We start from the raw sequence: 56,135 nt of genomic DNA, 5'->3' as shown, positions 1-56,135 counted from the left end.
GATGACTCCGAGTCCGACACCGACGACGAACAGACCGACAAGCCGGCCGCCCGCAGGCGCCGCCGTGGCCGTCGAGGCCGGGGCCGCGGACGTGGTGAGCAGAGCGACGGCGACGGAGGCGAGGCCGACGACACCGCCGACGAGCAGGGCGACACCGGCGATCAGGACACCGGTGACGAGTCCGACGAATCCGACGAGGGTGGCGACGAGGACAGCACCGGCACCGACGGCAGCACGCGCCGGCGCCGCCGCCGCCGCAGGCGCAAGGCCGGCTCGGGCGATGACGACGGATCGGCGGTGTCACCGGACGATCCGCCCAACACCGTCGTGCACGAGCGCGCTCCGCGCGCGGACAAGCCCGACAAAGAGGACGAGATCCAGGGCATCAGCGGGTCGACCCGACTCGAAGCCAAGCGGCAGCGGCGTCGTGACGGCCGCGACGCCGGCAGGCGCCGTCCGCCGATCCTGAGCGAGGCCGAGTTCCTGGCCCGCCGGGAAGCCGTCGAGCGGACGATGATCGTGCGCGACAAGGTCCGCACCGAACCGCCGCACGAAGGCGCCCGCTACACCCAGATCGCGGTGCTCGAGGACGGCGTCGTGGTCGAGCACTTCGTGACTTCAGCGGCATCTGCCTCGCTCGTCGGCAACATCTATCTCGGCATCGTGCAGAACGTGCTGCCCTCGATGGAAGCCGCCTTCGTCGATATCGGCCGTGGCCGCAACGGTGTGCTCTACGCAGGTGAGGTCAACTGGGAGGCCGCTGGGCTCGGCGGGCAGAACCGCAAGATCGAGCAGGCCCTCAAGCCGGGCGACTACGTCGTCGTCCAGGTCAGCAAGGACCCGGTCGGGCACAAAGGCGCCCGGCTCACCACGCAGGTGTCGTTGGCCGGTCGCTACCTGGTCTATGTGCCGGGGGCATCGTCGACGGGCATCAGCCGCAAGCTGCCGGATACCGAACGGCAGCGGCTCAAGGAGATCCTGCGTGAGGTGGTCCCGTCCGACGCCGGCGTGATCATCCGTACCGCCTCGGAGGGTGTCAAAGAAGAGGACATCCGTTCCGACGTCGAACGGCTGCAGAAGCGGTGGACGGAGATCGAGGCCAAGGCCGGCGAGATCACCGAGAAGAAGGCCGGTGCGGCCGTCGCGCTCTACGAAGAGCCCGATGTGCTGGTCAAGGTGATCCGCGACCTGTTCAACGAAGACTTCTCCGGGCTCATCGTGTCCGGTGACGACGCCTGGAACACCATCAACTCGTACGTGAACACCGTCGCGCCCGACCTGATGGGCCGCCTCACCAAATACGAACCCGCCGGGGCCGACGGCCCGGACGTGTTCGCCGTGCACCGCATCGACGAACAGCTGGCCAAGGCGATGGACCGCAAGGTGTGGCTGCCGTCGGGCGGCACGCTCGTCATCGACCGCACCGAGGCGATGACCGTCGTCGACGTCAACACCGGCAAGTTCACCGGCTCGGGCGGCAACCTCGAGCAGACCGTCACCCGCAACAACCTGGAAGCCGCCGAGGAAATCGTGCGCCAACTCCGGTTGCGCGACATCGGCGGCATCGTCGTCATCGACTTCATCGACATGGTGCTGGAGTCCAACCGCGATCTCGTGTTGCGGCGGCTGACCGAAGCGCTGGCCCGTGACCGCACGCGCCACCAGGTGTCCGAAGTCACGTCGCTCGGCTTGGTGCAGCTGACCCGAAAGCGGTTGGGAACCGGGCTGATCGAGGCGTTCTCGACGGCGTGCACACACTGCGGTGGCCGCGGGATCGTGTTGCACGGCGACCCTGTCGACTCCGCATCGACCAACGGGGGCCGCAAGGCCGAGTCCTCGGGCGGCGGGCGACGCGGTAAGCGCGGCAAGAAGGGCGCGGCCCGCACCGAAGAAGTGCAGGTGGCCAAGGTGCCGGCACACGCGGCGGGCGAACATCCGATGTTCAAGGCGATGGCTGCTGCCAACGGTCGCCACGACGAGGACACCGACGAAGACACGGCCGGTGAGGATCGCGAGGTCCTCGAAACCGAAGGCGACGACGAGCAGACTGCCGCCGAACACGCCGAGCCCGAGACCGCCGGCGCACTTGGCGGCGACGATTTCGAGGACACCGAGGACGAGGATGAGGACGACGAGTCCGACGACTCGGAGGACGAGATCGACCTCGATGACGACGAGGACGAAGACGACCTCGACGAGGACATCGAGGTGATCAACGGCTCGGACGACTCGGATGACGATGACACCGATGACACCGATGACTCGGACGAGGATTCAGACGACGACGAAGAAGACTCGGACGACGACTCGGACGACGAGGACGAGGATGACGAGCCGGCTGTCGCGGTCTACCAGCCGCCGGTAGCGGTGGCCCGCGGACGCGTCCGCCGCCGGGCCGCTGCGCGCCCCGCCGGCCCGCCCGCACACGAGGGCTGACCGGTGGCGTTCACCGACGACGAGCTCGCCTACCTGAGGTCGCAGCCGGTGGCGCGACTGGCGACGGTGAACGCCGATGGGCAGCCCGATGTCGTCCCGGTCGCCTTTGAGGTGGACGGTTCCGACATCTGGGTTGGTGGCGTAGGCGCCAACGTGCTGCGAACGCGCAAGCTCGTCAACATCGGCCAGGGCCGTACCCAGGTTTCGCTCGTCGTCGACGATCTGGTGTCCATGGACCCGTTCATTGCCAGAGCAATCCGCATCTACGGCGACGCGGAACCACCCGTCGAACGCGTCGGCATGATGGGGCCCGGCTGGTACGCGCGCATCACCCCACGGCTGTCGTGGAGCTGGAATCTGGCCGGTGAACCGGCAGGCGAGCAGTGGTACGGTGCCCGGCGCGCCGTTCACTAGGGCCGGTTTGACCCTTTACCTGCTGGTCACGTACCCTTGACCAGTTGTCGTCAGTGCCTGTGTGATCGCAGGCCGGCGACGGCGGGGCACCCCGCCACCCAAGACCCGCGCACGCACCGACCGGTAGCGCGCGCCCGCAGAGCAGCAGAGGACACGATGGCGACATACGCAATCGTCAAGACCGGCGGCAAGCAGTACAAGGTTGCCGTCGGTGACGTGGTGAAGGTTGAGAAGCTCGACTCCGAGCCCGGCGCGTCGGTATCGCTGCCTGTCGCTCTTGTGGTCGACGGCGCGAAGGTCACCAGCAAGGCTGACGACCTGGCCAAGGTCGCCGTCACCGGTGAGGTGCTCGAGCACACCAAGGGTCCCAAGATCCGCATCCACAAGTTCAAGAACAAGACCGGTTACCACAAGCGCCAGGGGCACCGTCAGCAGCTGACTGTGCTCAAGGTCACGGGCATCAAGTAATAGGAGGCGTTTCGACATGGCACACAAGAAGGGCGCTTCCAGCTCACGCAACGGTCGCGAATCAGCCGCACAGCGCCTCGGCGTCAAGCGGTTCGGCGGCCAGGTCGTCAAGGCCGGCGAGATTTTGGTCCGCCAGCGCGGCACCCACTTCCACCCCGGCGTCAACGTCGGTCGTGGCGGCGACGACACCCTGTTCGCCCTGGCTCCCGGCGCCGTGGAATTCGGCTCCAAGCGTGGCCGCAAGCACGTGAACATCGTTCCCGTGCCGCGCCCGGAGGCCTGAGACATCGAGGATTCTCCGCGAATGTGAAGCAGCTGCGAGTTCTCGACAGAACTTTCGCGATAGCTTCACATTCGACGGAGAGGATGTGCGATGCCCCGGTTTGTCGACCGCGTCGTCATTCATGCGCGGGCGGGCAACGGCGGCAATGGCTGCGCGTCGGTGCACCGCGAGAAGTTCAAACCGCTCGGCGGTCCTGACGGCGGCAACGGCGGCCGAGGCGGCAGCGTCGTGCTGGTCGTCGATCCGCAGGTGCACACCCTGCTGGACTTTCATTTCCATCCGCATGTGGTCGCCCCGTCCGGCAAGCAGGGCGCGGGCAGCAACCGCGACGGTGCCGCAGGCGCCGATCTCGAGGTTCGCGTACCGGACGGCACCGTGGTTCTCGATGAACAGGGCCGGATGCTGGCCGATCTGGTCGGCGCCGGAACCCGATTCGAAGCGGCGGCCGGTGGACGTGGCGGACTCGGCAACGCCGCGCTGGCTTCTCGGGCGCGTAAGGCCCCCGGTTTCGCACTGCTCGGTGAGAAGGGGCAGGCCCGTGATCTCACGCTCGAGCTCAAGACCGTCGCCGACGTCGGGCTGATCGGATTTCCGTCGGCCGGGAAGTCGTCTTTGGTGTCGGCGATCTCGGCAGCCAAACCCAAGATCGCGGACTATCCGTTCACCACACTGGTGCCCAATCTGGGCGTGGTGTCGGCGGGGGACAACACCTACACCGTGGCCGACGTGCCCGGGCTGATCCCCGGTGCATCCGAGGGGCGTGGCCTGGGTCTGGAGTTCCTGCGTCACCTCGAGCGGTGCGCGGTTCTCGTGCACGTCGTGGACTGCGCGACGATGGAGCCCGGCCGTGACCCGATCTCGGACATCGAGGCGCTTGAGGCCGAACTGGCCGCCTACACGCCGACCCTGCAAGGGGATTCGACGCTCGGCGACCTTGCCGTGCGACCACGCGCAGTGGTGCTCAACAAGATCGACGTTCCGGATGCGCGCGAACTCGCCGACTTCGTCCGTGACGAGGTCGCTCGACGGTTCGGGTGGCCGGTGTTCGAGATCTCCACGGTCAGCCGGGACGGGCTGCGCCCGTTGACTTTCGCGCTGTGGGAAATGGTCAAGAAGTATCGCGACGCACAGCCCGAGGTGGTGCCGAGGCGTCCGGTGATCCGGCCGATCGCCGTCGACGAGAGCGGCTTCACCGTCGAGTCCGACGGGCACGGCGGGTTCATCGTGCGCGGCACCCGGCCCGAACGGTGGATCGCGCAGACCAACTTCGACAACGACGAGGCCGTCGGCTATCTCGGCGACCGGCTCGCGAGGCTGGGTGTCGAGGATGAACTGCTGAAGCTGGGTGCCCAACCCGGCTGCGCCGTCACCATCGGCGACATGACCTTCGACTGGGAGCCGCAGACCCCGGCCGGCATCGACGTACCGCTCACCGGCCGCGGCACCGATGTCCGGCTCGAACAGAGCGACCGCGTGTCCGCCGACGAGCGCAAGGCCGCACGGAAGGCGCGCCGGGAGAGCAGCGAATGAGCATCCGCTCAGGCACATCGGCGCGCTCCGCGCACCGCGACGCTGTGCGAACCGCGCGCAGCGTCGTCGTCAAGATCGGCACCACCGCGCTCACCACACCCTCGGGTGTGTTCGACGCGAATCGGCTCGCCAGTCTGGTCGAGGCCATCGAGGGCCGGATGAAGGCCGGGTCCGACGTGGTGATCGTGTCATCCGGTGCGATCGCCGCCGGAATCGAACCGCTGCGGCTCAGCAAGCGGCCAGCCGACCTGGCCACCAAGCAGGCCGCGGCCAGCGTGGGGCAGGTCGCCCTCGTCAACGCGTGGAGTTCGGCGTTTGCCGCCTACAACCGCACGGTCGGCCAGGTGCTGCTCACGGCCCACGACATCTCGATGCGCGTGCAGCACAACAATGCTCAGCGCACCCTCGACCGGCTGCGTGCCCTGCATGCGGTGGCGATCGTCAACGAGAACGACACCGTGGCCACCAACGAGATCCGGTTCGGCGACAACGATCGGCTCTCGGCCCTGGTGGCGCACCTCGTCGGGGCCGACGCCCTGATCCTGCTGTCCGATATCGACGGCCTCTACGACTCCGATCCGCGAAAAGGCAACGCGCGCTTCATCCCTGAGGTTGCCGCGCAGGGCGATCTCGACGGTGTGGTGGCCGGCCGCGGCAGCCATCTCGGGACCGGCGGCATGGCGTCGAAGCTGTCCTCGGCACTGCTGGCCGCCGACGCGGGGGTTCCGGTCTTGTTGGCCGCCGCGGCCGATGCCGCCGCCGCCCTCGACGACGCCTCGGTTGGCACGGTGTTCGCGCCGCGGCCCGAGCGGATGTCGGCACGCCGATTCTGGGTGCGTTATGCCGCGGAGTCGGCGGGCGCGCTCATCCTTGACGACGGCGCGGTGCGCGCGGTGGTCAAGCAGCGCCGCTCGCTGCTGCCTGCCGGGATCACCGAAGTCACCGGGCGTTTCCACGGCGGCGACGTTGTCGATCTGCGTGCGCTTGACGGCCGCACCGTCGCACGCGGCGTGGTGGCCTACGAGGCGGCCGAACTCGCCAAGATGATCGGCCGCTCGACGTCGGATCTGCCCGCCGAGATGCGCAGGCCCGCGGTACACGCCGACGATCTCGTCGCCACATAGTGATTTGTGCACCTCCAGCGGCGCTCACCGCCGGTCACGGTGCACAAATCACTCGGGTGGGGCCTCGAGATAGAGGGCACCCCAGACGATTTGGGTGAGCGTCGCGGCGAGTTCGGCATCGTAGGATGCCGGCTGCGAAGGCAGATTGACGTGACACGTGCGCTCGACCAACCACGTGAGCGCGCTCGCGGTGGTGGCGGCGGGAAGCTGCGGACGGATTGACCCGTCCGCCTGGCCGTCCTCGATCACGCGGGTCAGTTGCGCGGTGATGCCGGCGAGCAGTTCGCGGTAGGTCTGCCCGACGAGTGAGTCGTAGGCCGACATTTCGTTGAGCGCGACGAGCAGCGGCTGGTGGCGGCGATAGCTCGCGATGATGCCCGACATCGCGGCGCGCACATCGGCGGGATCGCGACGGCCCGCGACGCCCCACCACTGCTCGGCATCGCTCGCGAGCTCGCCGAAGACCTGGGTCGCCAGGCGGCGCAGCAGGTGGCCTTTGTCTTCGAAATAGATGTAGAAGCTCGCCCGCGAGATGCCTGCTTCGGTGGCCAGTCGGTCCACGCTCAGCTCGGTGAAACTCGTGCCGTCCGACATCAGCCGATCGGTCGCATCCAGTAGCTGCCGTTCGATCTGCTCGCGCCGTTCCTCACGCTTGGCCTGCGGCTTTCGCGTCACAGATGGCATGTCGCCAGCGTATCGGTTCCGATCACATGTTGACTAGACACTCTGTCTAGACTTATTGTCACACCATGACTGTGTCGCCGCTCACACGTCCGTACGATTCGATCGACTTGTCCTCGCGGACGTTCTGGGCCACCACCGCGGCCGAGCGGGAAACCGCGTTCGCCGAGCTTCGGGCCGCCCGGCCGGTGAGTTGGCATCCACCGGTCGAGGACGCGCTCATGCACGATCCGGACGATCGGGGATTCTGGGCGGTCACCCGGCATGCCGACATCGTCACCATCAGCCGTGACAGCGAGACCTTCCGGTCCGGCAAGGGCGTGATATTCGAGAGCGTGCCCGAGGAGTTGTTGGAGGCCTCGCAGTCGTTCCTGGCCATGGACGCGCCGCGGCATACCCTGATCCGCAAGTTGGTCCACGCCGCGTTCACCCCGCGTCAGGTGGCCCGCATCGAAACCTCGATCAAAGACAACGCCTGCCAGATCGTCGCCGAACTCAAGACGGCAGGAAGCGGAGTCGATTTCGTCGATCACTGCGCCAAGGAACTGCCCATCCGCACGCTCTCGGACATGGTCGGCATTCCCGAATCCGAGCGTCAGCAGGTGGCGCATGCGGCCGACGCCCTGGTGTCCTGGGCCGATCCGGTATACCTCGCAGGCAGAAACCCGCTGGAAGTACTGGTGGAAAACCAGATGTACCTACATCAGGTCGCAGGCGAACTGGCAGCGCAGCGCCGCGATCAGCCCGGCAACGATCTCATCAGTGCATTGGTCCAGGCCGACGTCGACGGTGACCGCCTGACCGACGCCGAAGTCTCCGCGTTCTTCGTGCTGCTCGCGGTGGCGGGCAACGACACCACCCGGCAGGCCACGAGCCACGCGCTCAAGGCGCTGACCGACTTCGCTGACCAACGCGCGTGGCTTCTGGCGGATTTCGATGGCCGGATCGCCTGTGCGGTAGAGGAATTCGTGAGGTGGGCATCGCCCGTGATGACCTTTCGGCGCACCGCGGCAACCGATGTCGAGCTCGGCGGCCAGCAGATCGCCGCGGGCGACAAGGTGGTGATGTTCTACGCGTCGGGCAACTGGGACACCGAGGTGTTCGACCGGCCCGAGGTGCTCGATCTGAGCCGAAAGCCGAATCCGCACCTGGGATTCGGCGGCGGCGGACGGCATTTCTGCCTGGGCGCCCATGTGGCGAGAACTCAGCTGAGGGCGATCTTCGCCGAGTTACTGCACCAGCTTCCCGATATCGCCGCAGGCGAGCCGGCTTATCTGCAAGGCAACTTCGTGCACGCTATCCGGGCGATGCCGTGTACGTTCTGACCAGTTCACCGGCGAGCAGCGTCAGCATCTCCGAGCAACCCGCTTCGACCTTGACGGTCGCGAGATCGTCGCCGCGAGTGGGGCCACGGTTGATGATCGCGACGGGAATGCCGCGCGCCGCCGCGTGGCGGACGAACCGGTAGCCCGAGTACACGGTCAGCGACGAGCCGGCAACCAGAAGGGCCTGCGCCGCATCGACCAATGAATAGGCCTGCCCCACACGGTCTTTCGGAACGTTCTCGCCGAAGTAGACGATGTCGGGTTTGAGCATCCCGCCGCAGACGGGGCAGTCCACGATGACGAACGATGCGGTATCGCTCACGACGGCATCGGCATCCGGAGCCACCGCGATTCCCCCGACGGCTTCGGCACGTTCCAGGAACCCCGGATTCGCACGCTCCAACAGATCGGCCAACCGGCTTCGTGGCATGGTGTGACCGCACTCAAGACAGACCACCTGCGCATAGGTTCCGTGCAGGTTGACCACGTCGCGACTACCGGCCTTGGTGTGCAGCAGGTCCACGTTCTGGGTGATCAGTCCCGACACCACACCGGAGGCTTCGAGCGCTGCCAGCGCGCGGTGACCGGCGTTGGGCTGGGTGTCGTCCATATGCCGCCAGCCGACGTGGTTGCGGGCCCAGTACCGCTGCCGGAACGCCGGATCGGACGTGAACTGCCGGATGGTCATCGGGTTGCTCGGCGGGGAGTCCGGCCCGCGGTAGTCGGGGATACCGGAGTCCGTGGACATCCCCGCGCCCGTGAGCACGGCGACACGGCGCCCTTGCAGCAGGGTGACGAGTTCGGGTGCGTCCACCCTGTCGAGGGTAGATCGGTCGGAGACGTGGCTGTTCAGCCGGGGACCGACGTGACGGTCGCCATCGATCTCGGCTGACTGTCGACTCGTCAGGCCAGGCACTCGGCGGCCGGGACGACCTCGGCGCTCATGTTCCGCCGCATCATCTCCACCGCGGCCGCACCGAGCCCGGCGTCGATGTGGGCCACCGCGTCGGCGGGAACCACGACGTCGAAGTGGCGGACGTAGGCGTCCAGTGCGCTGTAGAGGATGCATTGTTCGGTGACCTGACCGGCAAGGATCACCCGCTCGGTGCCCAGCCGACCCAGCAGATAGTCCAGCGCGGTGGCGTAGAAGACGCTGTGGCGCACCTTCGTCAACAGCAGGCAGCCGTCCTCCGGCAGGATCGGCCGGACCAGATCCGGCCGCTCGCCGTCGAGCGCCGATTCGACGATGTCGCTGAACTGCGCCGTGAAATCGCCGTAGTTGTCGTTGACGTAGATCAGGTCGACATCGTCGCGCTCGCGCGCGGCCTTGATCAGGTTGACCAGCGGATCGATGATCCGGGCGACGTTGGGCGCCAGCAGTTCGGCATCCTCGTGCTGGTAACTGTTGAGCATGTCGACGACGACGACAGCGGTATCGCTCATGAGATTGTTGATACCCCGTCACCCGATCTTGACACTTCAAGGGCAACAATAGGGAGCGATGGACTTCTACAGCGCCTACCGCCACGGTTTCGCGCGGGTTGCGGCCTGCACTCATCACACCGCGCTGGCGGATCCGCCGGCCAACGCCGAATCGGTGTTGCGGTTGGCGCAGGCCTGCCACGACGATGGCGTCGCCGTCGCGGTCTTTCCCGAGTTGACGTTGTCGGGCTATTCGATCGAGGACATCCTGCTGCAGGATGCGCTGCTCGAGTCGGTCGAAGAAGCGCTCACCGAGATCGTCGCGGCGTCGGCGGTGCTGGCCCCGGTGCTCGTCGTCGGCGCGCCACTGCGGCACCGGCACCGCATCTACAACACGGCTGTGGTCATCCACCGCGGTGCGGTGCTCGGCGTCGCCCCCAAGTCCTACCTGCCGACCTACCGCGAGTTCTACGAGCGCAGGCAGCTGGCGGCGGGCGACGACGTCCGCGGCACCATCCGAGTCGCGGGTGCCGACGTGCCGTTCGGCCCCGATCTGTTGTTCGTGGCCGCCGATCTTCCCGGTCTGGTCCTGCACGTCGAGATCTGTGAGGACATGTTCGTGCCGGTGCCGCCCAGCGCGCAGGCCGCGCTGGCCGGCGCGACGGTGCTGGCCAATCTGTCGGGCAGCCCGATCACCGTCGGTCGCGCCGAGGACCGGTGCCTGTTGGCGCGCTCGGCGTCGGCACGCTGCCTGGCGGCATACATCTACGCCGCGGCGGGCGAGGGGGAGTCGACGACCGATCTGGCGTGGGACGGCCAGACGATGATCTGGGAGAACGGGCTGCTGCTCGCCGAGAGCGAGCGTTTTCCGCGCGGCGAACGGCGCGCCGTTGCCGACGTCGATCTCGAGTTGATCCGATCGGAACGACTCCGCATGGGCACGTTCGACGACAATGCGCGCCACCACGCTGCCGCGTCGGACTCGTTCCGCCGGGTGGAGTTCCAGCTCGACCCGCCGACCGGTGACATCGGGCTGTTGCGGGAGATCGAGCGCTTCCCGTTCGTCCCGGCGAACCCAGCACGGCTGCAACAGGATTGCTACGAGGCCTACAACATCCAAGTCTCGGGGTTGGAGCAACGCCTGCGCGCACTGAATTACCCGAAGGTCGTCATCGGCGTATCGGGCGGTCTCGATTCCACGCACGCGCTGATCGTTGCGGCGCGCGCGATGGACCGTGAGAACCGCCCGCGCAGCGACATTCTGGCGTTCACCCTGCCCGGCTTCGCGACCGGCGACCGCACCAAGACCAACGCCATCCGGTTGAGCGAGGCCCTTGGCGTGACGTTCGAAGAGATCGACATCAAGAAGACCGCCCAGTTGATGCTCACGGAGATGGACCACCCGTTCGGCCGCGGCGAGAAGGTCTACGACGTCACGTTCGAGAACGTGCAGGCCGGCTTGCGGACCGACTACCTGTTCCGGCTCGCCAACCAGCGCGGCGGCATCGTGCTCGGCACCGGCGACCTGTCCGAACTCGCGCTCGGCTGGTCGACGTACGGGGTCGGCGACCAGATGTCGCACTACAACGTCAACGGCGGGGTGCCGAAAACCCTGATCCAGCACCTGATCCGGTGGGTCATCTCGTCCGGTCAGTTCGGCGCCGTGGACTCCGACGTCAACGAGGTGCTGCAGTCGGTGCTCGACACCGAGATCACGCCCGAGCTGGTCCCGACCGGTGAGGACGAGGAGATCCAGAGCAGCGAAGCCAAAGTCGGACCGTATGTGCTGCAGGACTTTTCGCTGTTTCAGGTACTGCGTTACGGGTTCCGCCCGTCGAAGGTGGCCTTTCTGGCCTGGCATGCCTGGCATGACCCGACGCTCGGTGACTGGCCTGCCGGTTTTCCGGAGGACAAGCGCCCGGCGTACTCGCTCAAAGAGATCCGGCACTGGCTGCAGGTTTTCGCACAGCGGTTCTATTCGTTCGCGCAATTCAAACGCTCGGCACTGCCCAACGGGCCGAAGGTGTCGCACGGCGGCGCACTGTCACCGCGCGGTGACTGGCGGGCACCGTCGGACATGTCCGCCCGCATCTGGCTCGACGAGATCGAACGGGAAATTCCGGAGAGCTAGCGGTTGAGCCCGATACCCGGCACGAAGCGTCCCACGTTCGCGGTGTATGACCGGTAGGTATCGCCCTGCGTGGCAAGCAGATACGGTTCCTCGACAACGCGGACCTGCAACTCGATCGTCGCGACGAGCAGCACGAATCCGGCGATCGCCACCAGGTTGGGGGTGATCAACGCGATCCCGAATCCGAACGTCATCATCGCGACGAAGATCGGATTGCGCACCCGGCCGAAGATGCCGGAGTCGACCAGCGTCGTGGTCTCGTCGGGATCGACGCCGATGCGCCACGAGTCGCCCATGCCGATCTGCGCGTAGACGGTGGCGGCGATACCGATAAGGGCCAGGATCAGCCCAGTGAACTGAATCCAGCTGGTGTGCAGGGTATTCAGCGGTGTGACGAGTCCGATCCACTGCAGAATCGGCGCGGCCACCGCCGCGAGGAGCGCGACGATGAAGCCGACGCCGGCGAACCACTCGACAGATCCGGGCCTGCCGCTGATTCCCTTGAACCCGGTGGAGCCCGTGTGTCGCCATTGCAGCCAACTGCGCCAACCGAATCCGAGAAGCGCGAAGACCGCGAACAGCGCGAGCGCGAGAATGGGCATGAGTTTCTCCTCTAGCAGCATGGGTCACCACGCCAGGCGTTGATGCCTTCGCGGACGGCCAGTGCGGCGATCACAAGTGCGGCCACGCCGTCGGCCCACGCCCACCCGAACAGCGCGTTCAACAGCAGGCCGACCAGAAGCGCGGCGGACAGGTACGTGCACAGCAGTGTTTGCTTGGAATCGGCGAACGCCGAACGGGATCCGAGCTCACGTGCGGCCCGGCGCTGAGTCAGCGACAGCACCGGCATGACGAGCAGGCTCGCGGTCGCGAGTGCGATGCCGACCGGTGAATGCGCGGCTTCGCCGATGCCGAACAACGACATCGTCGCGTCGACCGTCACGTACGCGGCGAGCGCGAAGAACGAGAATGCGATGAGCCGCAGTGCCGTTCGTTCCCGGGTCTCGGGATCCTTGGCGGCGAACTGCCACGCCACCACCGCCGCCGAGGACACCTCGACCGCCGAGTCAAGGCCGAACCCGATCAGTGCCGACGACGACACCCGAGCACCCTCGGCGAGTGCGATGACCGCCTCGATGACGTTGTAGGTGATCGTCGCCGCGACGAGCCAACGGATACGGCGGGCCAACACGTCCTGGCGGGTGGCGGTCGCCATCAGCAGCAGCCGTCGGTGTCGGCGCTGGGACAGCAGGCCGGGTCCACGGCGAGCACCAGGCCGACGAGGTCGTCGAGTGCGTGCGCGATTCGGCGGTCGGCGAGTTCATAACGGTTGCGCCGGCCTTCGGGCTGGACCACCACCAGCCCGCAACCGCGAAGGCAAGCCAGGTGATTGGACAGAGTCTGGCGGGACACCCCGATGGCGTCGGCGAGGTCGGAGGGATAGTGCGGCCCCTCGCGCAACATCAGCAGGATGCGGGCGCGCGTCGGGTCCGAGAGTGCGTATCCGAACCGAGACAGCGCGGTGCCGTTGATGACTGTCTCCACATCTGGGACAGTACATCGAAAACTGAATTCAGAAAAGCGTGAACTAACTCAGAGTCGGCCGTCGGTCCGGAGCTCGGGATGGACCCACTCGGGCGATCTCCGCTGCTTGAAGGCGCGGAACCCTTCGGCGGCCTCATCGCCGCTGTAGCTGGCCTTCATCCCGATCCGGTCGAACAAGCCCAGATAGTTGTCCAAGCTGGACTTGACCACGCCACGGGCGCGCGGCGCGGTGCGGCAGCATTGCGCCAGCACCTCACGCGCGGTGTCGAGCAGTCGGTCGTGCGGCACGACGCGCGCCACCATGCCCCAGTCGACCGCCTCGTCGGCGTTCAGCGTGCGGCCGGTGAACATCAGGTCGCGCGTGCGCACCGGTCCGATCAACCGGGCCAGCATCTGGCTGTAGTACGTGTCGGCGATGCCGCGGTAGAGCTCGGGCACCCGGAATGTGGCCCGGTCGCTGACGACGGCCATGTCGCTGCACATCGCAATCTGCAGACCGCCGCCCTGGCACAACCCGTTGACCGCGCTGACAACTGGTTTGACGGACTGGCGCAGCGTCTCGAACGGCGTCACATCCATCGACAGGGCCGCGCCGAAACTCATCCAGTCGTCGACCCCGTCCCCGCCGCCGAGATCGCCACCCGGCGCGAACACGTCTCCCGTGCCGGTGATCAGCAGACCTGCGAGGTCAGGATCGGACTCCACATGCGTGACGGCGTACCGGATCCCGAAGTACATCGCCGGCGTCATGGCGTTGCGCGCCTCAGGCCGGTCGAGCGTGACGACGCCGAACGGGCCCTGCCGCTCGAACTTGAGATATGGCGTGCCGAGCCAGTCGCCTTCGGGCGGTCGCGGTGTCATAGCTGGCGACTATAACGGCAACGGTATCGCCTTCAGTTGGTCGCCTCAGTGCGTCAGCACGGCGTCGATGTCGGCCGCGTCGGGCGCGCAGTCGCCCGCACCGCGCACCAAAGTCGCAAGCGCACCAGCCGCGCACGCGCGTCGCAGCGCATCTTCGTGGCCCGATTGCCAGCCGGCTGCCAGGACACCGGCGAACACATCACCGGCCCCGGCCGTATCGACGGCGCGCACCTTGGGGGCGGGGACGTCGAAGCGTTCGTCCTCGCCCAGATAGCTCGCTCCTTTCGAGCCCCGGGTGATCACGAGATGCTTTACCGGCCAGTGCCATTCCGCGGCTTCGGTCTCGTTGACCACGACCACGTCGACCGAGTGCGACAGCGCCAGCAGGTGGTGTGCCGCGGTTCCGGCGGGTGACGCGTTGAGCATCACGACGGCTCCGGCCGCACGGGCCAGCCGGGCCGCCGCGATCGCGGTCTGGGCGGAAATCTCGAGCTGCAACAGCACGACGTCGGCGCCGCAGATCGCGGAACGGGCGGCCGCCGAATCCACCTCAAGAAGCGCGTTCGAGCCAGGTGCGACGACGATGCTGTTCTCACCGGCGGCGTCGACCACGATCACGGCCGATCCGCTCGGGCCGGGCAGACTCACGACCGCTTCCTGGTTGACGTCGTTGGCGCGCAGGTGCGCGCGCAGGGACCCGGCCGCGGCGTCGTCGCCGACGGCGGCCACGAGTGCGACGGTGCCGCCTGCGCGCGCGGCGGCGACGGCCTGATTGCCGCCCTTGCCGCCCGGTGTCGACACGAGCGAGGACGCCAGGACGGTCTGGCCCGGACGCGGCAGCGTGCGCACGGCGAAGGTGAGGTCGGCATTGATGCTTCCGACGACACATACGCGCGAAGGAGCCATAGCCGACAACGCTAGACGAGCCGGGGCCTGACACGCGTCGAACGCTGCCAACAGGTCGGATACGCTGGCTGGATGAGCGTTCAGACGCAGTCGAGTGCTGTTGCGGTCCCGGACGCGGACCTGCGTGGACAGGTCCACGACGCCGCGCGGCGGGCCAGGGTCGCGGCCCGGACGCTGGCGACCTTGAGCGCCGCGGCGAAGAACAGCGCCCTGCACGCGGCCGCTGACAGCGTGCTGTCGCATGTCCACGAGGTACTGGCCGCCAATGCCGCGGATGTCGAGGCGGCGAGCGCCGCTGGCACTCCCGAGGCCATGCTCGACCGCTTGGCCCTCAACCCGCAGCGCGTGGACGGTATCGCTGCCGGTCTGCGTCAGGTCGCGGGCCTGCCCGATCCGGTCGGGGAAGTGCTGCGCGGCCGCACCCTGCCCAACGGCTTGCAGCTGCGTCAGCAGCGGGTGCCGCTCGGAGTCGTCGGCATGGTCTACGAGGGCAGGCCCAACGTGACGGTCGACGCGTTCGGCCTGACCCTGAAATCCGGTAACGCGGCGCTGCTGCGTGGCAGTTCGTCGGCGGCGCGATCCAACGACGCGCTGGTGATCGCGCTGCGGTCCGCCCTGGCCGGTGAGGGGCTGCCGCTCGATGCGGTGCAGCTCTTGCCGAGCCATGACCGCGCGAGCGTCACGCACCTCATCCAGGCGCGCGGCCTCGTCGACGTGGTGATCCCGCGGGGCGGCGCCGGTCTGATCGACGCCGTGGTGCGCGACGCTCAGGTCCCGACGATCGAGACGGGCGTGGGCAATTGCCATGTCTACGTTGACGAATCGGCCGATCTCGACCTGGCCGAGAAGATCCTGCTGAACTCCAAGACGCGGCGGCCCAGTGTGTGCAATGCCGCCGAGACGCTGTTGGTCGACCGCGCGGTCGCGGAGACCGCGCTGCCACGGCTGACAGCGGCGCTGCAGGGCGCCGGTGTCACCGTGCACGCCGATCCCAGCGACGACGAACTGCGGGCCGAGTTTCTCTCGATGGACATCGCCGTGGCCCTGGTGGACGGGGTCGACGGGGCGATCGACCACATCAACACCTACGGCACCGGACACACCGAGGCCATCGTCACGACCGATCTCGCTGCCGCCCAGCGCTTTACCGAGCGCGTCGACGCGGCCGCGGTGATGGTGAACGCGTCCACCGCGTTCACCGACGGAGAGCAGTTCGGTTTCGGCGCCGAGATCGGCATCTCCACCCAGAAGCTGCATGCCCGCGGGCCGATGGGATTGCCCGAGCTGACCTCGACCAAGTGGATCGTGTGGGGTGACGGTCAAACCCGCCCGGCTTAGACAACCAGGAGAGATATGAGCGTGCCCGCACGCCCGGCGCCGCTGTTCGCCGACATCGACGATGTCGCGCGACGGCTGGCCGAGACCGGCTACCTGCCCGATACCGCCACCGCCACCGCGGTTTTCCTCGCCGACCGGCTCGGCAAGCCGTTGCTCGTGGAGGGGCCCGCCGGCGTCGGGAAAACCGAACTGGCCCGCGCGGTGGCCCAATCGACGGGTTCGGAGCTCGTGCGGCTGCAGTGCTACGAGGGCGTCGACGAGGCGCGTGCGCTCTACGAGTGGAACCACGCCAAGCAGATCCTGCGGATCCAGGCCGGCCAGGGCGCGGGAGCCGATTGGGACCGCACGAAAGACGACGTGTTCAGCGAGGAGTTCCTGCTGACCCGTCCGCTGCTGACCGCGATCAAGCGCACCGACCCGACCGTGCTGCTCATCGACGAGACCGACAAGGCCGACATCGAGATCGAGGGGCTGCTGTTGGAGGTGCTCTCCGACTTCGCGGTGACCGTGCCTGAACTGGGCACCATCACCGCCGAGCGGCCGCCGTTCGTCGTGCTGACCTCCAACGCGACCCGCGAGTTGTCGGAGGCGCTCAAACGCCGCTGCCTGTTCCTGCACATCGACTTCCCCGATCCGGACCTCGAGCGGCGCATCCTGCTGTCCCGGGTGCCGGAACTGCCCGAGCACATCGCCACCGAACTCGTGCGCATCATCGGCGTGCTGCGCGGCATGCAGCTCAAGAAGCTGCCGTCGGTTGCCGAGACGATCGACTGGGGCCGCACCGTGCTGGCCCTCGGTCTGGACACGATCGACGACCAGATGATCGCGGCAACCCTAGGTGTGGTGCTCAAACACCAGTCGGATCAGCAGCGCGCGGCCGGCGAGCTCCGGCTGAATTGACGGGCAACGACTGATGGCGTCGCGCCGGATCCGACCACCCCAGCCGCTGGCCCCGCACGGTCTGCCGGGCCATCTGGTGGAATTCGTCGAAGCCCTTCGCGGGCAGGGCATTTCGGTCGGGCCGTCGGAGACGGTCGATGCCGGGCGTGTCATCACGGTGCTGGGCCTGGGTGACCGTGAGGCGTTGCGCGAGGGCATCGCATGCGCGGTGTTGCGCCGCGCCGACCACCGCGATACCTATGACGCGATGTTCGACCTGTTCTTCCCGGCGGCACTGGGTGCGCGCACGGTGATCGACGACGATGCCTCGAACGGTCCGGCTGAAGACGACCAGCATCTGCCGCCCGAAGACATCGAGGCGATGCGCGCGGCACTGGTACAGATGCTCACCGACAACGAGGAGCTGGCCAACCTCGACGATCGACTGGCGGCGATGATCGCCCAGATCGTCGAGGCCTACGGCCGCTACAACTCCAGCCGCGGCCCGTCGTACTCGTCGTATCAGGCGCTCAAGGCCATGAGCCTCGACGATCTGGAAGGCCGCCTGCTGGCCGGGCTACTCGCCCCGTACGGCGAAGAACCCACACCCACGCAGGAGGAGATCGCCAAGGCGCTGGCCGCCCAGCGCATCGCGCAACTGCGCAAGATGGTCGAGTCGGAGACCAAACGCCGCACCGCCGAACAGCTGGGCCGCGAACACGTCCAGATGTATGGGGTGCCGCAGCTGGCGGAGAACGTCGAGTTCCTGCGCGCCTCCGGCGAACAGCTGAAGCAGATGCGCAAGACGGTGGCTCCGCTGGCCCGCACGCTGGCGACCCGGCTGGCCGCGCGCCGCCGACGGTCCCGCGCCGGGGAGATCGACCTGCGTAAGACGTTGCGCAAGTCGATGTCCACCGGGGGCGTGCCGATCGACGTCGTGCTCAAGAAGCCGCACCCGGCCCGGCCCGAACTCGTGGTGCTGTGTGACGTCTCCGGGTCCGTCGCGGGCTTCAGCCACTTCACCCTGATGCTGGTGGCCGCCCTGCGCCAGCAGTTCAGTAGGGTTCGCGTCTTTGCCTTTATCGACACCACCGACGAGGTCACCGAACTGTTCGGGCCGGAGTCCGATCTGGCCGTCGCCGTCCAGCGCATCACGCGCGAGGCGGGTGTGTACACCCGCGACGGACACTCCGACTACGGGCACGCGTTCGTGTCCTTCCTCGACAAGTACCCCAACGTGCTGTCGCCGCGGAGCTCACTGCTGGTCCTCGGCGACGGCCGCAACAACTACCGCAACGCCGAGGCCGAGCTGCTGGCGCACATGGTGTCGTCCAGCCGCCATGCGCACTGGCTCAATCCCGAGCCCAAGCATCTCTGGGGTAGCGGGGACTCCGCGGTGCCGAAATACCTCGATGTCATCCCGATGCACGAGTGCCGTTCGGCCAAGCAGCTGGCCGCGGTCATCGACGGGTTGCTGCCGGTCTGAGTGGCGGGAGCCTTCGCATTTGCGTCGGTGCGGGCGCGCGTCGACGCTGCCGTAAGCTGGCTATTCGTGGCTTCTCGACGCAGGCTCGGCGTGATGGGTGGGACGTTCGATCCCATTCACAACGGGCACCTGGTGGCGGCCAGTGAGGTTGCCGACCTGTTCGACCTCGATGAGGTCGTGTTCGTGCCGACCGGTCAGCCGTGGCAAAAGCACGATCGACGCGTCACCGAGGCGGAGGATCGCTACCTCATGACGGTCATCGCCACCGCGTCCAATCCGCGGTTCTCGGTGAGCCGCGTCGACATCGACCGTGGCGGTCCGACCTACACCAAAGACACCCTGCGCGACCTGCGCGATTTGAACGCGGACGCGGATCTGTACTTCATCACCGGTGCTGATGCGCTGGCGTCGATCCTGTCCTGGCAGAACTGGGAGGACCTGTTTTCGATGGCGAGATTCGTCGGCGTGAGCCGGCCTGGGTACGAGCTCGACGGTAAACACATCTCCGCGGCGTTGCAGGAACTACCGCCCGACGCGCTCAAACTTGTGGAGGTGCCTGCGTTGGCGATTTCGTCGAGTGACTGCCGGAGGCGGGCCGAGCAGTCTCGGCCGATCTGGTATCTGGTGCCCGATGGCGTGGTGCAGTACGTGGCCAAGCGTGGCCTCTATACCGCCGACGCGACGAACGCGGGGGCGGCCCGATGACCGCCACTGCCGAAGCCGTCGACATGGCCACCGTCGCCGCGCAAGCCGCCGCCTCCAAGCTTGCCGACGACGTCGTGGTCATCGACGTGTCGGGTCAGCTCGTGATCACCGACTGCTTCGTCATCGCGTCAGCCTCGAATGAGCGTCAGGTCAACGCGATCGTCGACGAGGTCGAGGAGAAGATGCGCCGCGCCGGCTACAAGCCCGCCCGCCGGGAAGGCACCAGGGAAGGTCGCTGGACGCTGCTCGACTATGTCGACGTCGTGGTGCACATCCAGCACCAGGACGAACGTAATTTCTATGCACTGGACCGGCTGTGGAAAGACTGCCCGCTGGTGCCGGTGGATCTCGATCAGCAGCCGGACGCGCCGGACGGAGACGCCGAATGAGGGTGCGCCGCCTGGTCATGCTGCGTCACGGTCAGACCGAGTACAACGCCGGGAGCCGGATGCAGGGGCAGCTCGACACCGAGCTGTCGGACCTGGGGCGGGACCAGGCGGCCGCGGCTGCAGAGGTGCTGGCGAAGCGCCAGCCCCTGTTGATCGTGTCGTCGGATCTCAAGCGGGCGCTGGATACCGCGGTGACACTGGGCGATCGCGCCGGAATCTCGGTCGAGGTCGACCAGCGGCTGCGCGAGACTCATCTCGGCGACTGGCAGGGTCTCACCCATCTCGAGGTGGACGCCGCGGCGCCGGGTGCGCGGCTGGCCTGGCGCGATAACGCGCGGTGGGCGCCCCACGGCGGCGAGAGCCGCGTCGACGTCGCCGAACGCAGCATGCCCGTTGTGGCGGAACTCGTTGCCGAACAACAGGAGTGGGGGATCGACGGGCCAGAGCGCCCGGTTGTGCTCGTCGCTCACGGTGGGCTCATCGCGGCTCTGACTGCCCGCTTGCTGGGGCTGCCCGTCGACAACTGGCCCGTGCTGGGCGGTATGGGCAACGCGAGCTGGGTTCAATTGTCCGGGCATTCCGCCGACGACGCGGAGTTCCCGGCGATCCGGTGGCGGCTGGACGTGTGGAACGCGTCGGCTCAGGTTGCCAACGATGTCCTCTGAGCGCTCCGCCGAGCGCAGGCCGGTGCTGTTGGTGTTCGCCGACTCGCTGTCCTACTTCGGCCCGACCGGCGGATTGCCGTCCGACGATCCGCGCATCTGGCCCAACATCGTGGCAGATCAACTCGATTGGGATCTGGAGCTCATCGGCCGGATCGGTTGGACGTGCCGCGATGTGTGGTGGGCTGCGACCCAGGACCCACGGTCGTGGGCGGCCCTTCCCCGTGCCGGCGCGGTGATCTTCGCGACGAGCGGCATGGATTCGCTGCCCTCGCCGCTGCCGACGGCGTTGCGTGAGCTGATCCGCTATGTGCGTCCGGCGTGGCTGCGACGCTGGGTCCGCGACGGCTATGGTTGGGCCCAACCACGTCTTTCGCCAATTGCGCGGTCGGCGCTGCCGCCGCACGTGACGGTCGAATACCTTGAGATGACGCGCAGCGCAATCGATTTCAACCGGCCCGGGATACCGGTGGTGGCCTCGCTGCCTTCGGTGCACATCGCCGAGACTTACGGCAAGGCGCATCACGGCAGGGAGCCGACGGTGCGGGCGATCACGGCCTGGGCGGAGGAGCACGATGTCGCACTCGTCGACCTCAAGGCCGCGGTCGCCGACGAGGTGCTCAACGGCCGCGGCAACCCCGACGGGATCCACTGGAACTTCGAAGCCCATCGCGCAGTCGCCGAGCTGATGCTCAAAGGTCTCGCCACAGCCGGTGTGCCACACGAGAATTCCGCCGACTGACATGACGGTTGTAGTGGTCACCGACTCGTCGTCGCGGCTGTGCGAGGAACAACGCGAGAAGTGGCAGATCCGGCAGGTGCCGTTACACGTACTCGATGACGACGCTGATCTGCGCGACGGCATAGACCCGGTACCGTCCGATGTCCACGACCGTGCGAGGGTCACGACCTCCGGTGCGACACCGAAGGAACTCGCTGACGCGTACCGGCAGGCGCTGGCTGACAGCGGCGGCGATGGCGTTGTCGCCGTTCATATTTCGGCTGCGCTGTCGAGCACCTACAGTTCGGCGGTGCTCGCGGCCCGCGAATTCGGCCAAGCGGTGCGGGTCGTGAATTCGCGGTCGGCGGCCATGGGGGTGGGTTTCGTCGCGCTTGCCGCTGCGCAATCTGCCGGCGCGGGCGCCGATCTTGACGCCGTCGAGGCCGCGGCGCGCGCCGCGGTCGGACATGGACACGCATTCATCGTGGTGCACCGGCTCGACAACCTGCGCCGCAGCGGCCGCATCGGAACGGCCGCGTCCTGGCTCGGCACCGCGCTGTCGCTCAAACCGTTGCTGCGCCTGGATGTGGACGGCCGGCTCGTATTGTCGCAACGGATCCGGACCGTCTCGAAAGCGCATGCGGCCCTCGTCGATCAGGTCGCGGAAGTGGTCGGGGACCGGCGGGCGAGCGTGGTCGTGCACCACGTCGACAACCGCGACGCCGCCGATGAAATCGGTGCGGCGCTGACCGCCCGGCTTCCGCAGATCGCATCGCTCACGGTCACCGACATGGGGCCCGTGCTGGCGGTCCACGTCGGTGGTGGCGCGGTAGGGGTGGCGGTCGAGGTATATCCGTAAGTCGTCACTAACGGTTGACGTTGACTTACCGTTAGTGCACACTTACCGAGTGTCCGCATCCGCATCCGCCGTCCTCGACGCGCTCGGTGACAAGACTCGCCGGTCGATCCTCGAGAAACTCGCCGACGGTCCGGTGGCGGTGGGCGTCCTCGCCGACCAATTACCCATCTCGCGTCCCGCCGTCTCGCAACACCTGCGGGTGCTCAAAGACGCCGACCTTGTGGTCGAGTCGATCGCGGGCACCCGGCGGCTGTATCGCGTGAACGAGGCGGGGCTTGTGGCGTTGCGTGACTATCTCGACCGGTTCTGGGTGCAGGCCTTGGCCGGTTTCAAAGAAGCCGTAGAGCGCCGGGAAGGAGACCCCACATGAGTCAGGCCAGGCTGGGAACCATCCGCCACGACATCGTGGTCAATGCACCGCTTGAGCGGGCGTTCCGCGTATTCACCGAGCAGTTCGGCGATTTCAAGCCCCGCGAGCACAACCTGCTGACCGTGCCGATCGCCGAGACCGTCTTCGAGGCGAGACCTGGCGGGAGAATCTACGACCGCGGCGTCGACGGCAGCGAATGCGCGTGGGCGCGCGTCATCGCACTGGATCCGCCGAACCGGGTCGTGTTCACCTGGGACATCGGCCCCACCTGGCAAATCGAAACCGACCCGGCCCGCTGTAGCGAAGTCGAAGTGCGGTTCATCGCCGAGTCGGAGACGCGCACGCGTGTCGAACTCGAACATCGTTACATCGACCGGCATGGAGATGGTTGGCAGGCCGTCGCTTCCGGAGTCGACGGCGACGCCGGCTGGCCGCTCTACCTCAGCCGCTACGGTGCGCTCGTGGAGAGCGGGGATTCGTGAACTCGACCATGCAGCTCGCGCGCGACGAGCGCACCGAGTTCGCCGACTTCCTCGACGGTCTGACGCCACAGCAGTGGGACAGTCCCACGCTGTGCGGTGACTGGCGGGTCCGCGACGTCGTTGCGCACGTGATCGGCTACGACGCGCTGAGCCGCGGCGAGTTGATCCGTCGCATGGCGAAGGGACTTGTCACGCGCGGTGGCGCCAACGCGGTCGGCGTCGCCGAGGACGCCGGCAAACAGCCCGGTGAGCTCATCGCACTGTTTCGGCGCTACGCCGAGCCGAGAGGCTTGACCACCGGCTTCGGCGGGCGGATCGCACTCGCCGACGGCATGATCCACCAACAGGACATACGTCGGTCACTGGAGCTGCCGCGGGTGATTCCGCCGGACAGGTTGCGCGTCGTATTGAACTTCGCGATCTGGGCACCGCCGCTGCGGGGCGGACTACGGACGCGCGGACTACGGCTCGTCGCAACAGATCTCGGTTGGGCGTGGGGTCGCGGACCAGAGGTGCACGGCCCCGGTGAGGCGGTGCTCATGGCGATGGCAGGCCGAGGCGCTGCGTTAACGGATCTGGACGGGCCGGGCAAGGACAAGCTCGCCGGCCGTCTCAGCCCGCGAAGCGCCCCGAGATCGGGGGCAGGTCTTTGAGCGTGACGATCCCGGGCGGGGCGGCCACCACGGCGGGCACGGCGTTGGTGACGGGCAGCGCGGTGTAGATCATTCCGAGTCCCATGAATCCGGGCTCGGTCCAGTCCTTGGGCGGCAGGCAGTGCAGCACCGTGCGCATGTTGGGCAGGCCGAAAACCTGGATGACATGGCCGTGCTCAAGGGGTTTGGGCGGCGTGACCTGGTCACCCATCGTCCAGTTAAACCCGACGCTGACGACGTTCTTGTCGCCGACCCAGCCGCGGTGGTAGCCGTACACGCCCGCGACAGTGCCCGCGGGAATCTGCATGAAGCCCAGATCGGAGTCGCCGGTGGCAGCGGTGAACGTGACGTCGAACGTCATCCGATCCAGCGTCGCGCCGATGGCATCGGCCATCATCGCAGCGGACTCGGCGAACACCTCACTCTCGCGCCGCACGCTCTCCGCCAAACCCGGGGTTTCGGGATCCTGCGAGAAACCCATGGCGGTCTGGGTTCCGGCCGACTCGTACGTCGAGCAGTCCACCGACTCCGTGATCCGGATTTCGTCGACCCGCTCGCATGACCCGGACAGCACCATGCCGACCATGTTCGTCATACCGGGATGAGCGCCGCTACCGAAGATTGTGGAATTGCCTGTCTCGCAGGCCTTCCGGATACGCTGTAGATCTTCGGGCGTCTGCTTGCCCCCGGTGATCCAGGCCGCGCTGGAACACACGTTGACTCCGGCCGACAGCAGCCGGGTGAGCTCGTCGATATCCGGCCACAGCGGGTTGTAACAGCACGCGTCCGGCTTGAGCTCGAGCAGTTCGTCTACGGAATTGGTGGCCAGCACCCCGGTCGGCTCGGGCCAGCCCGCCAGCTCGGCGGCGTCGACACCCACCTTGTCCGCACCGTGGGCGTATACGCCGACCAACTCCATGTCGTCGCGGCCGATGATGGCGTGCAGTGAACGCCGGCCGATGTTGCCGGTGGTCCACTGAACCACGCGTAGCGGCTGCTGCCCTGCGGTCATGAATCGTCTCCTCGATGAGCCTGTCCAGTGCAGTAGACACTATCGAGAAGGTTGTTCACCGACTACTGGCTCTGCCGGACCGTCGTGTCGCGGTGCGGCACCTTCACATAGCCCGGCCCGTTGCCGTTGACGTAGTTCGACAGGCACCCGGGGAGATCCCGGCACGCGATGATGGCTCCCGCACTAGGCGACGAACCGATGACGGTCGGTGGTTCGACCACCAGATCGCAGTTGGTTGGGAAGGGGGCGCCCACGGCATCGAGTCCGATGTATATGCCGCTCGGGCATGCGTTGGCGACCGGGGCAGGCATTGCCGTGGTTACGCCGACCAGTGGGCCTGCGGTGAGGAGGGCGACGGCGACGAGTCGCCGGACACCGCGCGAGCGTGCACGCGCCGCGTCTTGGCGGCCATCGTGGCGGGAGGCACCTCGGCGTCGCACAATCGAATTATGGGGCAAACGCGCCCACTTTGACTCCATGAATCGAGGTCAGATCATGGACATGGTCTATTCGCTCAGCATCGCCACCGTCGCGGTGCTGATGGTGGCCTGGGTCTGTGTCAACAACATCCGCGTGGTCAAGCAGTACGAGAGGGGCGTAATTTTCCGCTTCGGCCGGGTTCAAAACCACGTCCGGTCACCCGGTCTGACGATGTTGATACCGGTCGCGGATCGGCTGCAAAAGGTCAACATGCAGATCATCACGATGCCTATCCCCGCACAGGACGGCATCACCCGCGACAACGTGACGGTGCGGGTCGACGCGGTCATCTACTTCAACGTGATCGATCCGGTCCGCGCGGTGGTCGACGTCCAGGACTACATGTCGGCGATCGGGCAGGTGGCGCAGACCTCGCTGCGGTCGATCATCGGCAAGAGCAATCTGGATGACCTCCTGTCGAACCGTGAGCGGCTCAACCAGGGCCTGGAACTCCTTATCGACAATCCGGCGGTGAGTTGGGGCATCCACATCGACCGCGTCGAGATCAAGGACGTGGTGCTGCCGGACTCCATGAAGCGATCGATCGCGCGGCAGGCCGAGGCCGAACGGGAACGGCGAGCGCGCGTCATCACCGCCGACGGAGAACTGCAGGCCTCCGAAAAGCTCGCCGCGGCTGCCGATGTCATGGCGGCTGAGCCAGCTGCACTGCAATTGCGGCTGCTGGAGACGGTCGTCGAAGTGGCTGCCGAGAAGAATTCCACCGTGGTCCTGCCGTTCCCCGTCGAACTACTGCGGTTCTTGGAGCGTGTGACGCCAGGGCCATCGTCGTCCACCCGCGCGGTCGGCTAGCCATGGCGATCGATGCGGGCTGGTTTCAGACATACTTGTCCGCCTTCGTGGCGTGCGCCCGCGGCGACGGCGACTTGGCGGCCCTACTGCGGCACTACGGATGTCCGCTGATCATCAGCAGCGACGACGGCGTTGTCACCCTGACCACCGAGGAGGATCTGGCCGCCGTCATGCAGGGCGAACTCGACGGCTTACGGGCCATCGGATACGACCACACCGATGTGGTGCACTTGGAGCTCACGTCGCTGAACTCGACGTCGGCACTGATCCGGGGTACGTTCTCGCGCCGAGATCGCCATGGCCACGAGCTCAATTGCCCGACAGTGACGTATCTGGTCACCGAGGACGGGGCCGGGCCGCGGATATCGGTGCTCGCCGCGCACGGCGGCTGAGCGTTGAACCTTTCACCGTCGAAGCCCGTGTGTAAGGGCAGTGTCCGGAACACAACTCTTTGGGGGCAGACGTGTATGCGCGCATCCAGTCCACCGTCCTGACCACCGTCGCGGCCGCCGGAGCGGCAGCGCTTGTCGCCGCACCGGTGACAGCGCCGCCCGAACTGCATGCGCCACCTCTGGTCAACGCTCAGGTCCAACTCACCGCGTCACCGCCCCTCGGCGCCATCCCGTTGGCTTTCCTGCGTAACCAGGTCCTGTATTGCAGCGTGATCTGCCCGTTCGTCGTGCAGGGGGCGGTCACCGTTCCGCTGGCGGCGATACAGACGCCTGCGACATTCCTCAATGCGTTGGCGGCCACGAGCTCACTACCGCGGGCGATCGGCACGGCCGCGGCATCGGTCACCGGTGCCGCCAACGACGCCGCCGAGGGCATCATCCTCAACGACGTCAACCGTGTTGTGCCGAAGGCCTTCAACACCCTGGAGATCGCGGTCGTGCAGTTGATGCGGGTAGGTTCGGCAGTGTTCACGCCCGCCGACTTCCCCGCGGCCGTCAACACTGCTCGCGAAACGGTCCTGGCGGCGCTCAACCAGCCGCTTCCGGGGCCCGGAGTGCCGGTGCCGACCGAGACCGGAGCTGAGACGCTGCCCGAGGTCGTCGCGGTCGAGGCCATCAAAGTCACTGCCGCCGTGGCCTTCCAAGCCGGGGAGTTGCTGCTGCTCGGTGTCGTGCAGACCGTCGATGCCGGTGCGCAGGAGCTGGCCCGCTCCGGTGACCCGCTGGCCGCGCTCAGCGCGGCGGCCGCACAAGCCACTGATGTCGTCAATGTGGCGTCCGACATCGTGTCGGACTCGGTCGACACCGCTGTGACCAACATCCGTGGAGCGCTTGACAACTCATTCCGGGCAGCCGGCCCGGATACATCGACCACCGCAGTGCGGTCGATCTCGGAGCGTTCGACCGATGCCCCGCCACACACCGTCAGGATCCATCGAGAGGCGGGCGGCGGGCCTGTCTCGACGACTTCGGTGCCCGAGCCTGCCATGACGGCAGAGCCTACCGACAAACCCGAGCCGTCCAAGACAAGGCAGAACAGCAAGACGGCCGATCGACCGGTGCGCAAGCTGGTTCGTGACGTGAGCCGAACCGTCAAATCGGTCACCGATTCGCTGTCCGATGCGCCACGGAAGTCGTTGCAGCACAAGAAGTCGGAGGATTCCCGCGAGAATCGACCGGCCCACGATCGCACCGACAAGCACGCAGGGTAGCCGAACCCGCGGAGGGCCAGGTTATCCACAGATCGGTTTTCATCCACAGCCAGGCGCTTGGGCCGGTCCGCACGGCCAGAATCGTGGGCATCCGGGGCTACCGTCGCGGGCATGGGAACCGAACTGCCCGTGCAGCGGCTGCGACGCCGGCTCGGCGCGCCCGACGACGCGGACGACACCGCAGCGGGCGAACCACAAGTTTCGGACACCACGCTGTCGCGGTGGCTGCCCGACACCACCAACACCGAATCCAGAGGGTGGCTGGCCGCCGTACGCGCCGACCCGGGACGCACCGGGGTCGTGGCACTTGCCGCCGTCGGCGTGCTCGCGGTGCTCGTCACGGTCTTCACCCTCATCCGCGACGATCCGCCCCCCGTGACAGCCGCGAACCTGCCACCGGTGCAGATGGTTTCGTCGGCCAGTCCGACACCGGCGGATTCGGCACCGGACGGCCCGATGGTGGTCAGTGTCGTCGGCCTCGTCCACAAACCCGGTTTGGTGACCCTGGACTCCGGCGCCCGGATCGCCGATGCGCTCACCGCGGCAGGAGGGCCGCTCGACGGCGCCGACCTGATCGGTTTGAACATGGCCCGCCGGGTTGCCGACGGCGAACAGATCGTCGTGGGTATCGCCGCCCCACCCGGAGAACCGGCGACGATGGGCAGTTCGATTGCGGGGGAGACGTCGACCCCGGCACCCGCGGCTCCGGCGGATGATCCGGCGAGGCCGGTAGATCTCAACACTGCGACGGTCGAGCAACTCGACGCGCTGCCCGGCATCGGTCCCGTGACCGCCGAGGCGATCCTGGCCTGGCGCGCGGCCAACGGCCGGTTCGCGAGCATCGATCAGCTCGGCGATGTCGACGGGATCGGCCCCGCCCGGCTGGAGAAGCTGCGCGCGCTGGTCCGGGTGTGACATCGCCGACGACGGCGGCTGACGGTGACCGCCTCGATCTGCGCCTGGTCCCCGCGGCGCTGACCGCGTGGTCGGTGACGGCCGCCGGAACCCTGTGGTACGTCACCGGATCCGTCGTTGCGCTAGTGGCCGCGACGCTGCTCACTGCTGCGGCTGCGAAAGGTGCTGGGGCGGTGCGGGCTGGCACCGCCGTCCTCGCGGTCGTGGTCGTCGGCGCGGGCTTCGCCGCTGCGATCGGGCTGCGGGCATATCAGCTCCGGCACCATCCGGTCGCCGACCGGTACGGGACGACCGCCGAAGTGACGGTCATGCCGAGCGAGACCCCGCGCGTCGTCAAAGGCGGGAGGCTGATGTTCCGCGGTGCGCTCTCGGCGCTCGGCACCCACTCAGTGTCGGGCCGCGTCCTGGTATTCGCGCCCGTCGCAGGCTACTCCGACGTCGCGCCCGGGCGGTCAACGCGATTTCGTGCGGCGATCACCAGGCCAATCCGGCGCGATCTCACCGTGGCCGTGCTCTCGGCGACGGGTCAGCCTTCGATCGGCGAAGCGTCGGCGGTACAGCGCGGCGCGCAACGCATCCGAGCGGATTTCGCTGACGCGGCGCGCGCCGCGCTCCCTGCCGATCAAGCCGCGATGCTGCCCGCCCTGGTGCTGGGCGACACCGCGACCGTCAGCGGGCAGACCACCGCACAGTTCCGGGCAGCCGGGCTGACACATCTGACAGCGGTGTCGGGCGCCAACGTCACGATCGTGTGCGGTGCGCTGCTGCTGACGGCGTCTTTGGTAGGTCCACGGCTGGCTGTGGTGTTGGCGGCTCTCGGCCTTCTCGGCTTCGTCGTCGTCGTGCAACCGTCGGCCAGCGTGTTGCGCGCCGCGGTGATGGGCGCCGTCACGCTGCTGGCGGTGCTGACTCATCGGCGGCGTCGCGCCATCCCGGCGTTGGCGGCCAGCGTTCTGGTGCTGATGATCGCGGCGCCCGAACTCGCCGTCGACGCCGGATTCGCGTTGTCAGTGTGTGCGACAGCGGGCATCGTCGTCATCGCGCCGGTGTGGTCGCGGCGGCTCGAGGCGCGAGGCTGGCCCCGCCCGGTGGCGGCCGCCGTCAGTGTCGCGGTGGTCGCGCAACTGGTGACCGCCCCGCTCGTCGCGGGGATATCGGGCACCTTCAGTGTGGTGGCGGTCGCGGCGAATATGGCAGTCGCCGCGGTCATTCCGCCCATCACCGTGCTGGGGACGGCGGCAGCGGCCATGGCGGCAGTGTGGCCCGCTGGCGCGCAACTGCTGATCCGCTTCACCGGACCCGAGTTGTGGTGGCTGCTTTCGGTCGCGCGGTGGGCATCCGCGGTGCCGGGTTCGACGGTGCCGACACCGTCGGGGCTCGCGGGCGTGGTGTCGGTGGCCGCCGGTGGTATCGCGCTGTCGGTGCTGTGGCGGTTGGGTTGGGCACGCCGGTGGATGGGCCGGAGTTTGTTCGTGCTGACGTTCGGGCTGCTGGCGTGGACGCTCGCGGGCGCACTCCAAACCTGATTGTGAGCGGTGTCGGGCCGCCGTGAAACGATCATGAGGTGAGCCAACAGGCCGATGGGCTGCACCTGGTGTTGGGTGATGAGGAACTGCTGGTCGAGCGTGCAGTGGCGCAGGTGCTGCGTGACACCCGAAAGCTGGCCGGGTCCGACGACGTGCCGGTGGACCGCTTACGCGCCGGCGACGTCAGCACCAGCGAGCTCGCCGAGCTGCTGAGCCCGTCGTTGTTCGCCGAACAACGTCTGGTGGTCCTGGAGGCCGCGGCGGAGGCGGGCAAGGATGCGGTCGCGCTGATCGCCTCGGCGGCCGCCGATTTGCCACCGGGAACAGTGTTGGTGGTGATCCACTCCGGCGGTGGACGCGCGAAGGCTCTGGCGGATCAGCTGAAAAAGCTTCGCGCACAAGTACATCCGTGTGCGCGCATCGTGAAGCCGGCCGAGCGCGCGGATTTCGTGCGGAACGAGTTCCGTGCGCTGCGCGCCAAGGTGTCCGATGACACCGTCAATGCGGTGCTGGACGCCGTGGGCTCCAATATCCGGGAACTGGCCGCGGTGTGCTCACAACTGGTCGCCGACACCGACGGGCAGGTCGACGCGGCCGCGGTGCGCCGCTATCACAGCGGTAAGGCGGAGGTGAAGGGCTTCGACATCGCCGACAAGGCGGTGCTAGGCGACGTGTCCGGGGCGGCCGAGGCTTTGCGCTGGGCGATGCTGGCCGGCGAGCCGCACGTGGTGTTGGCGGATGCGCTTGCCGAGGCCGTGCACACGATCGCCCGGGTTGGGCCGCTGTCCGGTGATCCGTACCGCCTGGCCGGGGAGCTCGGCATGCCGCCGTGGCGCGTGCAGAAGGCGCAGAAGCAGGCCCGTCGGTGGTCGCGGGATTCGGTGGCCGAAGCCATGCGCGTGGTTGCCGCGCTCAATGCAGACGTAAAGGGCGCAGCGGCAGATGCCGACTACGCCCTTGAGGCCGCGGTGCGCCGGGTGGCGGAGCTCGCCGCCCGGTGAACCGGGCATGCAGCCTGAGAGTAAGAAGTGAAGATCAGAGCTTGTTGAGGGCGAGCGCCAGCGCCGACTTCTTGTTGGCGGCCTGGTTGGCGTGGATGACGCCCTTGCTGGCGGCCTTGTCGAGCTTGCGGCTGGTCGACACCAGCAACTCGGCGGCCTTCTCCTTGTCGCCGGCCTCGACGGCCTCGCGGAAGCCACGCACGGAGGTACGCAGCGACGACTTCACCGACTGGTTGCGCAGCCGACGACGCTCGTTGGTGCGGATGCGCTTTTCCTGCGACTTGATGTTGGCCACGAAGAAGTTCCTTCTAATTCTCTAGCTGGGGTTACCGAAGTCTGTGTGTGCCCACCGTTCCGCGGGCAGCGACTGCTCAGGGTACCAGTGCCACGCCCGAACTCCCAAAGCGCCGACCATTGGACGCCGGGCTTTGCACCCAGTTCTACCACTACAACCCGCCCTTTGGCCTGCCGAAACGGCCGCTGTCGTTGATCCGGCGAAAAGCCCGCAGGTGGTGCAGCATGTTGGGGATGAGCCTTCGAACCGTCGCTTCCGAGAGGCCGGCTGAGTCCGCCCGGTCGCGCAGCACCCCGCCGGCGCGTGTCAAACATCGCGGCGTCTTCGACGGTTACAACCGCCTGGGGCGTTACTCCGAGGCGTTCGACGAGATGTTCGATGCGGCCGGCAACGTCCGGGGACCGTACAAGGGCATCTTCGCCGAGCTTGCTCCGTCCGACGCCTCGGAGTTGCAGGCCCGGTCGGAAGCGCTGGGCCGGGCTTTCATCGACCAGGGCATCACGTTCTCGCTGTCGGGTCAGGAACGGCCGTTCCCGCTCGATCTCGTACCGCGGGTGATCTCGGCGGCCGAGTGGTCGCGGTTGGAGCGCGGCATCACCCAGCGCGTCAAGGCGCTGGAGATGTATCTCGACGATATCTACGGCGAGCAGGAGATTCTGCGTGACGGGGTCATCCCGCGCCGGCTGGTCACCTCCTGTGAGCACTTTCACCGTGAGGCCGCGGGCATCGTTCCGCCCAACGGCGTGCGGATCCACGTCGCGGGTATCGATCTGATCCGCGACGCCAAGGGCGACTTCCGCGTACTCGAGGACAACCTGCGTTCGCCGTCGGGGGTGTCCTACGTGATGGAGAACCGGCGGACCATGGCGCGGGTCTTCCCGAACCTGTTCGCGACCCATCGCGTGCGAGCGGTTGGCGACTACTCGTCGCACCTGCTGCGGGCCCTGCGCAACGCGGCACCCACCAACGTTGCCGATCCCACCGTCGTGGTGCTGACCCCGGGTGTCTACAACTCGGCCTACTTCGAACACTCACTGCTGGCCCGCCAGATGGGTGTCGAGCTGGTCGAGGGCCGCGACCTGTTCTGCCGTGACAACGCGGTCTACATGCGCACGACCGAAGGCGAGCGTCAGGTCGACGTGATCTACCGGCGCATCGACGACGCGTTCCTGGATCCGATGCAGTTCCGGCCCGACTCGGTACTTGGCGTCGCGGGCCTGCTCAACGCGGCCCGGGCCGGCAATGTGGTGATCTCCAGCGCGGTGGGCAACGGTGTCGGCGACGACAAGCTCGTCTACACCTACGTGCCGACCATCATCGAGTACTACCTCGGTGAGAAGCCGGTGTTGGCCAACGTCGACACGTACCGGTGCTGGCTGGACGACGAACGCGAGGAAGTGCTCGACCGGATCGACGAGCTGGTCATCAAACCGGTCGAAGGCTCGGGCGGGTACGGCATCGTGTTCGGGCCCGACGCGTCGGCCAAAGAGTTGACGGCCATCGCCAAGAAAATCCGCAACGATCCGCGCGGATGGATCGCCCAGCCCGTCATGCAGCTTTCGACCGTTCCCACCCAGATCGACAGCAAGCTGGCCCCGCGCCATGTCGACCTGCGCCCGTTCGCGGTCAACGACGGGAATGACGTGTGGGTGCTGCCCGGCGGGCTCACCCGCGTGGCGCTGCCCGAAGGCTCGCTGGTGGTCAACTCCAGCCAGGGCGGTGGTTCCAAGGACACGTGGGTGCTGGCATCGCGGACATCGGTCGCGGATCGCGAGCTGGCCGCCGCGGAGGTGGTTCGGGCATTGCCCAAAACGGCAAAAGGGCCCAAAGCCGACGGCGTACCCGACGGCTCGTCGTCCCAACAGCAGCAGTAGGGGGCAGACATGTTGGCACGCAATGCCGAATCGCTGTACTGGATCGGACGCTACGTGGAACGCGCCGACGACACCGCGCGCATTCTCGACGTCACGATCCACCAGCTGCTGGAGGATTCGAGTGTCGATCCCGACCAGGCATCACGAACACTGCTGCGGGTGCTCGGCATCGAACCGCCCAAAGACCGTCTCGATGTCTGGTCACTCACCGACATCGTCGCGTTCAGTCGCGACACCTACGGAGGGGCCTCGATCGTCGACGCCATCTCGGCCGCCCGGGAAAACGCCCGAGGCGCCCGCGAGGTCACCTCGACCGAGATCTGGGAGTGCCTCAACACCACATACAACGCGCTCGCCGAACGCGAACGGGCGGCCAAACGCCTTGGGCCGCATGAATTCCTGTCGTATGTCGAAGGGCGGGCGGCGATGTTCGCCGGACTGGCGGACTCGACGCTGAGCCGCGACGACGGTTACCGCTTCATGTTGCTGGGCCGGGCGATCGAGCGCGTCGACATGACGGTGCGGCTGCTGTTGTCCCGGGTCGGGGACAGCGGCTCGTCGCCGGCGTGGGTGACGCTGTTGCGCTCGGCGGGTGCGCATGACACCTATCTGCGCACGTACCGCGGAGTGCTCGACGCCGGACGGGTCGTCGAGTTCATGATGCTGGACCGGCTTTTCCCGCGGTCGATCTTCTTCTCGCTGCGGCTGGCTGAGATCAGCCTCGACGAACTGCTCAACCGGCCGCACAACCGGCTCGGGGCGACCGCCGAAGCGCAGCGGCTGCTGGGCCGGGCCCGCAGTGAGCTCGAGTTCATGCAGCCGGGTGTGCTGCTGGAATCCCTCGAAACCCGGTTGGCCGGGCTGCAGAAGACCTGTCGCGACGTCGGAGATGCGTTGGCGCTGCAGTATTTCCACTCCGCGCCATGGGTGGCCTGGACCGATGCCGGGCATGGCGATGCGTTGGTGATCGAAGAAGGGGAGCTCTAGATGTGGCGTATGCGGGTCGTGCACTCAACTGGCTACGCCTACCGCTCGCCGGTCACCGCATCCTTCAACGAGGCACGCCTGACCCCGCGTTCGGATTCCCGGCAGAACGTGATCCTCAACCGGGTGGAGACCGTGCCCGCCACGCGGTCTTACCGCTATGTGGATTACTGGGGCACCGCGGTGACGGCGTTCGATCTGCACGCGCCGCACACCGAACTGGAGGTCACCTCGGCTTCGGTGGTCGAGACCGAGGTCGGCGAGAAGCCGGACGAGTTGGTGGGCTGGGAGGATCTTCGGTCCGAGGCGGTGTTCGACCGGTTCGACGAGGTGCTCAGCCCGACTCACTACACGCCGCGCAGCAAGCGCATTCAGCGTGTCGGTGAGCGCATCGCCAAGGAGAACGATCCCCACGACGCCGTGATCGCCGTGGCGCAGTGGGTGCGCAGCGAGCTCGACTACGTGCCGGGCACCACCGGCGTCCACTCGTCCGGTCTCGACGCGTTGCGCGAAGGCAAGGGTGTCTGCCAGGACTTCGCGCACTTGACGCTGATCATGTTGCGGGCCATGGGTATTCCGGCGAGATACGTGTCGGGTTACCTGCACCCCAAGCGCAAGGCGACGCTGGGCGACACCATCGACGGCCAGAGCCACGCGTGGATTCAGGCGTGGACGGGTGGCTGGTGGAATTACGATCCGACAAACGACGTAGAGATCAACGAGCAGTACATCAGCGTCGGGGTGGGTCGCGATTACGCGGATGTGGCTCCGCTCAAGGGAATCTACTCCGGCGAGGGCTCGACGGACCTCGACGTGGTCGTGGAGATCACCCGGCTGGCTTGACGCAGACCCCCGGATGCACCTCGACGCGGTGCAGATCGTCGCCGAGTTCGATCTGCCGGTCGAATTCGCTGGCGGCCAGCGCGCGCCATTGATCTTCTCCGCCAGGGGCAATGGCAGGCACGTAATGGGTGAGCACGAGAATCCCGACGCCGGCCCTTGCCGCGGTCGCCGCCGCCTCCTGTACCGACGAGTGGTAGTCGCAGATGTCGCGGATCCGTTGCTGCGGAAGGCCTTCGATGAGGTCTTTACGGATCGCGGTGTGCACGAGCGCACCCGCGCCCGCCGCGAGCCGGTCCAGGCTGTCGCACGGCACCGTGTCACCGGCCAGCACCACCGAGGCGCCGCCGTGCTCGATGCGGAATCCGATGGTCGGTGCCACTGGCCGGTGGTCGGTCGGTGCGACGCGAATGTGAACGCCGTGGTCGTCCCACACCACCCCGTCGGTGTATTCGCGAACCTCGACCGGCGGGGGACCGGTGAGGTCGGCGTGGTGGGCGATGCGGTAGCCGATATCGAATCCGAATGCCTTGAGCGTCGCTTGTACGACCTCAGCGGTTCCCGGCGGGCCGATGATCGGCAGCGGCGGTGCATCAGGGGTGAACGTGGTGACCCAGCGCGTGATGATCACGTCACCGAGATCGGTGATGTGGTCGCTGTGCAGATGGGTGAGCAGCAGCGCGCTCAACCGGTTGGCGCCCGAACCGGCCGCCGCAAGGCGCTGCTGGACGCCACGGCCGCAGTCGACAAGAAAGGTCTGGTCACCGGTGCGCACCAGGGTGGCCGGGCCGGCCCGGTCGGGATCGGGGATGGGGCTACCGGTGCCGAGGAGCGTGACCTCGATCATGGCGTCATTCCTACCGGTTCCCGGACCGGGACACGCTGAAAACCGCGGTGCGAAGTCCGTTCGTTATTCGCGTCCGGCCGACACCCAGTTGAGGTCGCTGAAGCGATCACCCGATACGGCCGCCCCCGCGGTATCCAGCGCCGTCAGTTGCTCGGGTGTCAGCGTCACCGACAATGAGCCGAGGTTCTCCTCGACGCGCGCGGCGCGTCGCGTGCCAGGGATCGGCGCCGAGGCTATTCCGAGCGCCTCAGCGCGATAGCGCAGCCACGCCAATGCCACCTGCGCGGCGGTCGCCCCCACCGACTCGGCGATCGACCGGATGGCGTCGACCACCGCAAGGTTGGCGTCCAGCGATCCCTCGGCGAACCGGGGCATGGTCTTGCGGGGGAAATCGTTGGGCGACGCCAGATCGGCGGCTGAGCGCAGTGTCCCGGTGAGAAACCCGCGGCCCAGCGGCGAGTACGGCACGAAGCCCACGCCCAACTCGGCGGCCGTCGGGACGACGTTTCGCTCGACATCGCGGCTCCAGATCGACCATTCGCTCTGCACTGCCGCGATCGGATGGACTTCGACGGCCGCGCGCAACTCGTCGGCGGTCACTTCGGACAGACCAAGGTGGCGTACCTTGCCCGCGGCGACCAATTCGGCCATCGCGCCGACGGTCTCCTCGATCGGCACCTTCACATCGCGGCGGTGCATGTAGTAAAGGTCGATGACGTCGGTTTGCAGCCGCTGCAGGCTTTCGTCGATGCTGCGCCGCACGTACTCGGCGTCGCCGCGCACCGTGGGCCGTCCGGCGGCCCGGTCGGCCGGATTGCCCTCGATCCCGAACTTGGTCGCCAGGGTGACCTCGTCGCGCCGGTCGGCCAGCAGCTTGGCGATCAGCTTTTCGTTTTCCCCGCCGCCGTAGATGTTTGCGGTGTCGATGAATGTGACACCCAGATCCAGGCAGCGGTTCAAGGTGGCCAGCGACTCGGCGTCGTCCACCTCGCCGTAGACCGGGGTCAGTGCCATTGCTCCGAAACCTATTGCGCTGACGGCCAATCCGTCGCCGAGCTGGGTTGTGGGTACCGAATGCGAAGTGCTCATGTGCCGTTCCCTCGTTCGATGGTCACCGGGGTTCGCGACGGTGCAGCCCATCAGTGCTCCGATTTATTCCGACGGGGCGACGCGAGGAAAGCCCTTTCGCAGCGCTCGTCGCCGACCTAGCCTGGTGTGAGGTGCATCACGATCGGAGGCGGGCGATGCGAATCGCAGATGTGCTGAAGAACAAGGGCACGGCGGTGGTCACGATCTCGCCGGAGACCACGGTGACCGAGCTGCTGGCGGGCCTCGCCGAGATGAACATCGGCGCCATGGTCGTCATCGGGCCGAGCGGCCTGATCGGCATCGTCTCGGAGCGCGACGTCGTTCGCAAACTTCACGAGCGCGGAAGCAGTCTGCTGGCGCAGCCGGTGTCAGAGATCATGACGACTGTCGTGGCGACGTGCACGCCACGTGACACCGTCGACCATCTCAGCGTGCTGATGACCGAGAACCGGGTGCGACACATCCCGGTCCTCGACAACGGCAGACTGGCCGGCATCGTCAGCATCGGTGACGTCGTCAAGACCCGCATGGAGGAGCTGGAAGCCGAACAGCAGCAGCTGCAGGCCTACATCACCCAGAGTCGCTGATCGCTCGGTTCCACTGTGGCCCAGCCGCATTCGTCAGCGAGACTGCGGTTCTTGACGGATTCAGGCCGATTTTCGTCAAAAACCGTAGGGTCGCGGCGACGGCATGTGTGCGATTGTGGTCGGGTGGCCGCCGTCGATGTCCGCCCCGCAAGCAAACCTGACCTCAAGCAGCTCGGTGCCGTCCTCGGCCGGGCTTTCTACGACGACCCGGTGATGAAGTGGGTGCTCGCCGACGATGCGCGCCGGTCCAAGGGCCTGCCGAAGCTGTTCGCGACCATCACGCGCCATCACTTCCTGAGCCGCGGGGCTCCCGAGGTGGCAAGCCGCGACGGCGTCATCGGTGCGGCAGCACTGTGGGACGGTCCGGGTCGATGGAAGCAGACGCAAGCCGAGGAGCTGCGAATGTTGCCTGCCCTGTTCTTCGCGTTCGGGCGTGGCATGGGTCGCGGGCAGCAGGTCGTCGAGCTCATGAAGGAACATCACCCGGAGGAGCCGCACTGGTATCTGGCGGTGATCGGGAGTGATCCCACGGTGCGCGGCGGCGGTTTCGGCCACGCCCTGATGCGGTCGCGGCTGGATCGGGTGGACGCCGAGCACGCCCCGGCCTATCTCGAGTCGAGCAATCCCGACAATGTGCCGTACTACATGCGGTTCGGTTTCGAGGTCACCGGTGAGATCCAGTTGCCTGATGGTGGGCCCATCATGACGCCGATGTGGCGGCAGCCACGGTAGCGCTGATGTGGCGGCAGCCACGGTGACTCAGTCGAACACCCCGGTCATGTTCAAGATGAGCAGCACACCGGCGGCGATGAAGAATGCCAGCAGAACCGCGAGCCCGACGATGGCCGCGACGGACGTGGGCGTGACCTTGTTCTTCGGGCGCGGTTCGGGTTCGCCGAGTCCCGAGGTCTGGCCGGAATCCGGCGGGGTGGCCCCGGGCGTCACGCCGCCTCCGGGCTCCAGGTCGGGAGTTCTGGCCGGATCGGGATCGGGCGGTTGCGCGGTCATGGGCATTGAATGCCCGCTCGCGCCGAATTAATACCCCGGGCCGTCAACTCCAGGAGTATTCGGTGCGCAGGCGCGCGGCGACCACTTCGAAGCGGTCGCGATCGAGGATGGCGCCTTCGCGGCGGATGCCTTCTTCGGGCACGTCGAGCACGCGGTCGAGCCGGACCCAGCTCTGCCTGCCGTCGTAGTCCCAGGTGCCGGTCCCGATGCCGACCCAGTCGGGGTCGTCGTGGTGATAGTCCTGGCTGGAGAGCATGAGCCCGAGCAGGGTGCGCTGGTCACGGCCGACGACGAGCACCGGGCGGTCCTTGCCCTTCGTCGGGTCGTCTTCGTAGACGACCCAGGTCCAGACGATCTCGCCCGGATCGGCGCGGCCGTCGAGGTCTGGGGAGTAGACGAGTTTTCGGGCCCGATGCGCGGTCGGGACACTGTGCTTGGACACCGGGCGGCCCGCGGTGATGGCGGGGGCCTTGTCGCCGGGCCCGCCCGCCAAAACCTCGAGTCCCAGCTTGATGCCCTGCTGGATGCCCTGCTGGATGCCTTGCTGAACGGTCCGCGGGACGTTCTCGGGCCGTTGCAGTTGGCGGACGAGCTTGGGCGCCTCGTTGAACACGAGGTTCTCCGCGAATTTCTGGAACGTCTTCCACTGCGACGCCATGTGACGAGCATAGGGCAGCCCGGCGACACCGCGATTGTGTCGCGACGGTCGTTGCTCGATACCCTGGAGGCGCACACGACGTGCCCGAGACCCACGCTCACCAGGAGATTCCCATCAGCAGCTTCGCCGACAAGACGTTCACTGCGCCGGCGCAGATTAGGAACTTCTGCATCATCGCCCACATCGACCACGGCAAGTCGACGCTGGCGGACCGGATGCTGCAGCTCACCGGCGTCGTCGACGACCGGTCGATGCGTGCGCAATACCTGGACCGGATGGACATCGAGCGTGAGCGTGGCATCACCATCAAGGCGCAGAATGTGCGGCTTCCCTGGAAGGTCGGTGACGACGAGTTCGTCCTGCACCTGATCGACACACCCGGCCACGTCGACTTCACCTACGAGGTGTCGCGGGCCCTTGAGGCGTGCGAAGGCGCGGTGCTGCTGGTCGATGCGGCGCAGGGCATCGAGGCGCAGACGTTGGCGAACCTCTATCTGGCGCTGGACCGCGATCTCACGATCATCCCGGTGCTCAACAAGATCGACCTGCCCGCGGCGGATCCGGAGCGGTACGCCGGTGAGCTTGCCCACATCATCGGGTGCGAGCCGTCGGACGTCCTGCGGGTGTCCGGCAAGACCGGTGTTGGTGTGGCCGAGCTGCTCGACGAGGTGGTCCGGCAGGTGCCGGCCCCGACGGGCGACGCCGATGCTCCCGCGCGGGCGATGATCTTCGACTCGGTCTACGACATCTACCGCGGTGTCGTGACCTATGTGCGTGTCGTCGACGGCAAGATCACGCCGCGCGAACGCATCGCGATGATGTCGACCGGGGCCACCCACGAACTGCTCGAGGTCGGCATCGTCTCGCCCGAGCCCAAACCCAGCGAAGGCCTGGGTGTCGGCGAGGTGGGGTACCTCATCACCGGCGTGAAGGACGTTCGCCAGTCCAAGGTCGGTGACACCGTGACGACGGCCCGCAAGGGCGCGACGGAGGCCCTGACCGGCTATCGCGAGCCCAAGCCGATGGTGTACTCGGGTCTGTATCCGGTGGACGGGTCGGACTATCCCGACCTGCGCGATGCGCTCGACAAGCTGCAGCTCAACGACGCCGCGCTGACGTATGAGCCCGAGACGTCGGTGGCGCTGGGCTTCGGCTTCCGGTGCGGCTTCCTCGGTCTGCTGCACATGGAGATCACCCGCGAGCGCCTGGAACGGGAGTTCAACCTCGATCTGATCTCCACGTCGCCCAACGTCGTATACCGGGTCATCAAGGATGACGGATCGGAAATCGTCGTGACGAATCCGTCGGATTGGCCGGAAGGCAAGGTCCGCGAGGTCTACGAGCCGGTGGTCAAGACGACGGTGATCGCGCCGAGCGAATTCATCGGCACCATCATGGAGCTCTGTCAGTCGCGGCGCGGTGAGCTCGGCGGCATGGATTACCTGTCGCCGGAGCGCGTCGAACTCCGGTACACGATGCCGCTCGGGGAGATCATCTTCGATTTCTTCGATTCGCTGAAATCCCGCACGCGCGGTTACGCCAGCCTGGACTACGAGGAGGCCGGCGAGCAGCAGGCCGATCTCGTGAAGGTCGACATTCTGCTGCAGGGCGAGGCCGTCGACGCGTTCAGCGCGATCGTGCACAAGGATTCGGCGTCGGCCTACGGCAACAAGATGACCACCAAGCTCAAAGAGCTCATCCCGCGTCAGCAGTTCGAGGTGCCGGTGCAGGCCGCCATCGGCTCGAAAATCATTGCCCGCGAGAACATCAGGGCGATTCGCAAGGACGTGCTCTCGAAGTGCTACGGCGGTGACATCACCCGTAAGCGCAAGCTTCTGGAGAAGCAGAAAGAGGGCAAGAAGCGGATGAAGACCATCGGCCGGGTCGATGTCCCGCAGGAGGCGTTCGTCGCCGCGTTGTCCACTGACGCGGCGTCCGACAAACCCAAGAAGTAGTCGCCGCACGGGTGCGGTTGGCGCGTTTGCTGGCGGCCGGACCGTAGTAGGGTCAGACGACGGTGTCTGATGTTGGGGGTGACTGCTGATGACCGCAATCGGCAAACTCGGGTTGCTGATGGCGACCCTGGTCCTCGCGACCGGTTGCACCAGGATGGTCGACGGTGCGGTGGAGCCGGCGCCAGACCTGGCGCCGAAGCCGCTCACCGGGCAGAACGTCGCCCAGGCGCTTCCCGAGATGGACGAGCTCACCGACATCCTCGAGCAGCAGCTCAAGGAAGACACTTACGTGGACCCACGGTCGGGTGGTCTTGACGATATGCCGGACGGGCTCGCCACGGAAAGCGATGCGTCGCCGCACGATTGTGTCGGCGCGGTGACCCCCATGCAGCGCAGCACATACGAATCCGCTGCAGTCACCGACATCGCAGGCGAGCAATGGGAAGGCGATGAACCCGGCGGGGCCGTGCTCGCGGCCGAGGCCGGCGTGGTGGCACTCGACAGTGTCGCCAGCGCCAATGAGCTCTTCGACGCGTTCGCCGAGCAGTGGCAGGACTGCGAGGGCACGACCGTGACGATCGTCAAGGAGCAGGTGCGTGGCGGCTACTTCACCGACACGGTTTCCGATGTGCGGGTTGAGGATTCGATCGTCGCGGCGACCGTAGACTTCGGACATACGATCGACGGCTCGTCGAGCCCCGTGGCGCGGGCACTCGGGGTGCGCGCCAATTGCCTTGTCGAGGTGGACGTGGCGTTCTTCAGCAACCCGTCGAGCCGAAAAGGCGGCGACGTGGAAACCAGCGCGATCGAGATCGCGCGGTTGATGATGGACAAGATCAGCGAACTCAGTTGACCGTCGGGGTCGATTAGGCCTAGTAGTCCCGCGAAGATTCGCTCGGTCAGCGACAATGAGCACGTGGCCATCACGACGGGTATGACCCGGCTGTGCGCGACGGGTGTCGCGATGATTCTTTCGGGACTGTTGTCGGGATGCGTCACCACGGTGACGGGTTCGGCGATGCGCGATCCGGACGCGCCGCCTTTCGAGACGACGCTGACGGAATCCGACCTCGACGAGGTACTGGTCCCGGTCGAAGAGCTCAACGACATCGTCGGGTCGTTCGATCTCGAGGTGACCCTCGAACTCGATGAGCTCAACGACAACTCCGAAGCGGTATCAGACCCCGAGTGTCTGGCGGCCGCGTTCGGCGCGCAGGAACTCGTGTACGGCGACACCGGATGGACCGCGCTTCGCGACCAGATCGTGCGCGAACCGGGCGACGACAACCCGCACTGGATCGAGCAGGCTGTCGTGCTCTACCCGTCCTCTCAAGAAGCGCGGGACTTCTTCGATACCTCGCAGGCCACCTGGGACAACTGTGTGGGTTCGATCGTCACCTACAACCAGGACGACCAGCCGTTGGAATGGGCGGTCAGCGAAGTCACCGCCGAGGAGACCACCATCAGCCAGATGTCGACGCCCGAGGGCGCGCCCAGCGGCGGCTGCCATCACGCGTTGTCGGTGGCGTCCAATGTGGTCGTCGAGGCATGGGCATGTGGCGACGACATCGTCGACCAAGCCAGTGAGATCGCCGGCCAGATCGTCGCGAACATCGAGAAGATCTAGCTGGCGGGTGATTTCGTCGCGATGAGCGCAACCCTCGGCCATTGGACGATGACGCCGTAACGTCGCCGGAGTGCCAAGAGAGCTACATCTGCTGGCCTTCGGTAACACCCGGTCAGCCGGCCCGTGGCGGCATCCCGACGTCGACAACAGCACCGCAGGAGTGCGGCGCCGCTTGTTCGAACATGCCAGAATTGCCGAAGCCGGCACGTTCGACGCGTTGTTCTTCGCCGACGGGCTGAACTACGGGCCACCCGCAACATGGGCGTACAAGACCACTGAAGATTTCGAGCCGCTCACCACAACCGCCGCGTTGTCGTCGGTGACCGAGCGCATCGGTCTGGTAATCACCGGATCTGCGACGCTTGCCCATCCGTATCACCTTGCCCGCCAGCTCCTTTCGCTGGACCACCTGAGCGGCGGCCGGGCCGGTTGGAACCTGGTGACCAGTTTCGCGCGTGCCGCCGCCGACAACTTCAGCGCGAACGGGGTCCGCGCCCACGACGAGCGCTACGTCATCGCCGAGGAGGCGCTCGATGTCGTCCGGAAACTGTGGGACGGCTGGGGTGAGGACACCATCGTCGAAAACCGTGCGGCGGGGATCTTCAACGACGTCAACAGTATTCGCCCCGCCGACCATCACGGCCGTTACTTCGACGTGGCCGGACCGATCGGCGCGGCACGATCACCGCAGGGGCAGCCGGTGCTCTTCCAGGCCGGATCCTCGGAGACCGGACGGGCATTCGCCGCCACGCACGCCGAAGTGATCTTCACCAGTCATGGCAACCGGAGTCGAGCCGAGGAGTTCTATCGGCAGATCCACCAGGAGTCCCGTCGGCTCGGACGGTCGAAGCCTCCGTTGATCACCCCGTCGCTGCGCTACGTCGTCGGCTCCACCGACGAGGAGGCCCGGCGCGCCGAACGCGAGGAGTACGAGTATTTCAGCCCCGAGTACCAGGCGGGCTGGCTGCTCGAAGTCGACGTCGACGTCACGGGTGCGGACCTGGACGGTCCCGTCCCGGCTTCGGCCTTCCCCGAGCACACCGAGACCCACCAGACCGCGCTGGCCGGTTACCGCCACCTCGCGACTGACGGGAACCCCAGTGTGCGGGAGTTCCTGTACCGCACCGTGAACGGATGGGGCGCCGCGGTGGTGGGCACCCCGGAGCGCATCGCCGACGAGATCGAGGAGTGGTTCACCGCGGGAGCCGCCGACGGGTTCGTCCTGCGAGACACGGGTTTGCCCGGGCAGAGCGCGTTGTTCGTCGAGCAGGTGGTCCCGGTGCTGCGCAAGCGTGGCCTGTTCCGCCATGAATACGCCGGAACCACGCTGAGATCGCATCTGGGGCTGGACGTTCCGCAGAGGCCGACGCGGTGACCGAACCGTACGTGCTCTCGGCGTTCACGATGTCGACGGTCTCGCACGGCAATTTCGGGCTCTGGCGTCACCCGGAGGACCGCACTGCCGAGTACACCGACGTCCGGTACTGGGTGGAGCTCGCGAAGCTGCTCGACGACGGTGGATTCGACCTTCTGTTCATAGCCGATGCGGTCGGCCAACTCGACGTGTTCGGCAATGACGCGAGCGCGGCGCTCGCCCGCGCCGTCCAGACGCCCGTCACCGACCCGCTGCTGGCGGTGTCGGCGATGGCCGCAGCCACGCAACGGCTTGGTTTCGGCATCACGGTGTCGACCACGTACGAAAGCCCCTACTTGTTGGCGCGCAAGTTCAGCACGCTCGACCATCTGACGGGTGGCACTGTTGGCTGGACCGCCGTATCAACCGCGTCACGTCGCTGCTCGACAGCGCGGCACGCAACATCATCGGGCGTGACCGCCAGATTCCGCACGACGAGCGGTATGCGATCGCCCAGGAGTTCGTCGAGGTCACCTTCAAACTGTGGGAAGGATCGTGGGAACCCGGCGCGGTGCTGCGCGACCGGCACGGCGGTGTGTACACCGATCCGACGAAGGTTCACGACATCGGCCACGACGGGCACTACTTCACCGTCCCCGGAGCCCACCTCGTCGAACCGTCTCCCCAACGCACCCCGGTGCTGTTCCAGGCGGGCACATCGCCGGCCGGGCGCGAATTCGCTGCCCGCAACGCCGAACTGGTCTTCGCCAGCGATCCCCGTCCCGACGTGCTGCGGGCCAACATCGACGACATCCGTCGTCGCGCAGCCGGGCACGGCCGCGACCCGGACTTGCTGAAGTTCATCACCTCGGTCGAGATCGTGACCGATAGCACCGATTCGGCAGCACAGGCCAAGGCCAAGAATCTTGCGGAGTTCCACGATCTGGAGGGCGGTTTGGTGTTGCTCTCCGCGTTGAGTGGAGTCGACTGGTCGACATACGGCGTGGACCGCCCGATCGAGCAGTTCGACACCGATGCCAGCCGCTCCATCCTCGCCGCGGTCACGGATCCCGATGTAAGGCAGCGTCTTACGCTTCGCGACTACGTCGGAGGCCTGGGCGGATTCGGTGGGGAACTGTTCGTCGGGTCGGCCGTGACCGTCGCCGACCAACTCGATGCCTATGCGGCACGGACGGGTGTCGACGGTTTCAACATCGCCTACCACGTCACTCCTGGCAGTTTCACCGATGTCGCCACCTACTTGATCCCGGAACTGCGTAAGCGTGGCCGCGCGCGCGAAGCGGGCGATCCCACGACGCTGCGCCAGCGGCTGTTCGGCGGTGACAACGGGTTGTTGGGCGACGGGCACCCGGCCGCCGCATTCCGCAGGAATTCCGTTACGTCTCAATAGAATCCTGCCGATTCGATAGCTGACGCGGCGAACTCGATTGCGGCAATGTGGCAACACATACCGACTTACCAACCACCCGTCTCTGTCAACGCACGGGCGGTGTCGCGGTCAGAAAGGACAACACCGTGACCACTACCGATGATCCCGAGACCACGGCGACCGGCCGTGCTCTGACGACCGCGGAGTCGACCGGCCTCGAACGTGACGCGCTGGGGCCGTGGGGCGTATTCGCCCAGGGGCTGGCCGCCGCGGCACCAAGTGTCGCGCTGGCCGTGGTCCCGTTCTCGCTGTTCGTGGCGGCCGGGAAAGGTGCGGCCTGGGCCGCCGTCATCGGATTGCTGATCGTGGTGTTGGTCGCCATCACAATCAGTTTCCAGGCCAAACGCACGGTGTCGTCGGGATCGCTCGGTACCTACACCGGCAACGGGCTGGGACCGGGTTTCGCATATGCCGCCGGATTCAGCTTGCTGTTCGGCTACATCGGGTTCGCGACGACGGGCACGCTCGGCGGCGTGCTGTATCTGGATGCCTTCCTCGAGTCGATAGGCCTTGGCTCGCAGGACGTGTGGTTCCGGCTCCTGCTGGTGATCGTCGTGGTGGGGCTGGCCGTCTACCTGCCGTATCGGGGCGTCTCCGTCGCGGCGCGGTACGAGCTCGCGTTCGAACTGCTTGCGATCGCGTCGATTCTGGTGATCATCGTGGCGTCCTACGTCGGCTACGGCTTCCGCATCGACTGGGATCAGTGGAGCCCGCAGCATCTCGGATCGAGTGCCACGTTCATCGCCGCGGTCACCGCGGTCGGGTCGTACGCAGGCTTCGAAAGTGTCGCGTCGCTGGGCGCCGAAGCCAAGAACGCGCACCGCAACATCGCGAGATCGCTGCTGCGCGTGGTGCTCCTGCTCGGCGTCCTCTACATCTTCGCCACCTATCCGCAGATCCTGCATTTCGGCGAAATCGACGGCGACAAGGCCGTGCTTCCGCAGCTCGCCGACTCGGTCGGAGTGGCCTGGGTGAACCAGGTGGTGAGCGCGGCCGTCGCGGTCGCGTTCATCGTGTTCGTCACCGCCGTCACCACCGCGGCGGCACGTTCACTGTTCACCTTCGCTCACGAAGGCGCACTGCCGCAGGTGTTCGCCAAAGTGCACGCCACCTATAAAACGCCCTGGGCCGGAGTTGTTTTCGTCGGTGTCCTGGCTTTGGTGTTCTCCACGGTCGCCACTTTCAGCTCGGCGGGCCGGCTGGTGTTCGACGTGTACGGCGGCTACGTCGCGAATTGGGGCTTCCTGGTGAGCTACCTGCTGGTCGTCATCGCGACCCCGATCTGGCTGCGCAAGATCAATGCGTTGACCCCCGTCCGGCTCGCGGTCTCGGTGGCGGCGACGATCGGGCTGGGCTACGTCATCATCAGCAACTTCTATCCGGTGCCCGAGTTTCCGTTCAATATCTTGCCGTTCGTCTTCGGTGGCATTCTGCTGATCGGCCTGGCGTGGTACTGGTACCTCAAGCGGACCAGGCCCGAGGTGGCCAGACGCATCGGCAGCATCCAGACGCTGTCCGAAGACGAGCAGCAGCGGCTGGTCGACGAGGGCCTCGCACGATGACGCTGACCGAGCATGTCGTCGACCGGTGGTCGGTCGCGCCGGTGACGCCGCGTCACCACCCACGGATCGCCGACTTCCTGGCCACGACCCAGGGACTCGGCGGACGCAAGTTCGCCGCCGATTCCCGCGATGTCGCCGAACAGCTCGACGGGGTATACCCGGGGTCGGCTGTCGTCCTCTACGGCGATTCGCACGACGTACTGGGGTATGCAGCACTGCATGAGCACGATGCGACGGAGCCGGAAGTTCTGGGAGACTTCGTGTTCGGGCCTTTCGCGCCGAGAGATGCGGTAAAGGCGATCGTCGGTGAGACCGTCGACCACTTCCACCGCGTGGCCGCGCGCGGCTCCTACTTACGGGTCTACATCGGTGCCGACCAGGCGGCCGCCATCGCGGCACTGGTCGAACACGGTGCGCGGCGCGAGCGCCAGTTCATCAGCACCCGCAAGTCGTTGACCGACGAGGACCCATCAGCCCTGGCGGCGGCACACATCGACGGGGTGGCGGTGCTGTCCTGGCCCGAAGTCATGGCCGGTGGGTTCGGCGAGCAGGTGCGGCAGTTGCAATTCGACACGTTCCGCGAGCATTTCGGCAACATGTCGAAAACTCCGCAGCGCTGGGAGCATCACCTGCACAGCCGAGTGTTCAACCCGGATTTCAGCCTTGCCGCGGTCGACAGCGACGGGGTGGTGAGCGGATACGTCCTCGGTTCGATCTACACCGTGGGCGCCGGCGCGGCCGCGCAGCGAAGTGCGCACACCGACTACATCGGTGTGCGCCGGGACCATCGCAAGCGGGGGACCGGCGAACTGTTGCTGCGCAAGATCTGGCTGGCTGCGCTGCGGCGCGGGTTCACCGCAGCCTCACTTGGCACCGACATCGACAACGCCAGCAAGGCGCACCTGTTGTATCGCAGGCTGGGCTATGTGGCGGTGGCCGACGAGTACGCATATCGAATCGACGCGGGCGGGAGTACCGAATGAGCACGGACAACATCTATTTGAAGCGGCCAACCGGCTACGACGCCGAACTTCGTTCGGTGTTCCGGCCGATCTTCGATCGGATCGCCGAGGGCAACGTCGAACGCGAACGCGCGCGTACCTTCCCGCACGAGCAGGTGCGTTGGCTCGGTGAAGCAGGGTTCGGCACGTTGCGAATCCCGGCCGAACAAGGTGGCTTCGGTGCGTCGTTGGAGCAGACCTTCCAGTTGTTGGCCGAGTTGGGGCAGGCCGACGCGAACGTCGCGCACATCTGGCGTAATCACTTGGCTTTTGTCGAGGATCGCCTCAACGCGCCGGTGTCGGAGGAAACCAACACCTGGATCAAGCGTTTCCTGGCAGGGGAATTCGTCGGTGGCGGCTGGACAGAAGCGAACAATGTGACGCTTGCCAATCTGGCCACTACCGTCACCGAAGAGGACGATCACTGGTTGGTGTCCGGCGCGAAATACTATGCGACGGGCAGTCTTTATGCCGATTGGCTGGACGTGCTCGGGCGCGGAGACGACGGCGAATTGTGGACGGCGCTCGTGCGTGCCGACGATCCGGGAGTCACGCTGACTGACGACTGGCGCGGATTCGGCCAGCGCACGACCGCAAGCGGTTCGGCTCACTACGCGGCGGCCCGGGCGGAGCGCGGCAACGTGTTTCCCGCCGCGCAACGCTTCACCTACCAAGCGCACTTCTATCAGATCGCGATGCTCGCGGTACTGACCGGCATCACGAAAGCCGCGCAGCGCGACGGAACTGCCGCACTCAAAGCGCGCAAACGCAACTACCCGCAGGGTCTGTCCGAGGTGCCCGCCGACGACCCGCAGTTGCTCCAGGTGATCGGGGAACTGTCGGCCGAGGCGTTCGGCGCCCAGGCCGCGCTGGGCCGCAGCGCGCAGACCCTCGACCGCGTCGTCGCGGGCCGACTCGCCGGCAGCGACGACCATGCGCGCCAGCTGCTCATCGACGCCGAGGTGGCCGTGACGCAGGCGCAACTGGTGATCATCGGCGCGGCGCTGCGCGCCACCACGCGAGTGTTCGACGCGCTCGGTGCATCGGGCGTGTCCGAAGAGCTTGGGCTGGACCGTCACTGGCGCAATGCCCGCACGCTCGCGTCGCACAATCCTGTCGTCTACAAGGCGCGGATCCTGGGCGAGTGGTTCGTCAACGGCAAGGATCCGGTGTCCGACCTCGCGTCACGGGGCCGAGGGGGCCAGGGCAACTGACTCGTCGGCTCAGCTGACGCGTAACACGGCCTTACCCGCCACTTTGCGGTCCAGCAGTGCTTGCGCCGCGCTCGCGACGTTCTCCCAAGAATCACGCAGCCCGATCTGCGGATCGAGCTCGCCGTCGGCGAGCAGGGTCAGGAGATACCGCAGATCGGCCGCGAACGGTGCCCGGACAGTGAAAGGCTCCAACCGTTTCCGGTTGCCCAGCCGGCGTTCGTGCTCGAAGTCGATGGTCGTCGGTTCGTTGGAGGCCATTCCGATCGACTGCACGGAGCCGCCGTCGGCGACCAGGCTGAAGGCTTGTGCCAGCAGCTTCCCGCCGACGTTGTCCAACACGCCGTAAACGGGCTCGGTGACGCCGTCGAGTCCTACGACCACCTCGGCTGCTCCGAGTTCGGCCAGGCCTTCACCGCGCGGGGCGCTGCCGACAGCGGCTACCACGTGCGCACCGGCCCTGGCCGCAAGCTGCACCGCGAACCGGCCGACCCCGCCGGAGGCCCCGGTGATGAGGACACGGCGGCCGACGATCGGGCCGAGGGCGCGTAACGCCTGCAGCGCCGTCACACCGGCCACCGGTAGGGCCGCGGCTTCCTCGAATTCGACGAACTCGGGTAACTCTGTCAAATTCTCCGTGGCGACCGCGCGGCGCTGTGCCCAGCCGGCCTCGCCGCTGAACCCCACCACGCGCGTCCCGACGCCCGGGCCGGACCCGTCGGCCGCGGCCTGAACGACCACGCCTGCGCTGTCCCACCCCGGCACCTCACCGGGTTTGCGCATCTGGTCGATGAAGTGCACTTCACCGAAATTGAGGCCGATCGCGTGCACGTCGATCAGTGCCTGCGAATCGGCCACCGGTGGATCGGCCACCTCGTCGAGTCGCAGATTGGCAGGGGCTTGCGGGTCGTAGACGATGGCTCGCATGCTGTGGCCAACCTCGGCGGCCATCGCTCGTATTCCCTCGCCCACATTTCGTAGGGTGACCGGGTGAGCGAGCAGGACCGGGCGCGTTGGGACGCGACGTACGCCGATCGCCGGGCACCCGTGGCCGAGCCCGCGCTGCCACCCGTTTTCGCGGCGCACGAATCGGCGCTTCCGATGGCCGGATCAGCGCTCGACATCGCGTGCGGGCCTGGCCTCGCGTCGGTCTGGCTGGCTCGGCGTGGACTCGACGTGTGGGGTGTTGACGTGTCCGCTGTTGCGATCGGGCACGCCGAGGCGCTGGCCGCCCGATACGGTGTGGCGGATCGGTGCCGCTTCGACGCCGTCGACCTCGATGGCGGTCTGCCCGCCGGGCCGGCCGTCGACGTCATCCTTTGTCACCGGTTCCGTGACCGCGGGTTGTACCGGGCGATGATCGAACGTCTCACGCCGGCAGGCGTTCTCGCGATCAGCGTACTCAGCGAGGTTGGCGGCGAACCCGGTCGGTTTCGCGCCGCACCCGGCGAACTCCTGGTGGCTTTCGGTGGCCTCGAGGTGATCGATGCCGGCGAGGGCGGCGGCGAGGCCTGGTTGCTCGCGCGCCGCCCCGACCCGACGACTACCCGTTGACCGCGATGTTGGTGATGTCGGCGCCGTTCCCGAGTGACTGCCAGGTCCAGTTGGTGACCCGATCGGACGTGGGTACGGTCTTGACCCGCTCGATGAGCGGGAACCACGCCAGATCCTCGGTCGCGATCGTGTTGGCTTCCTGCCAGTCCGCGGTCGGATCCGGTGCGGCGAATGCCCGATTGACGGCCTCGTTGAGCTTCGGGTTGTGGTAGGTGACCCCGTTCCATGTGCCGCCGGGCGCGAAGTCGGAATCGAGCCATCCGCCGAGCGTCATGCGGGCGCTGTTGCCCTGCCAGTCCGGCGTCCAGTTCGTGATCGCCAGATCCCATTGGTCGAGCTTCGACTTGTCGCTCAGGAAGGCGTCGAATGCGCCCCAGCTGTCGGCGGCGATGGGAGTGAGCTTGACGTTGATGCCGGACCGGGCGGCAGCGGTCTGCACCGAGGTCGCGATCTTCTCGAACTCGGGGTTGTTGCGGTATGCCACGTTGACCGTCAGACCCGGCTTGCCGGCCTCGGTCAGCAGTGCCTTGGCTTTCTCGGGGTCGCCTTTGTCCTCCGGCGTCGGGTACGGGCTCTTCCCGGTGTAGCCGACGATCGTCGAGGTGAGGATCTCGTTGCTGGCGATCGCGGAGTCGGGACCGCCGAGGCCGCGGACCACGTCGGCACGGTTGAGCGAGTAGTTGAAGGCCTGCCGAACCCGGAGATCCTTGAACGCGGTTTGGGCAGCTGTCTTCGGCTCGGCCGGGTTGTTCTGACTGATGAAGATCGCCGAGCCGCTCGCCGAGGTGTGCAGGTGATCGGGATCGGTCTTCTTGTACTGTGCGATGACATTCGCCGGGTACGCACGGACATAGAGTCCGATGTCAGCCGTGCCGGTCTGCAACTGCTGGGAGACGGCGTCGGCGGAGCTGACCGTCGTGTCGAACACGATCTTGTCGGCGTAAGCCTTGCGCGGATCGCCTGCGCCGTTGTACTCGGGCACTTTCGCCAGGGTCAGCTGCTTACCCGGTTCCAAAGACTCGATGTAGTACGGACCGCTCGACGCGTAGTTCTTGCGGAATTCAAGACTGTCGGCGAAGTACTTCGACACCACCTCTTCGGGCAGCGGTGTGACGAAGTTGAGCGTGAGGATGTCGAGGATGTCGCTGGCCGGCTGGGTCAATGTCAGTTGTAACGTCTTGTCGTCGAGTGCTTTCAGCCCGCTGATCTCGTGGGTGTCGATGAACGTCTTGACCGCGGCGAGGTCTCCGGTGGGGACCTTGGCGAATTCGTCGGAGTACTCCTTGAACCCTTCGAAAAGCGCGTTGTAGTAGGTGATCGCACTGACCTGTGCGTTGGGGTCGGGGAATCGCTTGACGGCGTAGACGAAATCCTGTGCGGTGATGGGGCGAGTGCTCGCACCGGAGAAGTTGATGTTGTCGCGCAGGTGGAACGTGTAGGTCTTGCGGTCGGGACTGACGTCCCAGCTCTCGGCAAGATCCGGAACCACCTCGGTGTCCTTGCCGATGCTCTCCTTGTTACCCGCGTAGGTGACGAGCTGTCGGGTGGTCGCCCTGATGACCTGCCAGGATTCGGCGGAGTATGCGATCAGCGGATCGAGCGCATCGACATCGCCGACGGAGGCGATCTGTAGCGTTCCGCCGTAGAGGCTCTCGGGGTCGGTCGATGATGCCTGTTCACCCCCATCGGTGCCGCACGCGGCGACGAGCAGGGCGGTGGTCGCGATCAACGCGCCGACCACTTTTCGTGGTGACCTCATGGTTCTCCTCAGTTGTGTTGTGGGGTGGCTTATTTGTCGCTGCGAGCCGCGGTGATGACGTCGATGACGAAGGTGGAGACCACGAAGATGACGGCTCCGAGCAGCGTGCACCCGATCACCACCGGGGCATCTCCGTTGTTGGCCGCGTTGACGGCCAGGCGTCCGACGCCGTCGAGACCGAAGATCTGCTCGGTGATGATCGCCCCGCCCAGGATGGCGGCGAACTCGATGGCGCCGAGTGTCAGGATCGGATTCAGCGCGGCCGACAGCGCATGGTTGAAGTAAACACCGTGTGGGGCCAAGCCTTTCGCCCGTGCCGTGCGGATGAAGTCCTTGTTGGAGACCTCGAGGACCGAGGCGCGGACCACGCGCTGGAACAGGCCGAGTTCGGCGAGCACGAGCGTTAGCCACGGCAACAGAAGATGACGTGCCCATTCGGAGGGTGACGTGGTGAACGCGACGTAGCCCCCGCTGGGGAACCATTTCACGCCGGCCAGCGAGAGTTGGTAGTACAGAACGAACAGCAGGATGACGCCCGTCACGAAGGTCGGGATCGACAGGAACACATAGGAGATGCCGGAGGTGATCGCGTCGAAAACGCCGCCCGGCTTGCGCGCCGCGTAGACCCCGAGGACGACCGACAGCGCGATCCACAACACCAGTGCACCGACCGCCAGGCTCAGGGTCGCCGGGATCTTCTCCAGGATCAGATCGGTGACCGGACGCTGTTCACGGTACGAATAGCCGAGGCTGGGCGGCCAGTTGAGCAATCCGGTCGGCGTGCCCTTGATCTCCGGGCCCCGGACGACGTAATGCCACAACTGCACGTACCAGGGGTCGTTGAGCCGCAGGCTGTTGGCGATCGCATCGACGGTCTGTTGAGACGCGTTCTCCGGAGCCAGCATTCGGGCAGGGTTCTGGTAGGCCACCTTCGTGAGCCCGAAGGTCACCAGCACCACGGCGGACACGGTCAGCACCATGCGTGCCGAACGCCAGAGCAGGGTTCGTGTCACCGGGTCGCGCTCGGGTCGAATCGGTTGCGCAGCGCAGTGCTGAGCACATTGAAGCCGAGGACGGTGAGGAACAGGGCGCTCGCAGGCGCGATGAGCATCAGGGGCTGGGTTTGGTAGAGCGCGGAATCCTGCGCGTTCGCGATCATCGTGCCCCAGCTGGGAGTGGGCGGCCTGATGCCGACGCCGAGGTAGGACAGCGATGCCTCGGCGATGATATTGATCGGCAGCTGGACAGCCCAGTAGATGACGACGGTCGGTGCGATGTTGGGCAGGATCTCGCGCGCGATCACCCGCGGATGTGAGCTGCCCGCGCCGATCGCGGCGAGCACGAACGGTTTGGACTTGATCTCGATGACCGAATTGCGCACGAGCCGGGCGAAATACGTCCAAGAGAACAAGGCGATGATGCCGATCACCACCACGACCGGGTCGACGACGGTGGTGCCGGCGGTGCCCCGGTTGAGTGTCACCACGCTCAGCGCCGTCACCAGGAATGGGAAGGCCAGCGCGATGTTGGTCAGCTCGGACAGTACTGCGTCGAGTCGTCCGCCGAAGTACCCACCGGCCAGTCCGACGACGATGCCGATGAGCATGGCGATGGTGGTCGCCGGGATGCCGATGGCCAACGACACTCGCGCGCCGTAAAGCGTGCGGACGAGCACATCTCGGCCGCTGCCGTCGGCGCCGAGCAGGAAACCGTGCCCGCCGGTGATCGGCAGTCCAGCCGCGTCGAGGGTTTCGTCGGGGAACTGTTCGTTGGGACCATGCCCCACGATCGCGGCGACAAGAGGCGCCGCCAGTGCGGCCACCAGCACGAGTCCCACGAGAGCCGCACCCACGACCAGGCCGGGATCGCTCAGGAACGAGCGCAGTCTGCGCCCGCGTACCGGTGGCGGGCTGTCGACGGCGACCTGCGGTTTGAGCAGCAGATCCGTCATGAGGCCGTCAACCGGGGAACCGCATCGAGCAGCTTGCGTGTGTAGGCCGATTGTGGTCCGGCGAAAACCTCTGCGGTCGGGCCGCTTTCTTCCAAGCCGTCAGGGCCGAGCACGATCACTCGGTGTGCGATCGCCGAGACCACACCAAGGTCGTGCGTGATGAACAAGAAGGCTGTGCGGTGCTCACGGACGAGTTCTGCGACGAGCGAGATGATCTCGCTTTGCGTTGTGACATCCAGTGACGACAGGGCTTCGTCGGCCACGATGAGCCGAGGCTGCAGTGCGAGCGCGCGAGCGATCGCGGCACGTTGTCGCTGCCCACCCGACAGCTCGGCGGGAAAGCGGTCCAGCAGTGTCCGCGGCAGCCGCGCGTCGTCCGCCGCGCTGTGCACGCGTGCGTCGATGGTGGCTCGGTCAGCGCGTTGTGCGCGCAGCGGTTCGGCCAGTGAGTCCGCCACGCTGCGTCGCGGATTGAGGCTCGAATACGGATCCTGGAATACCAGTTGTACGTTCTTGCGGGCCGAGGCAGGCAGTGGTGGCACACCATCTGCGACAGCCGTCGGAAAAGGCGTTCCGCACAATGTGATCTCACCGCAATCTGCGTACTGAAGGCCGGCGATGATCCGGCCGACCGTCGACTTGCCCGAGCCCGATTCCCCGACCAAGCCGACGACCTCACCGGGGTTGATGGAGAAGTCCAGCCCCTGCACCACGGTGCGGCGCTCACGTCGAGCGCGGGTGGGGTAACTCTTGCGGAGCCCGCGAACCGTCAGCAGCTGTTCGGTCGATTCCACGGGACCGATCAGCCGGTCGGCATCGACATCACCGTCCACACCGTGCAACCGGGACGCCGACAGCAGTTCGCGAGTGTACTGCTCCTGTGGATCGGCGTAAATCCGCTCGCGTGAGCCGGTTTCCACGACGCGACCGTCTTTGACGACTGTCACCGTGTCCGCGATGTCGTGGACCACACCGAGGTCGTGGCTCACGAACAGGATCGCGGTGCCGTGTTCGCGCTGCAGACGCTTGAGCAGGTTGAGTATTCCGGCCTGCACGCTCACGTCCAGAGCTGTTGTCGGTTCGTCGGCGACGATCAAGGCCGGATTCAGCGCGATCGCCATGGCGATCATGGCCCGCTGCCGCATGCCACCGGAGAATTCGGCGGGAAAGTTGTCGTAGCCGTCGGGCGCGATGCCGACCTCGGTCAGCAACTCCTCGACCCGGCTGCGCCGTTCACGCCGGCCGGTACGGGTGTGTATGCGGAGCACCTCGTCGATCTGGCGCCCGATCGTCTTGTACGGGTGCAGATTGCTCTGGGGATCCTGGAATACGAAACCGATGTCCTTGCCGTGGATCCGGCGCAGTTCGCGTCCGCCCAGGGCCAGCAGATCGCGCCCGGCGAACCGCACCGAACCGGTCACGTCGGCCTCGGGTCCTAACAGCCGGGTCGCG

Annotated in this window: 58 protein-coding genes and 1 pseudogene (2 of these 59 only partly in view); 39 read left to right on the top strand and 20 right to left on the bottom strand. The window is 66.7% G+C overall.

Translation table 11 applies throughout. From position 1 onward, the window contains the following. The 6 genes from rne to proB all read left to right on the top strand — a co-directional run. Positions 1–2,436, top strand: partial view of a ribonuclease E gene (rne, locus tag ACRCUN_RS15690; protein WP_462142546.1) — the 3' portion only. It extends 579 nt beyond the left edge of the window; 2,436 of the gene's 3,015 nt are visible here — the last part of the coding sequence; its start codon lies off the left edge, out of view; it ends in the stop codon at positions 2,434–2,436. 3 nt (positions 2,437–2,439) lie between these two features. Next, positions 2,440–2,850: a PPOX class F420-dependent oxidoreductase gene (locus tag ACRCUN_RS15685; protein WP_462142545.1), complete on the top strand. Its 411-nt coding sequence runs from the start codon at positions 2,440–2,442 to the stop codon at positions 2,848–2,850. Positions 2,851–3,006: 156 nt separating this feature from the next. Further along, on the top strand, positions 3,007–3,318 hold the full coding sequence (rplU, locus tag ACRCUN_RS15680; protein WP_067847179.1) for a 50S ribosomal protein L21: 312 nt from the start codon (positions 3,007–3,009) through the stop codon (positions 3,316–3,318). A 16-nt stretch (positions 3,319–3,334) separates the two neighbouring features. Next, entirely contained in the window at positions 3,335–3,601 is a 267-nt protein-coding gene (gene rpmA, locus ACRCUN_RS15675) for a 50S ribosomal protein L27 (protein ID WP_067847176.1), read from the top strand. 90 nt (positions 3,602–3,691) lie between these two features. Further along, positions 3,692–5,131 carry a GTPase ObgE gene (obgE, locus tag ACRCUN_RS15670; protein WP_462142544.1) on the top strand — a complete coding sequence of 480 codons (1,440 nt, stop codon included), beginning with the start codon at positions 3,692–3,694 and terminating at the stop codon, positions 5,129–5,131. Then, a complete protein-coding gene (gene proB / locus ACRCUN_RS15665) occupies positions 5,128–6,255 on the top strand; it encodes a glutamate 5-kinase (protein ID WP_462142543.1) in 1,128 nt (375 codons plus the stop codon). Before obgE ends, proB begins: the two co-directional genes overlap by 4 nt. A gap of 48 nt (positions 6,256–6,303) precedes the next feature. On the opposite strand, the gene ACRCUN_RS15660 is transcribed toward proB, so the two are convergent. Next, positions 6,304–6,939: a TetR/AcrR family transcriptional regulator gene (locus ACRCUN_RS15660; protein ID WP_462142542.1), complete on the bottom strand. Its 636-nt coding sequence runs from the start codon at positions 6,937–6,939 to the stop codon at positions 6,304–6,306. Positions 6,940–7,004: 65 nt separating this feature from the next. On the opposite strand from ACRCUN_RS15660, the gene ACRCUN_RS15655 reads away from it, so the two are divergent. Beyond that, entirely contained in the window at positions 7,005–8,261 is a 1,257-nt protein-coding gene (locus tag ACRCUN_RS15655) for a cytochrome P450 (protein WP_462142541.1), read from the top strand. Here ACRCUN_RS15655 and ACRCUN_RS15650 read toward each other — a convergent pair. After that, positions 8,233–9,075 carry an NAD-dependent protein deacetylase gene (locus ACRCUN_RS15650; protein WP_462142540.1) on the bottom strand — a complete coding sequence of 281 codons (843 nt, stop codon included), beginning with the start codon at positions 9,073–9,075 and terminating at the stop codon, positions 8,233–8,235. The two genes, ACRCUN_RS15655 and ACRCUN_RS15650, sit on opposite strands and share 29 nt — an antisense overlap. A gap of 89 nt (positions 9,076–9,164) precedes the next feature. Next, positions 9,165–9,704, bottom strand: a complete 540-nt coding sequence (locus ACRCUN_RS15645; protein WP_462142539.1) for a cysteine hydrolase family protein — start codon at positions 9,702–9,704, stop codon at positions 9,165–9,167. Between the two features lie 58 nt (positions 9,705–9,762). Here ACRCUN_RS15645 and ACRCUN_RS15640 point away from each other — a divergent pair, with 58 nt between their 5' ends. Beyond that, the gene (locus ACRCUN_RS15640; protein WP_462142538.1) at positions 9,763–11,814 is read left to right on the top strand and encodes an NAD(+) synthase; all 2,052 of its coding nucleotides are present in this window, start codon (positions 9,763–9,765) and stop codon (positions 11,812–11,814) included. Here ACRCUN_RS15640 and ACRCUN_RS15635 read toward each other — a convergent pair. Genes ACRCUN_RS15635 through ACRCUN_RS15615 form a run of 5 tightly spaced genes read right to left on the bottom strand, consistent with a single transcriptional unit; the run spans position 11,811 to position 15,126 of the window. After that, positions 11,811–12,416 carry a methyltransferase family protein gene (locus ACRCUN_RS15635; protein WP_462142537.1) on the bottom strand — a complete coding sequence of 202 codons (606 nt, stop codon included), beginning with the start codon at positions 12,414–12,416 and terminating at the stop codon, positions 11,811–11,813. The two genes, ACRCUN_RS15640 and ACRCUN_RS15635, sit on opposite strands and share 4 nt — an antisense overlap. Positions 12,417–12,427: 11 nt before the next feature. After that, on the bottom strand, positions 12,428–13,030 hold the full coding sequence (locus ACRCUN_RS15630) for a cation efflux transmembrane domain-containing protein (protein ID WP_462142536.1): 603 nt from the start codon (positions 13,028–13,030) through the stop codon (positions 12,428–12,430). Beyond that, complete coding sequence (locus tag ACRCUN_RS15625; RefSeq protein WP_462142535.1) at positions 13,030–13,359, bottom strand: ArsR/SmtB family transcription factor; 330 nt, start codon at positions 13,357–13,359, stop codon at positions 13,030–13,032. The genes ACRCUN_RS15630 and ACRCUN_RS15625 overlap by 1 nt, the downstream gene beginning before the upstream one ends. A 48-nt stretch (positions 13,360–13,407) precedes the next feature. After that, the gene (locus ACRCUN_RS15620; protein ID WP_462142534.1) at positions 13,408–14,220 is read right to left on the bottom strand and encodes an enoyl-CoA hydratase/isomerase family protein; all 813 of its coding nucleotides are present in this window, start codon (positions 14,218–14,220) and stop codon (positions 13,408–13,410) included. A gap of 45 nt (positions 14,221–14,265) precedes the next feature. Then, positions 14,266–15,126: a ribokinase gene (locus tag ACRCUN_RS15615; RefSeq protein ID WP_462142533.1), complete on the bottom strand. Its 861-nt coding sequence runs from the start codon at positions 15,124–15,126 to the stop codon at positions 14,266–14,268. A 72-nt stretch (positions 15,127–15,198) separates the two neighbouring features. On the opposite strand from ACRCUN_RS15615, the gene ACRCUN_RS15610 reads away from it, so the two are divergent. The 11 genes from ACRCUN_RS15610 (at position 15,199) to ACRCUN_RS15560 (ending at position 23,670) form a co-directional block, all read left to right on the top strand. After that, positions 15,199–16,464, top strand: a complete 1,266-nt coding sequence (locus ACRCUN_RS15610; RefSeq protein WP_462142532.1) for a glutamate-5-semialdehyde dehydrogenase — start codon at positions 15,199–15,201, stop codon at positions 16,462–16,464. Positions 16,465–16,479: 15 nt separating this feature from the next. Beyond that, positions 16,480–17,364: an AAA family ATPase gene (locus ACRCUN_RS15605; RefSeq protein WP_462142531.1), complete on the top strand. Its 885-nt coding sequence runs from the start codon at positions 16,480–16,482 to the stop codon at positions 17,362–17,364. 13 nt (positions 17,365–17,377) lie between these two features. Then, positions 17,378–18,829, top strand: coding sequence for a vWA domain-containing protein (locus ACRCUN_RS15600; protein WP_462142530.1), 1,452 nt, complete (start codon positions 17,378–17,380; stop codon positions 18,827–18,829). A gap of 66 nt (positions 18,830–18,895) precedes the next feature. Continuing rightward, positions 18,896–19,534, top strand: a complete 639-nt coding sequence (nadD, locus tag ACRCUN_RS15595) for a nicotinate-nucleotide adenylyltransferase (protein WP_462142529.1) — start codon at positions 18,896–18,898, stop codon at positions 19,532–19,534. Further along, positions 19,531–19,923 carry a ribosome silencing factor gene (rsfS, locus tag ACRCUN_RS15590; protein WP_462142528.1) on the top strand — a complete coding sequence of 131 codons (393 nt, stop codon included), beginning with the start codon at positions 19,531–19,533 and terminating at the stop codon, positions 19,921–19,923. The genes nadD and rsfS overlap by 4 nt, the downstream gene beginning before the upstream one ends. After that, positions 19,920–20,588, top strand: a complete 669-nt coding sequence (gpgP, locus tag ACRCUN_RS15585) for a glucosyl-3-phosphoglycerate phosphatase (RefSeq protein WP_462142527.1) — start codon at positions 19,920–19,922, stop codon at positions 20,586–20,588. The genes rsfS and gpgP overlap by 4 nt, the downstream gene beginning before the upstream one ends. Further along, on the top strand, positions 20,578–21,327 hold the full coding sequence (gene octT / locus ACRCUN_RS15580; RefSeq protein ID WP_462142526.1) for a diglucosylglycerate octanoyltransferase: 750 nt from the start codon (positions 20,578–20,580) through the stop codon (positions 21,325–21,327). The genes gpgP and octT overlap by 11 nt, the downstream gene beginning before the upstream one ends. A 1-nt stretch (position 21,328) precedes the next feature. Next, positions 21,329–22,165 carry a DegV family protein gene (locus ACRCUN_RS15575; RefSeq protein WP_462142525.1) on the top strand — a complete coding sequence of 279 codons (837 nt, stop codon included), beginning with the start codon at positions 21,329–21,331 and terminating at the stop codon, positions 22,163–22,165. A 34-nt stretch (positions 22,166–22,199) separates the two neighbouring features. Next, the gene (locus tag ACRCUN_RS15570; protein ID WP_462142524.1) at positions 22,200–22,535 is read left to right on the top strand and encodes an ArsR/SmtB family transcription factor; all 336 of its coding nucleotides are present in this window, start codon (positions 22,200–22,202) and stop codon (positions 22,533–22,535) included. Further along, positions 22,532–23,017, top strand: a complete 486-nt coding sequence (locus ACRCUN_RS15565; protein WP_462142523.1) for an SRPBCC family protein — start codon at positions 22,532–22,534, stop codon at positions 23,015–23,017. Before ACRCUN_RS15570 ends, ACRCUN_RS15565 begins: the two co-directional genes overlap by 4 nt. 8 nt (positions 23,018–23,025) lie before the next feature. After that, on the top strand, positions 23,026–23,670 hold the full coding sequence (locus ACRCUN_RS15560; protein WP_462142641.1) for a maleylpyruvate isomerase family mycothiol-dependent enzyme: 645 nt from the start codon (positions 23,026–23,028) through the stop codon (positions 23,668–23,670). Here ACRCUN_RS15560 and ACRCUN_RS15555 read toward each other — a convergent pair. Both ACRCUN_RS15555 and ACRCUN_RS15550 read right to left on the bottom strand, forming a co-directional pair. Then, positions 23,630–24,682, bottom strand: coding sequence for an NAD(P)H-dependent amine dehydrogenase family protein (locus ACRCUN_RS15555; RefSeq protein WP_462142522.1), 1,053 nt, complete (start codon positions 24,680–24,682; stop codon positions 23,630–23,632). The genes ACRCUN_RS15560 and ACRCUN_RS15555 overlap by 41 nt on opposite strands. A 62-nt stretch (positions 24,683–24,744) precedes the next feature. Next, positions 24,745–25,122, bottom strand: a complete 378-nt coding sequence (locus ACRCUN_RS15550) for a hypothetical protein (RefSeq protein ID WP_462142521.1) — start codon at positions 25,120–25,122, stop codon at positions 24,745–24,747. A 100-nt stretch (positions 25,123–25,222) separates the two neighbouring features. Between ACRCUN_RS15550 and ACRCUN_RS15545 the strand changes: the two genes are divergently transcribed. From ACRCUN_RS15545 to holA, 6 genes are all read left to right on the top strand, one after another. Continuing rightward, complete coding sequence (locus ACRCUN_RS15545; RefSeq protein ID WP_462142640.1) at positions 25,223–25,972, top strand: SPFH domain-containing protein; 750 nt, start codon at positions 25,223–25,225, stop codon at positions 25,970–25,972. Between the two features lie 2 nt (positions 25,973–25,974). Then, complete coding sequence (locus ACRCUN_RS15540) at positions 25,975–26,364, top strand: DUF6841 family protein (RefSeq protein WP_462142520.1); 390 nt, start codon at positions 25,975–25,977, stop codon at positions 26,362–26,364. Between the two features lie 71 nt (positions 26,365–26,435). After that, positions 26,436–27,635: a hypothetical protein gene (locus ACRCUN_RS15535; RefSeq protein WP_462142519.1), complete on the top strand. Its 1,200-nt coding sequence runs from the start codon at positions 26,436–26,438 to the stop codon at positions 27,633–27,635. 111 nt (positions 27,636–27,746) lie between these two features. Then, positions 27,747–28,550 (top strand): ComEA family DNA-binding protein, encoded by an 804-nt coding sequence (locus ACRCUN_RS15530; RefSeq protein ID WP_462142518.1) that lies wholly within the window; start codon positions 27,747–27,749, stop codon positions 28,548–28,550. Next, complete coding sequence (locus ACRCUN_RS15525; protein WP_462142517.1) at positions 28,547–30,076, top strand: ComEC/Rec2 family competence protein; 1,530 nt, start codon at positions 28,547–28,549, stop codon at positions 30,074–30,076. Before ACRCUN_RS15530 ends, ACRCUN_RS15525 begins: the two co-directional genes overlap by 4 nt. Positions 30,077–30,114: 38 nt before the next feature. Further along, positions 30,115–31,077 (top strand): DNA polymerase III subunit delta, encoded by a 963-nt coding sequence (holA, locus tag ACRCUN_RS15520; protein WP_462142516.1) that lies wholly within the window; start codon positions 30,115–30,117, stop codon positions 31,075–31,077. Positions 31,078–31,111: 34 nt separating this feature from the next. Here the strand turns inward: holA and rpsT are convergent, their stop codons facing one another. Then, positions 31,112–31,372 (bottom strand): 30S ribosomal protein S20, encoded by a 261-nt coding sequence (gene rpsT, locus ACRCUN_RS15515; protein WP_067847077.1) that lies wholly within the window; start codon positions 31,370–31,372, stop codon positions 31,112–31,114. A 233-nt stretch (positions 31,373–31,605) separates the two neighbouring features. On the opposite strand from rpsT, the gene ACRCUN_RS15510 reads away from it, so the two are divergent. Genes ACRCUN_RS15510 through ACRCUN_RS15500 form a run of 3 tightly spaced genes read left to right on the top strand, consistent with a single transcriptional unit; the run spans position 31,606 to position 35,073 of the window. After that, on the top strand, positions 31,606–33,246 hold the full coding sequence (locus tag ACRCUN_RS15510; protein ID WP_462142515.1) for a circularly permuted type 2 ATP-grasp protein: 1,641 nt from the start codon (positions 31,606–31,608) through the stop codon (positions 33,244–33,246). 9 nt (positions 33,247–33,255) lie between these two features. Further along, the gene (locus ACRCUN_RS15505) at positions 33,256–34,233 is read left to right on the top strand and encodes an alpha-E domain-containing protein (RefSeq protein ID WP_462142514.1); all 978 of its coding nucleotides are present in this window, start codon (positions 33,256–33,258) and stop codon (positions 34,231–34,233) included. Further along, positions 34,234–35,073: a transglutaminase family protein gene (locus ACRCUN_RS15500; protein WP_462142513.1), complete on the top strand. Its 840-nt coding sequence runs from the start codon at positions 34,234–34,236 to the stop codon at positions 35,071–35,073. Here ACRCUN_RS15500 and ACRCUN_RS15495 read toward each other — a convergent pair. Together ACRCUN_RS15495 and ACRCUN_RS15490 are read right to left on the bottom strand one after the other, a co-directional pair. Further along, entirely contained in the window at positions 35,057–35,917 is an 861-nt protein-coding gene (locus ACRCUN_RS15495; RefSeq protein WP_462142512.1) for a ribonuclease Z, read from the bottom strand. The two genes, ACRCUN_RS15500 and ACRCUN_RS15495, sit on opposite strands and share 17 nt — an antisense overlap. Before the next feature lie 63 nt (positions 35,918–35,980). Further along, on the bottom strand, positions 35,981–37,006 hold the full coding sequence (locus ACRCUN_RS15490; protein ID WP_462142511.1) for an aldo/keto reductase: 1,026 nt from the start codon (positions 37,004–37,006) through the stop codon (positions 35,981–35,983). A 155-nt stretch (positions 37,007–37,161) separates the two neighbouring features. Here ACRCUN_RS15490 and ACRCUN_RS15485 point away from each other — a divergent pair, with 155 nt between their 5' ends. Next, positions 37,162–37,593: a CBS domain-containing protein gene (locus ACRCUN_RS15485; protein ID WP_462142510.1), complete on the top strand. Its 432-nt coding sequence runs from the start codon at positions 37,162–37,164 to the stop codon at positions 37,591–37,593. A 123-nt stretch (positions 37,594–37,716) separates the two neighbouring features. Further along, positions 37,717–38,325: a GNAT family N-acetyltransferase gene (locus ACRCUN_RS15480; RefSeq protein WP_462142509.1), complete on the top strand. Its 609-nt coding sequence runs from the start codon at positions 37,717–37,719 to the stop codon at positions 38,323–38,325. A 27-nt stretch (positions 38,326–38,352) separates the two neighbouring features. Here ACRCUN_RS15480 and ACRCUN_RS15475 read toward each other — a convergent pair whose 3' ends face one another. Next, positions 38,353–38,601: a DUF6480 family protein gene (locus tag ACRCUN_RS15475; protein ID WP_462142508.1), complete on the bottom strand. Its 249-nt coding sequence runs from the start codon at positions 38,599–38,601 to the stop codon at positions 38,353–38,355. A 43-nt stretch (positions 38,602–38,644) separates the two neighbouring features. Continuing rightward, entirely contained in the window at positions 38,645–39,259 is a 615-nt protein-coding gene (locus tag ACRCUN_RS15470; RefSeq protein WP_462142507.1) for a type II toxin-antitoxin system PemK/MazF family toxin, read from the bottom strand. A gap of 80 nt (positions 39,260–39,339) precedes the next feature. On the opposite strand from ACRCUN_RS15470, the gene lepA reads away from it, so the two are divergent. From lepA to ACRCUN_RS15430, 8 genes and pseudogenes are all read left to right on the top strand, one after another. Continuing rightward, positions 39,340–41,214 (top strand): translation elongation factor 4, encoded by a 1,875-nt coding sequence (gene lepA, locus ACRCUN_RS15465; RefSeq protein WP_462142506.1) that lies wholly within the window; start codon positions 39,340–39,342, stop codon positions 41,212–41,214. Positions 41,215–41,302: 88 nt separating this feature from the next. Continuing rightward, positions 41,303–42,067, top strand: a complete 765-nt coding sequence (locus tag ACRCUN_RS15460) for a sensor domain-containing protein (RefSeq protein WP_462142505.1) — start codon at positions 41,303–41,305, stop codon at positions 42,065–42,067. 63 nt (positions 42,068–42,130) lie between these two features. Next, positions 42,131–42,841: a sensor domain-containing protein gene (locus ACRCUN_RS15455; RefSeq protein WP_462142504.1), complete on the top strand. Its 711-nt coding sequence runs from the start codon at positions 42,131–42,133 to the stop codon at positions 42,839–42,841. A gap of 70 nt (positions 42,842–42,911) precedes the next feature. Continuing rightward, entirely contained in the window at positions 42,912–44,216 is a 1,305-nt protein-coding gene (locus ACRCUN_RS15450) for an NtaA/DmoA family FMN-dependent monooxygenase (RefSeq protein WP_462142503.1), read from the top strand. Positions 44,217–44,245: 29 nt separating this feature from the next. Beyond that, positions 44,246–45,606, top strand: a pseudogene (locus ACRCUN_RS15445) (NtaA/DmoA family FMN-dependent monooxygenase). A 125-nt stretch (positions 45,607–45,731) separates the two neighbouring features. Further along, the gene (locus ACRCUN_RS15440; RefSeq protein ID WP_462142502.1) at positions 45,732–47,207 is read left to right on the top strand and encodes an APC family permease; all 1,476 of its coding nucleotides are present in this window, start codon (positions 45,732–45,734) and stop codon (positions 47,205–47,207) included. Further along, the gene (locus ACRCUN_RS15435) at positions 47,204–48,190 is read left to right on the top strand and encodes a GNAT family N-acetyltransferase (protein ID WP_462142501.1); all 987 of its coding nucleotides are present in this window, start codon (positions 47,204–47,206) and stop codon (positions 48,188–48,190) included. Before ACRCUN_RS15440 ends, ACRCUN_RS15435 begins: the two co-directional genes overlap by 4 nt. After that, positions 48,187–49,422, top strand: a complete 1,236-nt coding sequence (locus tag ACRCUN_RS15430) for an acyl-CoA dehydrogenase family protein (RefSeq protein ID WP_462142500.1) — start codon at positions 48,187–48,189, stop codon at positions 49,420–49,422. The genes ACRCUN_RS15435 and ACRCUN_RS15430 overlap by 4 nt, the downstream gene beginning before the upstream one ends. A gap of 9 nt (positions 49,423–49,431) precedes the next feature. Here the strand turns inward: ACRCUN_RS15430 and ACRCUN_RS15425 are convergent, their stop codons facing one another. Next, on the bottom strand, positions 49,432–50,346 hold the full coding sequence (locus ACRCUN_RS15425; protein WP_462142639.1) for a zinc-binding dehydrogenase: 915 nt from the start codon (positions 50,344–50,346) through the stop codon (positions 49,432–49,434). Between the two features lie 63 nt (positions 50,347–50,409). Between ACRCUN_RS15425 and ACRCUN_RS15420 the strand changes: the two genes are divergently transcribed. After that, entirely contained in the window at positions 50,410–50,973 is a 564-nt protein-coding gene (locus ACRCUN_RS15420) for a class I SAM-dependent methyltransferase (protein ID WP_462142499.1), read from the top strand. On the opposite strand, the gene ACRCUN_RS15415 is transcribed toward ACRCUN_RS15420, so the two are convergent. The 4 genes in view from ACRCUN_RS15415 to ACRCUN_RS15400 are tightly spaced (at most 29 nt apart) and all read right to left on the bottom strand, a layout consistent with a single transcriptional unit that may run on beyond the window. Then, the gene (locus ACRCUN_RS15415; protein ID WP_462142498.1) at positions 50,963–52,732 is read right to left on the bottom strand and encodes an ABC transporter substrate-binding protein; all 1,770 of its coding nucleotides are present in this window, start codon (positions 52,730–52,732) and stop codon (positions 50,963–50,965) included. The genes ACRCUN_RS15420 and ACRCUN_RS15415 overlap by 11 nt on opposite strands. A gap of 29 nt (positions 52,733–52,761) precedes the next feature. Next, positions 52,762–53,745, bottom strand: coding sequence for an ABC transporter permease (locus ACRCUN_RS15410; RefSeq protein ID WP_462142497.1), 984 nt, complete (start codon positions 53,743–53,745; stop codon positions 52,762–52,764). After that, positions 53,742–54,683, bottom strand: coding sequence for an ABC transporter permease (locus ACRCUN_RS15405; protein WP_462142496.1), 942 nt, complete (start codon positions 54,681–54,683; stop codon positions 53,742–53,744). Before ACRCUN_RS15405 ends, ACRCUN_RS15410 begins: the two co-directional genes overlap by 4 nt. Beyond that, a protein-coding gene (locus ACRCUN_RS15400; protein ID WP_462142495.1) for a dipeptide ABC transporter ATP-binding protein crosses the window boundary here: on the bottom strand, positions 54,680–56,135 show its 3' portion. 170 nt of this gene lie beyond the right edge of the window; 1,456 of the gene's 1,626 nt are visible here — the last part of the coding sequence; its start codon lies beyond the right edge, outside the window; its stop codon occupies positions 54,680–54,682. Before ACRCUN_RS15400 ends, ACRCUN_RS15405 begins: the two co-directional genes overlap by 4 nt.

The organism is Mycobacterium venezuelense (assembly GCF_054919535.1).
The sequence above is the reverse complement of the archived record's forward strand: the minus strand, read 5'-3'. Positions and strand labels throughout refer to the sequence as shown.

What these genes read in the sequence shown, in the direction of transcription:
- rplU (WP_067847179.1), top strand. Translation starts at nt 3,007, where the DNA reads ATGGCGACATACGCAATCGTCAAGACCGGCGGCAAGCAGTACAAGGTT.
- rpmA (WP_067847176.1), top strand. Translation starts at nt 3,335, where the DNA reads ATGGCACACAAGAAGGGCGCTTCCAGCTCACGCAACGGTCGCGAATCA.
- obgE (WP_462142544.1), top strand. Translation starts at nt 3,692, where the DNA reads ATGCCCCGGTTTGTCGACCGCGTCGTCATTCATGCGCGGGCGGGCAAC.
- proB (WP_462142543.1), top strand. Translation starts at nt 5,128, where the DNA reads ATGAGCATCCGCTCAGGCACATCGGCGCGCTCCGCGCACCGCGACGCT.
- ACRCUN_RS15660 (WP_462142542.1), bottom strand. Translation starts at nt 6,939, where the DNA reads ATGCCATCTGTGACGCGAAAGCCGCAGGCCAAGCGTGAGGAACGGCGC.
- ACRCUN_RS15655 (WP_462142541.1), top strand. Translation starts at nt 7,005, where the DNA reads ATGACTGTGTCGCCGCTCACACGTCCGTACGATTCGATCGACTTGTCC.
- ACRCUN_RS15645 (WP_462142539.1), bottom strand. Translation starts at nt 9,704, where the DNA reads ATGAGCGATACCGCTGTCGTCGTCGTCGACATGCTCAACAGTTACCAG.
- ACRCUN_RS15640 (WP_462142538.1), top strand. Translation starts at nt 9,763, where the DNA reads ATGGACTTCTACAGCGCCTACCGCCACGGTTTCGCGCGGGTTGCGGCC.
- ACRCUN_RS15635 (WP_462142537.1), bottom strand. Translation starts at nt 12,416, where the DNA reads ATGCCCATTCTCGCGCTCGCGCTGTTCGCGGTCTTCGCGCTTCTCGGA.
- ACRCUN_RS15630 (WP_462142536.1), bottom strand. Translation starts at nt 13,030, where the DNA reads ATGGCGACCGCCACCCGCCAGGACGTGTTGGCCCGCCGTATCCGTTGG.
- ACRCUN_RS15620 (WP_462142534.1), bottom strand. Translation starts at nt 14,220, where the DNA reads ATGACACCGCGACCGCCCGAAGGCGACTGGCTCGGCACGCCATATCTC.
- ACRCUN_RS15615 (WP_462142533.1), bottom strand. Translation starts at nt 15,126, where the DNA reads ATGGCTCCTTCGCGCGTATGTGTCGTCGGAAGCATCAATGCCGACCTC.
- ACRCUN_RS15610 (WP_462142532.1), top strand. Translation starts at nt 15,199, where the DNA reads ATGAGCGTTCAGACGCAGTCGAGTGCTGTTGCGGTCCCGGACGCGGAC.
- ACRCUN_RS15605 (WP_462142531.1), top strand. Translation starts at nt 16,480, where the DNA reads ATGAGCGTGCCCGCACGCCCGGCGCCGCTGTTCGCCGACATCGACGAT.
- ACRCUN_RS15600 (WP_462142530.1), top strand. Translation starts at nt 17,378, where the DNA reads ATGGCGTCGCGCCGGATCCGACCACCCCAGCCGCTGGCCCCGCACGGT.
- rsfS (WP_462142528.1), top strand. Translation starts at nt 19,531, where the DNA reads ATGACCGCCACTGCCGAAGCCGTCGACATGGCCACCGTCGCCGCGCAA.
- gpgP (WP_462142527.1), top strand. Translation starts at nt 19,920, where the DNA reads ATGAGGGTGCGCCGCCTGGTCATGCTGCGTCACGGTCAGACCGAGTAC.
- octT (WP_462142526.1), top strand. Translation starts at nt 20,578, where the DNA reads ATGTCCTCTGAGCGCTCCGCCGAGCGCAGGCCGGTGCTGTTGGTGTTC.
- ACRCUN_RS15575 (WP_462142525.1), top strand. Translation starts at nt 21,329, where the DNA reads ATGACGGTTGTAGTGGTCACCGACTCGTCGTCGCGGCTGTGCGAGGAA.
- ACRCUN_RS15565 (WP_462142523.1), top strand. Translation starts at nt 22,532, where the DNA reads ATGAGTCAGGCCAGGCTGGGAACCATCCGCCACGACATCGTGGTCAAT.
- ACRCUN_RS15560 (WP_462142641.1), top strand. Translation starts at nt 23,026, where the DNA reads ATGCAGCTCGCGCGCGACGAGCGCACCGAGTTCGCCGACTTCCTCGAC.
- ACRCUN_RS15555 (WP_462142522.1), bottom strand. Translation starts at nt 24,682, where the DNA reads ATGACCGCAGGGCAGCAGCCGCTACGCGTGGTTCAGTGGACCACCGGC.
- ACRCUN_RS15545 (WP_462142640.1), top strand. Translation starts at nt 25,223, where the DNA reads ATGGTGGCCTGGGTCTGTGTCAACAACATCCGCGTGGTCAAGCAGTAC.
- ACRCUN_RS15540 (WP_462142520.1), top strand. Translation starts at nt 25,975, where the DNA reads ATGGCGATCGATGCGGGCTGGTTTCAGACATACTTGTCCGCCTTCGTG.
- ACRCUN_RS15530 (WP_462142518.1), top strand. Translation starts at nt 27,747, where the DNA reads ATGGGAACCGAACTGCCCGTGCAGCGGCTGCGACGCCGGCTCGGCGCG.
- ACRCUN_RS15510 (WP_462142515.1), top strand. Translation starts at nt 31,606, where the DNA reads ATGAGCCTTCGAACCGTCGCTTCCGAGAGGCCGGCTGAGTCCGCCCGG.
- ACRCUN_RS15505 (WP_462142514.1), top strand. Translation starts at nt 33,256, where the DNA reads ATGTTGGCACGCAATGCCGAATCGCTGTACTGGATCGGACGCTACGTG.
- ACRCUN_RS15500 (WP_462142513.1), top strand. Translation starts at nt 34,234, where the DNA reads ATGTGGCGTATGCGGGTCGTGCACTCAACTGGCTACGCCTACCGCTCG.
- ACRCUN_RS15495 (WP_462142512.1), bottom strand. Translation starts at nt 35,917, where the DNA reads ATGATCGAGGTCACGCTCCTCGGCACCGGTAGCCCCATCCCCGATCCC.
- ACRCUN_RS15490 (WP_462142511.1), bottom strand. Translation starts at nt 37,006, where the DNA reads ATGAGCACTTCGCATTCGGTACCCACAACCCAGCTCGGCGACGGATTG.
- ACRCUN_RS15485 (WP_462142510.1), top strand. Translation starts at nt 37,162, where the DNA reads ATGCGAATCGCAGATGTGCTGAAGAACAAGGGCACGGCGGTGGTCACG.
- ACRCUN_RS15475 (WP_462142508.1), bottom strand. Translation starts at nt 38,601, where the DNA reads ATGACCGCGCAACCGCCCGATCCCGATCCGGCCAGAACTCCCGACCTG.
- ACRCUN_RS15470 (WP_462142507.1), bottom strand. Translation starts at nt 39,259, where the DNA reads ATGGCGTCGCAGTGGAAGACGTTCCAGAAATTCGCGGAGAACCTCGTG.
- ACRCUN_RS15460 (WP_462142505.1), top strand. Translation starts at nt 41,303, where the DNA reads ATGACCGCAATCGGCAAACTCGGGTTGCTGATGGCGACCCTGGTCCTC.
- ACRCUN_RS15435 (WP_462142501.1), top strand. Translation starts at nt 47,204, where the DNA reads ATGACGCTGACCGAGCATGTCGTCGACCGGTGGTCGGTCGCGCCGGTG.
- ACRCUN_RS15430 (WP_462142500.1), top strand. Translation starts at nt 48,187, where the DNA reads ATGAGCACGGACAACATCTATTTGAAGCGGCCAACCGGCTACGACGCC.
- ACRCUN_RS15425 (WP_462142639.1), bottom strand. Translation starts at nt 50,346, where the DNA reads ATGCGAGCCATCGTCTACGACCCGCAAGCCCCTGCCAATCTGCGACTC.
- ACRCUN_RS15415 (WP_462142498.1), bottom strand. Translation starts at nt 52,732, where the DNA reads ATGAGGTCACCACGAAAAGTGGTCGGCGCGTTGATCGCGACCACCGCC.
- ACRCUN_RS15405 (WP_462142496.1), bottom strand. Translation starts at nt 54,683, where the DNA reads ATGACGGATCTGCTGCTCAAACCGCAGGTCGCCGTCGACAGCCCGCCA.